This is a genomic window from Paraburkholderia sp. SIMBA_054 (assembly GCF_046534875.1).
GTDB lineage: Bacteria > Pseudomonadota > Gammaproteobacteria > Burkholderiales > Burkholderiaceae > Paraburkholderia > Paraburkholderia hospita.
This window is the reverse complement of record NZ_JAWRXV010000009.1, coordinates 227,546-277,554: the sequence shown is the minus strand read 5'-3', so window position 1 is coordinate 277,554 and position 50,009 is coordinate 227,546. Positions and strand designations below refer to the sequence as shown.

The following is a 50,009-nucleotide window of genomic DNA, read 5'->3' as shown; positions in this document are numbered from 1 at the left end:
CGAGCCCCGGCCTCAGTCAAAATGTACAGGCAGGCAGCGTAACGCGGTTCAGGCGACAACTACCTTGACACACACCGCGGCAAAGAAAAGTAGGTGCCGCCCCGCACAGGGGCGACGCTTGAAGCACGAAGGCATAGCGTGGATGCCAGCGCAAAGGCAAGCACATAACGCCAAAGGCTTGCGCAGCAAACACCGCATCGCGGATACCAGCGAAAAAACCAAAAGCACCACCCAGCGTCGCAGACAAAAAACATCACTCCCGCATATGCCGATCCCCCTCATACGGACCTCCAGCCTCCGTCCCATCCCCGATACGATTAATAGTCCCTTGAGCGACAGCGACAAGCCTATCCTTATCCCCATCGGTAACAAACACACTGCACTGACAGGTAGCCTGCTGCCGCCCCACATACACCACTTCCGCCCGTGCCATCAGCACGCCCGTCATCGCGGGCCGCAGATAGTTGATCTTGTACTCGCCCGTCACAACGCGAGGCCCAAGCGCCAGCGCGCCGGCAAAAGTGAGCGCGTTATCGGCGAGATAACTGATCACACCGCCATGCACGAAACCATGCTGTTGCCGCAATTCGTCGCGGATCGGCAGGCAAAGCGTCAGCTCATTCGCGCCGACATACATCAGTTCGGTGCCGAGCAGCACGCTGAATGGCTGGGCGTGCAGTGCGCCACGCGCCCGGTCGAGTAGGTCTGTCATCGTCGTTCCTTCGGGCATAACCCGCGTGGCGATGTCCCAACTCTAGGAAGCGCAAATGCAGCGCGTCAAGGAAATTCGAAGAATTGCACGGCAATTATTGTGCATATCGACGTAATCGCGCTGCGTAAGCTTCCGAAATACTCACACACTGGGAATTTTGCCGACGAACACTCAAGGCATTGCCTGACATTGCCGTAAACCCGGATGCACTCCCGTCCTTCTCAGCAATTCAGGTGTTTCGATGTTCAGCAAGATCAAAGTCGCTTCAGGTTTGTTATGCGTTCTGGCCGCTTTCTGTATTTTCCAGCTGGTGACGGAGGGGCTCGGTTTCTGGTCGATGACCCGCACGCACGACGACGTCAACGATCTCGCGAACGTCGCGCTGCATCAGGTGGATGCCGTCAATGAGACGACGCAGCATCTGATGGACGCACGCATCAACCTGTCGCGCGCCGGCACGCGGATGGTGCGCGGCGGCGCGGAACCGACCGATATCGTCCAGCACGCGCGCGAGCAGCTCGCCGCCGCGGACCGATCGTTCACGGTCTTCATGAACGCCCCGAAACTCAACGACGAAAACAACGCGCGCGCCGCAGCGCTCAACGAGAAGTACCAGAAGATTCACACTGCGCTGGGCGAACTGGCGCAATACCTCGACGCGGGCAATATTCAGGCGTTCCTTGATCAGCCGACCCAAGGCATGCAGGACGCGTATCTGACCGAGCTGCACAACTTCACGCAATTCGGCGACGCGACGGGCCGCGCGTCGATGGATTCGATCGACGGACGTCAGACGCTGTTCCGCTCGGTGGGTCTGGTGATTCTCGCGTTGCTGCTGGCGGGCACGGCGGGCGTATACGTGGCGCTGCGGCGCGGCGTCGTGGGTCCGCTGGAAGAGGCGGGCCGGCACTTCGAGCGCATCGCGCAAGGCCGCCTGAACCAGCCGATCGAAGCGCGCGGCACGAATGAAATCGGACGTTTGTTCTCGGGCCTGTCGGTGATGCAGGCGAGCGTCGCGCGCACTGTGAAGACCGTGCGTGAAGCTGCCGATTCGATCTATATCGGTGCCGACGAAATTGCCACGGGCAATGCCGATCTGTCGGCGCGCACGGAGAATCAGGCTGCATCGCTCGAAGAGACGGCGTCGAGCATGGAAGAGCTGACGGCGACCGTACGCCAGAACGCCGACCACGCACGCGAAGCGAATGCCCTCGCGGAAACTGCACTCGATGCGACCTCGCATGGCAGTGAGGTCGTCAATCAGGTCGTCGCGAAGATGCACGGCATCGCGCAAAGCTCGGACCGTATTGCGGAGATCATCACGGTGATCGACGGGATCGCGTTCCAGACCAACATTCTCGCGTTGAATGCGGCCGTCGAGGCGGCGCGCGCTGGCGAACAGGGACGCGGCTTTGCTGTCGTCGCGGGTGAAGTGCGCGGTCTCGCGCAGCGCAGCGCGCAGTCGGCGAAGGAGATCAAGGAACTGATCAGCGAGTCGGTCGCGGAGATTCAGGGCGGGTCGGTGCTGGTCGAACGCGCGGGCGAGGCGATGGGCATCGTGTCGGAGTCGATTTCGCGTGTCACGCAGATGATGGCTGAGATCAGCGCTTCGTCGCTCGAGCAGAGCACGGGTATCGAGCAGGTTAACCAGGCCGTCGTGCAGATGGATGAGATGACGCAGCAGAACGCGGCGCTCGTGGAGGAGGCTGCGGCTGCGGCTTCTTCGTTGCATCAGCAGACGCGGCAGATGAAGGAAGCTGTGGCTGCGTTTGAGATTTCTGATTCGGTTTTGATCTCGCATCGCACGCGGGGGGGATTGGCGCCGGTGCTCAGCGGGCATGCTGTTGGGTGAACGCACGGGTTCGGTTTGGTTTTTTTGCTTTTGCGTTGGGCCATGTGTTAGCGCCTTCGCGGCGCGTTTGGTTTGGTTGTTCTAGCCTGTGCGCTGGCATCCGCGTTTGCCTTCGTGCTTCAAGCGTCGCCCCTGTGCGGGGCGGCACCTACTTTTCTTTGCCGCCGCAAAGAAAAGTAGGCAAAAGAAAGCGGCTCAAACCGCCAACATTTCTTCTTGCCTGAGGGCCCCCAAAGGGTCTTACGCTTCACACGGCAGCATTTCTGTTCGCGTTCGTCGCCAACGCTTCGAATGAGCGCCTCACCCACTTCAAACACCCGAACAAGAGCCAGCGGCAGCGAATGGTTTGTGCCGCCCAGGTGGCAAACTGTGTGTAGGTTGTCGCGTCGTATAGCTCGGCGCTCTTACATGGCGGCACGCGCGCGTTATCGGGTTCGAAGTGAGGCGTGTGCAGTCCTACGGCCTACACACAGTTTGCCACCTGGGCGGCAGTGGAATATCTGGCACGGCGTGCTGCGACGCGGGCGCGTGAAGCGGGTGGAGCGCTCATTCAAAGCGTTGGCAACAAGCATGAGTCACGTGGTTGCCGTGTGAAGTGTGGGACCGGTTGGGGGCCCTCAGGCAGGAAGAAGGATTGGCGGTGTTAGCCGCTTTCTTTTGCCTACTTTTCTTTGCGGCGGCAAAGAAAAGTAGGTGCCGCCCCGCACAGGGGCGACGCGTGGAGCACGAAAGCAATGCGCGGATGCCAACGCAAACACGAGCAAACCAAACCGACCGCGCCGCAAAGGCAAAACGCAAATGCCAGCGCAAAGTCCAGAACACCGACCGGCAACGCGCGCGCCGCAAAGGCAAAACGCAAATACCCGCGCAAAGTCAAAAACACCCAACAACAACGCCCGCGCCGCGAAGGCGCAACCACCAAAACATCAAACCCCAGGCAACGCCGCATAAGCAGTAGCAAGATGATACGGCGTCGTCGAAGGCATCTCCGCCCGCGAGACCTCACCCGTTTGCGTCTTGCATTCAACCCATCCACGCGCATTCAAAAACCGCGGCTGGAACCGCCCAATCTGCTGCGGCAACACTGCCCGCACATCATCATCATCATGCACAGCAAGCGCACGCAGATACTCCGTCTGCGCCCAGATCCGCTGCGTTGAATCCTGGACCCCACCCGCTTCATCGAGCGCCGCGTGCACGCCGCCCGTCGTCGCATCGACGCCGTTTTCGTGCGCGAACAAAAACGCACGCGCGAGCGCCTCACGCAAACCCGACCCGGCGAGCACATCGCCCGCCTGCCTCACGAGCCAGAACCATTCGAACTGATGCCCCGGCTCGAGCCGGTTGTCCACGCTACCCACGGGCAGTTCGGCAATACACCCCGTCGGCTGATGCACAAAAGTACGCGCGATGGCGTCGCCGAGCTTGGCGAGCGCCGTATCGAACGCGGCGTCCTGAGTAGCGACGCGCGCCGCGAGCCATGCCTCCGTCAGATGCATCAGCGGATTTTGCAACGGCATGCCGTCCGTGCCCGAGAAGCCGGCATCGAGCGCAGCGTGTAGCAGGCCATCACGGGCAGCGAAGCGGTCCTCGATCAGCGACGACGCGCGATGCACGATGTCCAGCGCATCGCGGTTGCCCGAACGCGCGCCGTATTCGGCGCATGCAAACACGACGAACGCGTGTGTGTACAGGTCTTTTGTGGTGTCGAGCGGCACGCCTTGTGCGTCCACGCTATAGAACCATCCGCCATGCGTGCGGTCCTCAAAGATATGGGTCAGCGATTCGAACAGACGCTGCGCATGCTGCATCTCGCCTGACAGCGCGAAAACGAACAGCTGGCGCGCGCACGCCATCGCCCGGTAGCGGGTGACGGGCAGCGGTGTGCGGCCGTCGGCGGCGACGGCTTCGTACGGCAGTCCGAGCGCGGAGTTGAAACCCGGGCCTCGCCAGATCGGCAGGATGATGCGTACGAAATGCTCGCGCAGCGCGGCTGCGAGCTCAGGCGTCGATGCAGTTGCATTCATGGTGCGGAAAGTCGAAAAAGGAATAAGAGGCGTACGCGCCGATGTTGCAGCATAAGGCAAACGGCACGCACCGGGCATCAGGACGCAGGCGCCGTAAGACAACGGCGAGGGCGAGGGCAAAGACAAAGGCAACCGGCGACATCACAAGGAGAACAACATGATCGGCAATTTCGAACTCATTTCCCGGCTCGTGCTCGCGGCAGCGCTCGGCAGCGTGATCGGCTTCGAGCGCGAGCGGCTTTCGTGGGCGGCGGGGCTGCGCACGCATATGCTCGTGTGCGTCGGCTCGACGCTCATCATGATCGTGTCGGCGTTCGGCTTCGCGGATGTGCTCGGCAACCAGCACGTCGTGCTCGACCCGTCGCGGATCGCCGCGCAGGTCGTATCCGGCATCGGCTTTCTGGGCGCCGGGTCGATCCTGCTGCGCGGCGAGATCATCCGCGGCCTGACGACGGCGGCGAGCCTGTGGTCCGTCGCCGCGATCGGGCTGGCCGTTGGCGGCGGATTGTACACGGCGTCGATCGCCGCGACGATCATCATTCTGATCATCCTGGCCGGCATCAAACCGATCGAGAAGCGCTTCATCACGGTCAAGCAGCGCCGCCAGTTGTCGCTGCTGGTCGAGCGCGGCTCGATGACGTTTCATACGCTGCACGAGGCGCTCGGTCCGGCGAGCCCGCGCGTCAAACAGTTCGTCATGCAGCAGACCGACGACGATGCGCAAATGGACGAAGTGACGATCACACTGCACCGCGTCTCGTCGACGGAATATGCGGCGATCTGCGGTCAACTGCGCGCGCTCCAGGGCGTCAAAGAATTTCGGGACAACGGCGAGCCGACATAAACGGGATCTGCGCATGATCGTCTGGCGACGGGCAGCGCGGATCGTGGCAAGTCTGGCACCGTCGCGCGAAATGCCGTCCCAAAAAGGCTGCGATCCACTTCTGTGACCCTCTTTGCATGAGACAATGCGGGCTCTAGAAAAATACCGACGTCAGCGGTGACGGGCGCCTTGAATGGCGACGAACGCTGCGCTCCCGCTTTTCCTACATGGCAGATTCCGCAGAATCCACGATTTCCCGCCCGTCGCGCGCCCGTTCGCAGAATCGGCGCACGTCCACTGTCTCTCCCGAAACCGAAAACAAGCTTGCGCGCGCCGCACGCTCGGCGCAGCGTCTCGCGCAACTGAGCGATGCCGCACGCGACGGCAGCACGCTCGACCTCTTCCCCGACGACACCGCACGCGCCGAGCAGCAGGCGATGAGCATCGACGTGCGGCAAGGCACGCTGCAAGGCTTCGAATTGCCCGATGTCGTGCTGGCGGCTGTCGGTGCGCCGGATGGCGTGGGTTTTGCGGCGGGTACGGTGGAAGGGAAGGCTGCCGCACGCGCGGTGCGTGGCGCGGCGCCGTCGAAGGATGTGGCGGCTGGTACTGTTCCGCACGACGGGCAGATGGTGATCGATACGGAAGCGGGCGCGCTGGAGCCGGCTGTCGCCGAAGGACCAACGCTGGCTGCTTCTATCGATGGCGAAGTTGCGCCAGCGGCCACGAAACCGGCTCAGAACGCGGCTGAGACCGCGACTCCGGACGTGCCGACGCAGGCTGCGTCGCTGGCGGCGGCGAGCGTCGTGCGCAGCGTCGCGGCGCTGCGTCAGATTTCGCCGCCGACCAATGCCGCGGATGCCGACGCTGCCGCCGATACCCAAAGCGATAGTTCGCCTGCGACCGCCGATGTGGCGCAGCGTTCCGCGAACCCAGATAGCAAGACAGCACCGGCGGTCGCGTCCGAAGTGTCCGCGCATGGCGCGAGCGCGGCGGCCTCGAACGCGCAGCCCACACGTTCCGCGCCATACATTCCGCTACCGCAGACGCACGCGCCGCGCGCCACGCCCGAACTGGATCACGCGCGCGCGACCGCGTTCGCCGATACCGTCGATGCGCTCTACGGCGTGATCGCCGACCAGCGTCGCGCCGCCGACGACCACACGCGGCGCATGAAGTGGATGCTGACGATCGTCGTCTGCGCCTTGCTGATGACGGTCGCGATTGGTATCGCGCAGACGCTGTTGCTGTTTCGCCTCTCGCATCAGTCGACCGCGCACGAACAGCGTATCGAACAGATGATGCTCAACCAGCAGGCGACGCTCGCGACGCTGCTCGACACCGATTCGTCGACCACGAGCCTTCCTGTCAGCCTCCAGGTTCCGGCGGCGCCTGCAACTCCGACGCCCGCGGCGCCTACGGCAACAAAGCCTGCCGAAACGCATGTGGCGCACGCGCAGCACGTCCAGAAGCGCAAGTCAGCGCACACTCACTAAGCCTCGTCCGCCCGTCGCGCCCATCTGCGCAGCGGGCTTTCTCCAATTCCTGCCTTAAGCCTGCGCGTACGGCAGCGGAACAATGCGCAACTAACCGTCTGCGCGAAATCACACCGCCGACATTCGTGGCGCTCCGTTGTATCCACGCATCAGCCTTGCAAAAAACAGGGGCGGGTCTGGAAGCCGCATGCTGTGGACGTGTTGCGACGCAATATCGCCTGAAAGCCCATGCGGCGAATGACCACACCGGAAAATTGCTGCATTGCACTAGCTTTCGGCTAGGGAAAACCCTATACTTCTTCATAAGGGAAAACCCTGAACCACCAACCCAACCGGGAGTCGCCATGAACTATCTTTTCGCGCTGTTCCAAAAGGTTAGCGACCTCTTCGCGTCGCCTCACTTGCCTCTGGATTCGGATTATTCGTACGAAGCACGTCACCGCGAAGCGGAGCGTGTTCGCAAGTCGCAAGCAACCTTGTTCGGTGTCCGTCTTACCGACTAATCGGTAGGGCGCCCATAAAAAGACGTTGCACTGCGCATCTCGCCGCCATCCAGAAGCGGCGAAACTGAAAAGCCCGGCCTGCCGGGCTTTTGTTTTTGCGCCTCAGAAAGCCATTAAGCGCCTCGAAGAAAAACGCTCCCGTCATTGCGCACACCGTCGTAATCGCCCGCGCATTATTTCCACACCGAAATGAATGTAACAGGGGCTCTACGGACGCAGACCATCGCGCATCGCCAAACTGCGCACAGCCTTGTGAAAACACGGCAAATCCCCGCGCGAACCCGTATTCGTCGCCCACACCGTATGAAATGTGCGCTTACAAGTCCTCACGTCTGTGAAAAGTCTGCGCGGCTAAAGTGGGTCTCAAGCGAACGGCGAATCTCATGACCGTCCCGGTCGATCCAGCCATCGCTCGCAACGAAACTCGAAAGGGAGAATAGCCATGAATGCCATCAAGAAGACTTCGCGTTCGATCGTCGCCGTGCTGATCGCTGGCGGTGCACTGCTCGGCGCAGGCAGCGCCTTCGCGCAATACGCACCCATGCACACGCAGCCCGTGTATGAGCAGCCGCACATGATGCCTGTGGGCGTGCAGGTCAATATCGGCTGGCACGGCGACCGTTACTACGACGGCCACCGTTACTGGGCGCACGACGACTGGATGCGTCATCACCCGCACGAGCGCGACCCGTACCATGACCGCGACCATCGTCCGCCGCAGGGACGTTACTAAGACCGTCTGACGGCACGCTTCGCGCCGCCCGATGCGGCGTGACGAGGATGAACCAGGGCCGGCCGCTTGCAAGAGCGCGCCGGCCTTGTCGTATCCGGCGTCGAAAAAATATGCGCTGCGCTATGCTTTTGAACTTCGATGGACAACACACACAGAAACGGGGAATGGGTTTGAGCAAGCCAGTCGTAGGCGTAGTGGGAACGGGATTGATGGGCGTCGGCATCGCGACGCAAAGCGCGCTGCACGGACACAGGACGATCGTCCACGACGTCGATGCGGCGCGGCTCGAAAGCGTCGCGCCGAAAGCGCGAGCCGTGCTCGACGAACTGATCGACGCGGGCCGCATCGACGGGCAGGCGAAGGAAGACGCGCTGTCGCGCATCGAAACGAGCGCCACGCTCGACGCCATGGCCGACGCGCATATCGTGATCGAGGCGATCCCCGAAGTGCTCGAACTGAAGCACCGCCTTTACGCACAGTTGAACGAGGTGCTGCGCGACGACGCGATCCTCGCCAGCAACACGAGCGGCTTTCCGCCCGACCAGTTGACCGCGCCGCTGCGCGCGCCGGAACGCTTTCTGATCGCGCACTTCTGGAATCCGCCGCACATGATCCCGCTCGTCGAAGTGGTGCCGGGCAGCGACACGGCGCAACACGCGATCGACTCGACCGTCGCGCTGATGCACGCAATCGGCATGGAGCCCGTCGTGTTGTCGAAAGCGATTCCGGGCTTCGTCGGCAACCGGCTGCAATTCGCGGTGCTACGCGAGGCGCTGAACATCGTGCGCTCGGGCGCGGCGACACCCGATGTCGTCGACCGCGTGATGAAGGCGTCGCTCGGCAAGCGCTGGGGAATCGTCGGTCCGTTCGAAGGCGCCGACATGGGCGGCCTCGATACCTTCGTCGATATCAGCACGCACCTGATGCCCGCGCTCGCCAAGGACGAAGACGTGCTCGATCTGCTGCGCGAGCAGGTGCAGGCGGGGCGCGTCGGCGTGCGCAGCGGTGCGGGCTTTTACGACTGGGACGACGCGCAGACCGCGAAGGTCAAGGCGGGACGCAGGCGCGTGATCCAGGGCAACGGAAAGAACTGAACGGCACGCACGGTCAATCACAACGAGAGCGACATCATGTCCGACGTCTATTTCTACGATCCAGCCACCGGCCACGGCCTGCCGCACGACCCGTTCAAGGCGATCGTCGCGCCACGCCTGATCGGTTGGGTATCGACGCGCTCGGCGGGCGGTCAGCTGAATCTCGCGCCGTACAGCTTCTTCGGCGCGTTTTCGACGTTTCCGTCGATCATCGGATTCGCCAGCGAAGGCCGTAAGGACAGCATCCGGAATATCGAAGAGACGCGCGAGTTCGTCTGGAATCTGGCGACACGCCCGCTCGCCGAGCGGATGAACCGCACGTCGGCGCCCGTCGCGGCGGACGTCGACGAGTTCCAGCTGTCGGGACTGACGCCTGTCGCGGGCCGCAACGTGTCGGTGCCGCATGTCGGCGAGTCGCCCGCTGCGCTCGAATGCAAGCTGCTGCAAATCGTGCAGTTGCACGATCTGAGCGGCAAGCCGATGGACAACTGGCTCGCGCTCGGACAGGTGGTCGGCGTGCACATCCAGAACGCGTATCTGAAGGACGGTCTGTTCGACACGCGCGCCGCGCAGCCGATCATGCGCGCGGGCTATCGCGCCGACTATGCGCAGATCGGCGACATGTTCCAGATGATTCGTCCGACGTCCTGATTTCCCTGACTGACGCTCGCCACGCTGTTCATTCGGTGGCGGGCTCGTCGGAAGCCAGATCGACGTCCATCGCTTCCGTGGCGGCGGGCGTCGTGCCCGCCGGCGTCGTCGCGCTCGACGCGGCCGCCGGCGCGAGCGTCAGCGACGCCTGCGCGCCACGCGTGGCGACGGGCACCGCACGCGGCTCGTTGTCGTGAATCACGGCGCGGATGCGCGGATAAATCTGCCGCTCCCAGCGCTGTCCGTTGAACACGCCATAGTGCCCGACGCCCGTCTGCACATGATGTGTCTTCAGATACGGCCGCAACCTGTCGCACAGATCCTGCGCCGCGAGCGTCTGCCCGACTGCGCAGATATCGTCGCGCTCGCCTTCTACCGTGAGCAGCGCGGTGCGCCTGATCTTCGACGGCTCGACGCGCCGTCCTCTCACTTCCAGTTCGTGCAGCGGCAGTGCGTGCCGCTGAAACACGGTATCGACGGTTTCGAGGTAGAAGTCCGCCGTCAGGTCCATCGTCGCGAAGTATTCTTCGTAGAAGGCGCGGATCGCTTCCGCCTTCTCCGGGTCGCCCTTCGAGCGCTCGTGATACATCGTTTCGAACGACTCCAGATGCCGTTCCAGATTCATCGCCATGAACGCGTTCAGCTGCACGAAGCCCGGATAGACGCGCCGGAACGCGCCCCGAAAACCGAACGGCACCGCGCTGATCAGATTCTGTTCGAACCATTCGATCGGCTTGCTCTTCGCCAGTTCGTTCACGCGCGTCGGGTTCACGCGCGTGTCGATCGGGCCGGCCATCAGCGTCATGCTGGCGGGCTGCGCGGGATGGTCGTCGGCGGCCATCAGCGCAACGGCGGCGAGCGCGGCAACCGTCGGCTGACAGACGGCGAGCAGATGCGTACCCTGGCCGATCGTGTCGGTGAAGTCGATCACGTGCTGCACGAACTCGTCGAAGCCGAAGCGACCCGCCGAAAGCGACACATCGCGCGGGTTGTGCCAGTCGGTGATGTAGACGTCGTGCTCGGCGAGCATCGTGCGGACCGTGCCGCGCAGCAGCGTCGCGAAGTGGCCCGACATCGGCGCGATCACCAGCACGCGCGGCTGCGGCACATCAAACGACGCATGCTTGCGGAAATGCAGCAGCGAACAGAAGGGCGTCGACTGCACGACTTCTTCGATCACATCGACCGCTTGCCCTTCGACCTCGACGCTGTCGATGCCGAACGGCGGGCGCACATGCGTGAGGCCCGCGAGCGTCAGCAATTCGGCCGATGCGCGCAGCGTCCTGCCGGATTGCGTGGCGGCATACTCGGGCCACGCGTCGAGCGCGCCCTGTACCAGCGATGCGCCATGGCGCAACGGCAGCATGAAGTTGGCGAACGCCTGGTACGCCGGATAAGCGAGCGGATTCATGGCTTTCGCACGAAGAGAACTTGAGGCAATGAGAGGCAAGTCATATGCCAGCGGAGCTAAACGTTGGCGGGCGGAATGGGCTGCTGCGGCGACGCGTTGGCATAGCCTTTGCGCGTTACTTCGCAAGATGCCGGCTATGCCGCTATTTGGTGCGCGCATGCACGGTATCGTGCATCGCGAGCCGCGCATCGCAGCGCGATGTTCCTCCGAGGAGCGAGACATGCCGAAACCGATGGCCGACACGATGACTGCCGCTACGCTGACGATCAGCAGCCGGAACTATTCCTCGTGGTCGCTGCGCGGCTGGCTGCTGGCGAAGTTCAGTGGCTTGCCGTTTGAAGAGATCGTGATGCCTGTTGATGATCCCGCTGCGCGGGCTGAGTTGCTGCTGCTGTCGCCCTCTATTCTCGTGCCGTGTCTTGTGCATGATGGCATTAAGGTGTGGGACACGTTGGCTATCGCTGAGTATCTGAACGAAGTGCGGCCTGAAGCTGGGCTGTTGCCGAAGGATCGTAAGGCGCGCGCGCATTGCCGTGCGATATGCGGTGAGATGCATTCGGGATTCAGTTCTTTGCGTTCGGCGTTGCCGATGAACCTGAAAGCGCATTTTCCGGGATTTAAGGTGTGGGCGCGGGCGCAGTCGGATATTGATCGTATTGTGACGATCTGGCGTGAGTGTCTTGAAGAATACGGTGGGCCGTATCTGTTCGGCGAGCGTAGCGCTGCGGATGCGATGTATGCGCCGGTTGTTACGCGCTTTGTCACCTATGATGTGCAGCTCGATGCCGATATCGTTGCTTATGGGCAGAGGATTCTTGCGCTGGCTGAGATGCAGCAGTGGATCGCTGAAGCGCAGTTGGAAGTCGATGAGATCGATGAGCTTGATGTTGAGTTTTAGGTTTGGTGTGTGTTGGGTTTGCGATGCTGTCGGGTTTTGACTTTGTGCTGGCATCCGCGTGATGGTGTTTGCACTTCAAGCGTCGCCCCTGTGCGGGGCGGCACCTACTTTTCTTTGCCGCCGCAAAGAAAAGTAGGCAAAAGAAAGCGGCTAACACCGCCAACATTTCTTCCTGCCTGAGGGCCCCCAAAGGGTCTTACGCTTCACACGGCAACATCCTTGTTTGCGTGTGTTGCCAACGCTATAAATGAGCGCCTCACCCGCTTCAAACACCCGCACAAGGGCTAGCTGCAGCGAATGGTTTGTGCCGCCCAGGTGGCAAACTGTGTGTAGGTTGTCGCGACGTACACGTTAGCGCTCTTACATGGTGGGACGCGTGCGCTATCGGTCCGGAGTGAGGCGTGTGTGGCGCGAAGGCCTACACACAGTTTGCCACCTGGGCGGCAGTGGAATATCTGGCACGGCATGCTGCGACGCGGGCGCGTGAAGTGGGTGAGGCGCACCGCAAGAGCGCTAGCAACGAACATGAGTCACGTGGTTGCCGTGTGAAGCGTAGGACCGGTTGGGGGCCCTCAGGCAAACACAAGAATTAGCGGTGTGAGCCGCTTTCTTTTGCCTACTTTTCTTTGCGGCGGCAAAGAAAAGTAGGTGCCGCCCCGCACAGGGGCGACGCGTGAATGGCAGACACCGTAACGCGGATGCCAGCACAAAGCCAAAAACACCGACCGGCAACGCATGAAGTACAAAGACAAAGCGCGGATGCCAGCGAATCTGAAAGTCCCGCTCCCGTGCTTTCTAGTTATGGCCTCCCAGCTTGAATACGGAAACAACTTCCGCAAGCTTGTCGGCCTGCGCGCTCAGGTCGGCGGCAGCCTGCTCGGCATCACTAACGAGCGCCGCGTTCTGCTGCGTCACTTCACCGATCTGCGTGACGGCCGTGTTCACCTGCTCGATGCCGCTCGACTGCTCCTTCGAAGCGACGCTGATTTCGCCAATGATCGTCTGCACCTGGCCAACCCGCTCGACAATCGAGCGCATCGTCGTGCTCGCTTCCTCAGCAATGCGGAAGCCGCTCGATACCGTCGCCGTCGATTCCGCGATCACGCCTTCGATTTCCTTCGCCGCCGCCGCGCTGCGCTGCGCGAGCGCGCGCACTTCCGATGCGACCACCGCGAAGCCCTTGCCGTGCTCGCCCGCGCGCGCCGCTTCGACGGCCGCGTTGAGCGCGAGGATGTTGGTCTGGAACGCGATGCCTTCGATGACGGTAGTGATGTCGGCGATCTTCTTCGACGACTGGCTGATCTCGCCCATCGTCGAGACGACACGCTCGACCGCGCGGCCGCCGTCGAGGGCCGCTTCCGATGCACCCGATACCAGCGTGTTCGCCTGCGCCGCATGACCGGCGTTCTGCTGCACCGTCGACGTAATCTGCTGCATGCTCGCCGCCGTTTCTTCGAGACTCGCGGCCTGCGTGCCGATGCGCGATGCGATCTCGCCGCTGCCCGCAGCGATCTTTGCGGTGCCTTCCGTCATGTCGGCCGACGCGCTGCGCACCTGTGTGACGATGCGCGCCAGACCTTCGCCAATGCCGTCGATGGCCTGCATCAGACGGCCGATTTCGTCGGTGCGCCGTTCGTGGCTCGCCGACACGCGCACGCTCAGATCGCCCGATGCGAAGCGCTCCGAGGCCTTCGCCGCTTCGTCGAGCGGACGTGACACGAGCCGGCGCACAGCGATCAGGAAAACGACGGCGAACAACCCGACCAGCACGAAGCCGATCAGGATGAAGCGGTTGCGCGTGGCGATCACGTCGGCCATCACTTCGTCTCGCTTCGCGACGCCGCCGACCAGCCAGCTCCATTCCGGCACCGTGACGAACGACACGAACTTGTCCTGCGCCCCCGTCTCGCCGAGCGTCGCGTCCGCGCTCGAATATTCGATCTGGCCTTCCTTTTCGTCGATCATGCGCTTGTACGGCGCGGCGCTCTCGTCGCCCAGTTGGCCGGCTGCCGCCGGATGCACCATCAGCTTGCCCCGATCCGCGCCGTTCGACGCGTTCAACACGAAGTAATAGCCCGTGTCGCCGATCTTCAGTTGACGGATGCCGTCTTCGACTGACTTGATCTGCGCATCCACGTCGACGCCGACGAACAGCGCGCCGATTACCTTGCCGCTGGCATCGGTGATCGGCCGATACTGCGTGATATAGCGTTTGCCGAACAGCGTCGCGAGTCCCGTGAAGGTCTTGTTGCCGGCGACGGGGCCGTAGGCGGGGCCCTTGCGGTCGAGCAGCGTGCCGATTGCGCGCGAGCCGTCCTGCTTTTTCAGCGAAGTCGTCACGCGCACGAAGTCGTCGCCCGTGCGCGCGAAGATCGTCGCGATGGCGCCGCTTTGCGCGAGAAACTGGTCGGGAATCGAGAAGTCGTTGTTCAGCACCTTGTCGCCGGCCTTGAAGACGGGCGTCGGCGTGCCGGCGATGTCGATCTTCTGCGTCTCGTCGAGCGCGTAGCCGGGCGGCAGGAAACTCGCGAACAGCGTCATCGAGCGGCCCACTTCGGCCGTGAGCGCCTTGTCGAACAGCGAGATCATCGCGGCAATCGAGCGGTCTTTTTCGGTGATGCGCGACAGCACCTGATCGCTGATCTGCGTGCCGGCCGTGCGGGTCACGGCGAACGTGAAGGCGGCAAAGATGGCGGCCACCAGCGCGCACGAGAGCATGGCGAGCCTGGCGCCCACGCTGGCGCGGCGCAGTGAAAGGATATCCATGAGGGTCTGCAGGTAACGGGATCGAAGCCGCTCCGATGCGTCGCGCGCGCGGCGGCGCGCAACGCGGAAACGGCAGCCTGAAACCTGTTAACGGCACGCCAAACGTTTTCCTTTAATTTTGAAAGCTAGAGTGTTGATTCAGATCATTGCGACGAACGCCAGGTTCGTAGTAACAGCGCGTTCGTCACGACGCTCACGCTCGAGAACGCCATCGCCGCGCCCGCGATCATCGGGTTCAGCAGCCCGAACGCGGCGAGCGGAATGCCGATCAGGTTGTACACGAACGCCCAGAACAGGTTCTGCTGGATCTTGCGCCACGTGCGGCGCGAGATGTCGATTGCGTCGGCGACCAGCGTCGGGTCGCCGCGCATCAGCGTGATCCCCGCCGCGTGCATCGCGACATCGGTGCCCGTCGCCATCGCGATGCCGATGTCGGCGGCGGCAAGCGCGGGCGCGTCGTTGATGCCGTCGCCCGCCATCGCGACCACGCTCGACGTGCGGATCTTCAGGTCGTGCACGACGCGCGCCTTGTCGGACGGCAGGACTTGCGCGTGCACCTCGTCGATACCGAGCGCGGCGGCGACGCTGTTCGCGCTGCCTTCGTTGTCGCCCGTCACCAACGCGCTCTTCACGCCCATGCGCGACAGCCGTTCGATCGCGGCGCGCGCGCCCGGCTTGAGCGTGTCGCCGAAAGCGATCAGCGCGAGCGCTTGTGCTGGTGTGTCGGCTTGCGTTTCGATTTGCGCGTCCGTCTTGCCGCGTCCGATCAGCCACGAGACCGTGTTGCCTTGCGCTTCGAGTTGCTGGGCGCGGAGGGCGAGGGCGGGCGACGGCACGATGCCCAGTTCGCCGAGCCAGCGGCTACTGCCGATGGCGAACGTCTCGCCGTCGATATCCGCTTCCACGCCGCGCCCCGCGACCGCGCGCGCGTCGCTACTGGCGGGCAGCGGCGCGCCGCCGCCGTCCGCTTCGAACGCTTTCAAGACAGCCTTCGCGAGCGGATGCTCGCTATGCCGCTGCACGGCCGCCGCGAGCGCCAGCGCTTTTGAACGGCCAACGCCTTCCGTCGTCTCGAACGCCGTCACGGACGGCTGGCCGACCGTCAGCGTGCCCGTCTTGTCGAACGCGACGACGCGAACCTGATGCGCGATTTCGAGCGCCTGCGCGTCCTTGATCAGCACGCCGTGACGCGCGGCGACGCCTGTACCCGCCATGATCGCGGTCGGCGTCGCGAGGCCGAGCGCGCAAGGGCAGGCGATTACCAGTACCGCGACCGCGTTGAGAATCGCCGTTTCGGCGCCGTGTCCGGCGATTAGCCAGCCGACCAGCGTGATGAGCGCGATCGCCAGAATGGCGGGAACGAAGATTTCGCTAACGCGGTCGACCAGCCGCTGGATCGGCGCTTTCTCCGCCTGCGCCGTCTCCACGAGCCGGATGATGCGGGCGAGCGTGGTCTCGGCGCCGATGGCCGTGGTCGTCACTGTGATCGCGCCTTCGCCGTTGATCGACCCTGCCGTCACGCGGTCGTCCTGCTGCTTCGGCACGGGCAGGCTTTCGCCCGTAATCAGCGATTCGTCGATATGCGTGCGGCCTTGCAGCACCGTGCCGTCGACGGGCACGCGCTCGCCCGGCCGCACCGCGACGAGCATGCCGACGCGCACTTGCGCGAGCGGCACCTCGTGCTCTTCCGTGCCGACGACAATGCGCGCGCGGTCCGGACGCAGCGCGTTGAGGGCGCGGATCGCGTCGGTGGTCTGGCGCTTCGCGCGCGCTTCGAGCCACTTGCCGAAGCGCACCAGCGTAATCACGACAGCCGATGCCTCGAAATACAGATGCATCATGTCGCCGGGATGCAGCGCCATCTGGTAGACGCTCACGCCATAAGCCGCCGACGTACCGAGCGCGACCAGCAGATCCATATTGCCCGCGCCCGCGCGCACGGCTTTCCACGCGGCGCGGTAGAACCGCGCGCCGAACACGAACTGGACGACGGTGGCGAGCGCGAGTTGCAGCGTGACGGGCAGCATCGCGTGCAGGCCGAGCGGCTCCGCGAACATCGGCACGATGAGCGGCAGCGTCAGCAGCGCGCAGATCACGACCGCGCCGAGTTCGCGGCGTACGGCGGCGCGCGCGGCGGCGTCTTTGTCTTCGGTGGCGGCGGGCGTTGCGTCATCGGTGGAGAGCGGCGTCGCCTGATAGCCGGCTTTCGTGACGGCCGCGATCAACTGATCGACGCCGACCGCGCCGTTGGTGGTGACGGTCGCTTTTTCGGTGGCGAGATTGACGGACGCGGAAGTCACGCCGGGAATCCTCGCGAGCGCTTTTTCGACGCGTCCGGAGCAGGCAGCGCAGGTCATGCCGCCGATCGCGAGTTCGGCTGTCGATTGCGCGTCGGCAGCGGGTGGCGGCGCGTCGTTCAGCGGCTGTGCGTCGTAGCCCGCTTTGCGGATGGCGTTGACGAGGGTATCGGTGGTGACGGACGCGTCGGCATCGACGGTTGCTTTTTCGGTCGCCAGATTCACGGTGGCCCGCGCGACGCCCGGCACTTTGGCGAGCGCCTTCTCGACGCGCAGCGCGCAGGACGCGCACGTCATGCCCTGAATGTCGAGTTCCGAGGATGCCGCCGGGCGGGACGTGTCGGCGGCGCGGGGTGGTGCGAGTTCGGTCATGGCTGGGAGGCTCCAGTTTGCGCTATTGCGCATCATTGGAGCCAGTATTGACCTTCCCATGATGGGAAGGTCAAGGGGCTTTTTCGTATTTGCCCGACGACGTGCAGGGATGCATGCGCGTGCTACGGTTTGGTTGTTCTTGCTTTGTCGCTGGCATCCGCGCTATGCCTTCGTGCTTCACGCGTTGCCCCTGTGCGGGGCGGCACCTACTTTTCTTTGCCGCCGCAAAGAAAAGTAGGCAAAAGAAAGCGGCTAACACCGCTAATTCTTGTTCCTGCCTGAGGGACCCCAAATGGTCCCACGCTTCACACGGCAATCACGTGACTCATGCATGTTGCCAACGCTTTGAATGAGCGCTCCACCCGCTTCACGCGCCCGCGTCGCAGCACGCCGTGCCAGATATTCCACTGCCGCCCAGGTGGCAAACTGTGTGTAGGCCGTAGCGCTACACACGCCTCACTCCGGACCAATAGCGCACGCGTCCCACCCTGTAAGAGCGCCAAGCTATACGACGCGACAACCTACACACAGTTTGCCACCTGGGCGGCACTTACCATTCGCTGCCGCCAGCTCTGGTGCGGGTGTGCGAAGCGGGTGAGGCGTCAATTCAAAGCGTTGGCAACAAACATGAGTCACGTGGTTGCCGTGTGAAGTGTGGGACCGGTTGGGGGCCCTCAGGCAAGAAGAAATGTTGGCGGTGTTAGCCGCTTTCTTTTGCCTACTTTTCTTTGCGGCGGCAAAGAAAAGTAGGTGCCGCCCCGCACAGGGGCGACGCATGAAGCACGAAGGCAACACGCGGATGCCAGCGCACAGGCTAGAACAACCAAACCAAACGCGCTACGAAGTCAAACCGCGAATCCCACCGCAAGACCACCAACCCCACCCGGCATAGCCCGCGCCTCGCAGGCACCCACCACAAAACAATCAAACAAAAACCCAAAAAAAACTAACAAACAACACCCGAACCGAAGACGGCACATCAAAACCCAGATGAACACTCACATTAACTTGCCCCCGCGACGCGGATAAGTTAAAACGCGTTGTCAGAAAAGGAATGTCAGGACATTTCGGCAAGTCCGGCGCGGGCGGGGGCTCGCGCGGACCGGGCCCGTCCTGGCTCAGGCATGTGACACCCAGGACCGCGGTTCATCGAATGATAAAAAATCGCCGAGAAAAGTTTCCGTTTCAACTCGCCTGCGCGGCGCTCGCGGGCATCGCATTTCTCACCGGGTGCGCGTCGACTCCTATCGTGGCGCCCAAGCCCACTGGCTGGATCAAGGACGAGGTCGCCGACTCCTATGTATTTGCCTATCCGTTAGTGCTGATGGGAGCGTCCCGCGACGCCGCCGTGGGCACGGGCCCCGGCCAGGCGCCCGTCAACACGCTGCGTCATGCGTCGGCGTTGCCGCCCGTCGGCGCGCACAATCCGCCGACGCCCGGCATCGACACGCTCGATTCGACCGCGTGGCTCGACGTCGGCGATGAACCGGTGATCGTCTCGCTGCCAACCTCGGCGGGCCGCTATATCGATGCGCGCGCGCTCGACATGTGGACCAACGTGCTGTGGTCGGCGGAACAGCAGGGCGGCTCGCGTGTGTCGGGCATCAAGGCGCAGACGGTGGTGTTCGCGAAGCCCGACTGGAAGGGCGATCTGCCCAAGGGCGTCAAGCGTATCGACGCGCCCACGCGCAATATCTGGCTCGACGTGCGCATCCAGTCGAACGGCGGACGCGATCTGACGGCCGTGCGCAAGCTGCAGCGCGGCATTCGCGTGGTGCCGCTGTCCGTCTATACGGGCGATGCATCGGCGGCGTCCGTTGCGCCGCGCACCATGCCCCCCGACGCAAGCGTCTCCGGCACGCCCGCCGAGCAGGTCGCCGCGCTCGACGCGAAAGGCTTCTTCGACCGCCTCGCGCGGCTGCTGCCCGACAACCCGCCGTCGCCCGCCGATCCGCACGCGCTCAAGTTTCTCGCCGACCTCGGCGTGAAGCCGGACGAAGCCGTCGAATTGCCCAGGTCGGCCAGCGACGCGATCGCCGACGGTCTCGCGGACGGCCACGCGCGCGTCGCGACGCCGCCCACCAACATGCTGACGGCCAACGGCTGGAGCTGGTTCGGCGAGGGCGTCGGCAACTACGGTCCCGACTACGCACTGCGCGCGTACGCGTCATACGCGCAGCCGGGCATCGGCACGAAGGACGACGAAGTGCGCGCCAACGTCGCGCTCGACAGCGACGGCCACGCGTTGAACGGGGCGAACCGCTACGTGATGCACTTCGAGCCGAACCAGGTGCCGCCCGTGCGCGGCTTCTGGTCGATCGCCGCGTACACGAAGGACGGCGCGCTCGGCGACAGCACGCCGGCACGCGCGTCCGTCGGCGACAAGGCGGGCGTGCGGCGCAACCGCGACGGCTCGATCGACGTGACGGTGTCGTCGGCGAAACCGCGCAAGGCGTCGAACTGGCTGCCCGCGCCGCGCGGCGATTTCCAGCTCGTGCTGCGTCTCTACACACCGAAGCCCGAAGCCAGCGACGGCACCTGGCAGCCACCCGCCGTCGTGCGTCAATAAGCGAAGCACGTGTCCGCCGCATCATGGCTGGACACGTCCTCGCAACTGAAATCGGGCCACTTACACTTTCTAACGTTTATTTGCCCGCAACGGTCGTCATTCTCATGACATTTGATGGTTTGCCCGAAGTACACGACGTATACTTCGGCCAAGCTGGATATTCGTCATCGCGGCGTGTTCTGCGCCGCCCTACCCGCGACCAAGCATGGCAAGCCCGACCAAAGCATCAATCGCTTCATCCTTTCAGACCGTCCGCGAAGTCGCGCAAGGCCGGCGCGCAAGACGCATCGTTCTCATCGTATTCGTCGTGCTGGTCCTGTTCGGACTGCTCGGCTTTTTCGCCGCGCCGCCGCTGATCCGGCATATCGCCGAACAGCAGTTGAGCGAGCAACTGGACCGGCCGGCCAGTATCGGACGCATCTCGCTCAATCCGTACACGCTCAATTTCGAAGCGGACCGCGTGCATATCGGCGACCGTGGCGGCAAGGGCGATTTCGTCGATATCGAACGGCTGATCGTGCGGACGTCGTGGAGTTCGATTTTCCGGCTCGCGCCCATTGTCGATGAAGTGCATCTCGATTCGCCGCGCATCACGATCGTCCGCTACGACGCGCAGCGCTTCAGCTTCAGCGACCTGATCGAGAAGTTCTCGAAGCAGCCGTCCAAGCCCGACAGCAAGCCGGCGCAGTTCTCGATCTCCAATATCCGAATCGAAAACGGCAAGATCACGTTCGACGACCGGCTGCTCGGCGTCACGCATGTCGTCGATGAATGGCGCCTGGGTATCCCGTTCATCGCCACCTTGCCGTCGAAGACCGACATCTTCGTCGAGCCGCTGCTGCGAGCGCGTATCGACGGCAGTCCGATTGCCATCGACGGGCGCACGAAGCCGTTCGCGGCGTCGCGCGAATCGGAAGTGTCGCTGCGCTTCGACGGGCTCGACGTGCCGAAGCTGCTGTCGTATTCGCCCGCGAAGCTGCCCGTCACGGTGCAGGCGGGCAAGCTGTCGAGCGACCTGAAAGTGAGCTTCCTGATGACGGGCGACGCGCCCACGCTGCGCATCACGGGCACGACGGATCTCGCCGACATCGACGTGCTCGACGAGCACAAGGCGCCGTTCTTCGCCGCGCGCTCGCTGCATGTGGCCGCGCAGACGCTGGAGCCGCTGAAGAGCGTCTATCGTTTCGACGACATCCGCCTCGACGCGCCGACCGTGCATCTCGCGCGCGACAAGAGCGGCGTGCTGAGCGTGCAGCGTACGTTCGCGCCCGCACCTGCTGCGGCGGCAAGCGCGCCCGCGGCGGCGGCTGCGTCCGGCGCGAGCGGCGCCGAGGCTGCAGCAGCAAAGGCCGCGCCGCCGCTCGATCTGCAGATCAAGCAATTCGAGCTGTCGAACGGCACCGTCGAAGTACAGGACGCGGCGGCGTCGCGGCCCGTATCGGCAGGGTTGAACAATCTCGCGGTGACGCTTGCGGATTTCTCGACGCTTGGCAAGACGCCCGCGCGCTACACCCTCAAGACCAACGTCAAGAACCAGCCGCAGAGCGCGCTCGCCGTATCGGGCAACCTGTCGCTCGCCGCGAAGACGGCCGACGCGAAGATCGACGTGAAGTCGGCCCAACTGCCCGTCTTGCAGCCATATCTCGACACCGTGACGGCGGCAAAGGTGCTCGACGGCACGTTGAGCGTGCAGTCGAACCTGACGGCCAACTGGTCGAAGGAACCCGTCGATCTGCAGATCGGCGAAAGCCAGATCGATCTGCAATCGCTGAAGCTCGCGACAGGGAACGCGAAGCAGCCGGTCATTTCGATCGCGGACGGCAAGGCGGGCATCAAGCACGTCGATCTGGCCGCGCGCAAGGCGGAACTCGACACGGTCGACGTGACGGGCCTGTCCGTCGACGCGCAGCGCCTGAAAGACGGCACGATCGATCTGGCCGCGCTGGCTGGCCCGCCGCAGGAGCAGGTGCGCGAGCGCACCGTGATCCACGCGGCGAAGAAGGCGACGGAGGAAGGGCCGGCATGGCATTACAGCATCGGCGAGCTGAACCTGAAGGACGGCGCGGCAACGTTCACCGACAACACGACCACGCGTCCCGTGAAGCTCGCCGTCAAGCCGCTGCAACTGAAAGTGCAGAAGATCAGCGACGACCTGAGCCGCGCGCTGCCCGTCGAGCTACAGGCCACCGTCAACGGCAAGGGCACGCTTGGCGTGAAGGGCGACGTGACGGCGACGCCGCTCAAGCTCGCGGTGAAGATCGACGCGAACCGGCTGGACGCCGCGGCGCTCGAGCCGTACTTCGGCAGCAAGCTGAACGCGACGATCGCGAGCGCGCTGCTCAATGCAAGCGGCGATGTGACGCTCGCGCAGGGCGACAAGTCGAAGGGCATGCGCGCGACGTATCGCGGCGACGCGGCGATCGTCGACGTGCGCATGATCGACAAGGCGACCTCGGACCCGTTTGCCGGCTGGCGCTCGCTGGCGCTGACGGGCATCAAGGCCAATTACGACGAGCGCGGCACGGACGTCGATGCCGCCAAGGTCACGTTCGCGAACTTCTACGGCCGCGTGCTGCTCGACGCGCAAGGCAAGCTGAATCTGAAGGACGTGGTCGCGCACGAAACGGGCGCGCCGCAGTCGCTCACGCGTGACCAGAGCGCCAAGGGCAAAGAGCCGATTCCGCTCGGCGCGCCCGCCGCTTCCGAAGCACAGGCTGCCGTGCCGGCTTCCGCCGCGTCCGGCGCGAACACGTCGGTGACGGCGGCTACGCCTCCGCAAAGTCCGGTGCGTCTGCACTTCGGCCAGCTCGTGCTGCAGAACGGCCGCGTCACTTACACCGACAACTTCATCAAGCCAAACTACACGGCTAACCTGGTCGCGATCCAGGGCACGGTCGGCGCATTCGGCACGGACTCGAAGCAGTCGGCGCCCGTCGACGTGTCCGCGAAGCTCGCCGCCAACGGCCCGATTACGATCCGCGGCTCGGTGAATCCGCTGATCGCCAAGCCGGCGCTCGATCTGACGGCAACGGCGCACGGCATCGAGCTGACCAACCTGACGCCGTACTCGGCGAAGTACGCGGGCTATCCGATCACGAAGGGCAAGCTGAACGTCGATCTGCACTATCAGTTGGTAAATGACCAGCTGACGGCGAACAACCACATCTTCATCGATCAGCTCACGTTCGGCGATCACGTCGATAACGACACGGCGACGAAGCTGCCCGTGAAGCTCGCCATTTCTCTGCTGAAGAATTCGCGCGGTGAAATCGATGTGGACATTCCCGTGTCGGGCTCGTTGTCGAATCCGGAGTTCAGCATCGGAGGCTTGATCTGGCACGCGGTGCTGAATCTGCTGCAGAAGGCTGTGACGGCGCCGTTCTCGCTGCTCGCGCATGCGTTTGGCGGCGGCAGCGGAGAGGAACTCGGCTACGTCGAGTTCGATCCGGGCTCCTTCGCGCTGTCCGACGCATCGCAGAAGAAGCTCGACATGATCGTGAAGGCGCTCTCCGACAAGCCGTCGATCCGCCTCGACATCATCGGCCGCGTCGATCCCGCCGTCGATCAGCCGGCGCTGCGCACGGCCTATGTCGATCGGCTCGTGCGTCAGCAGAAGCTCAAGGACGTCGTGGGCAACGGTGAAAGCGTCGATCCGATGACGATCAAGGTCGACGCCAACGAATACGACAAGTATCTGACCAAGGCCTACAAGGATTCGGACTTCAAGAAGCCGCGCAACATCGTCGGCCTGACGAAGACGCTGCCCGACGACGAGATGAAGACCGCGCTCGCCGAGCATGCGCCCGTCACGGACGCCAGCCTGCGCGATCTCGCGCAGCGCCGCGCGCAGGCGGTGCAGCAGTACTTCGAAGGCAAGATCGACAACAGCCGCGTTTTCATCGTGGCGCCGAAGCTCGATGCTTCGGGTATCGACGACAAGGGCGCGACGACGCGGGTGGATTTCGGCCTGAAGTAACGCGCCGACGATTCTTCACGTGTTTGCCGCTTTTGCGTGCAAGCGCGTTAACAATCGTCAAGGATGACTGAGCGATCGCGCGTGGGGTCAACGCATCGCGACGACGTTCGTTAAGGATGCCAACCCTTGTGCCAGCGGGCTGCGACATGCAGCCCGCTGGCGCATCCGATGCCATCCTTCCGATCGTCTTCCGATGAACATCTTCAAACCGTGCCGCCAGCTGACGCGACGGCTATTGATCGCGAGCGTCGCATTGGCGCTCGCGGGTTGTGCAAGCTCGCCTTGGGGCGACCTCTTTACCAGTTCACCCGAGGCGCGCCCGCCCTCGCTCGAGGCGCCTGCGCCTGTTGCGGCGGGCTTCTATCGCGTGAATCCGGGCGATACGCTGGCGGGCGTCGCGGCTGCGTTCGGGCGTGATCCCGCGCAGGTTGCCCGCTGGAACCGTCTTCCGGACGACTACCCGGTGAGCGTCGGTCAGGTGCTCCGCGTGGCGCCTGATCCAGCGGCGGTGTCCGGGCCCGTGCAAACGGGCGCGCCGGAATCAATGGCTGCAACCGGCAATGTCGCGCCGCCTGCTGCGCCCACGCAGCAGGTGCGCTTCATCTGGCCCGCCTCGGGGCCCGTGACGTCGATTGCCGGAGACGGCCAGTCGAAGGCTATTCATATCAGCGGCACAGCCGGCGAGACGATCCGGGCAGCGAGTACCGGCCGCGTGATCTACGCAGGCTCTGAGATCAAGGCGTACGGGCTGCTCGTCATCGTCAAGCACGACAAACGTTTCGTGAGCGCCTACGGCAACAACGCGAAGCTGCTCGTCAAGGAAGGCGACGCGGTCAAGCAAGGCCAGCCGATCGCCGAAATGGGCGCTGCTGACAATCCCCATCCGTACCTCATCTTCGAACTGCGCGACGGCACCAAGGCAGTCGATCCCCAAAGCTACCTGCCGAAACGTTCGGGCTAACCTGGTCGCCTGGCGATGCGCGTCGTGCTCCGTCCTGCGGCCCGGTCCGGGTTCTGCGTGACTGCAGCCGAAGCGCATCGCACGATGCCATTTCGAAGACGAGCCATCGCTTGAAAAAGAACCCGCTGTTACGACGCCTCGGCGCGTCCGTTTCGTTCTTCCTGCTGGCGAGCGCGCTGCCCGCGTCGGCATCGGTGGCTGGCGGGAAACATAAGCCGGTTGATCCGAAGCTGCGTCCTAAGGCGAAAAAAGCGCAGCACGGCGCGCCCGTCGATCCAAAAAACCGCGCCAACCGCGCCGCGCATGCCGTGCATCTGGCGCATGCAGCGAGCGCGAAAGGGCACACGTCGCGCTTCAGGCAACTGGGGCTCGCGTCGTGGTACGGCCGCGGCTTTCACGGTCATCGCACGGCGAACGGCGAGCACTACGATATGTACGCGATGACGGCCGCGCATCGGACGCTGCCGCTTGGATCGTATGTACGCGTGACGTCGCTGGCGAGTTCGAAGTCGGTGGTGGTGCGCATCAACGATCGTGGACCCTACGCGCGCGGCCGCGTGATCGATCTGTCGTATCTCGCCGCGTCGGCGCTCGGCATGCATCGCGCGGGCGTGACGAAGGTGTCGATCGAGCGGGTGGAGAAGCCCGAAGCGGAGCGCATCGCGCATCGCCCGATGCATCTGACGACGAACGGTTAGCAACGCGTTCGACGCGCCGCGCGAGGGTGCCCTGCTAAGCCGCCCGAGTAGGCGCGGCCGTCGTCTTGAACGCAGTCCTTTCGATCACGTTCGCGAGCGTATCGAACGCCGGTCCGATGCGCTCGTTCGGCACACACGCGTAGCCGAGCAACAGGCCGCGGCGCGCCGGCGTTTCGCTGTTGTAGTACGCGGCGAGCGGCCGCACGATCACGCCCGCGTCGTACGAAGCGGCTGTCACCTCACGGTCGTTGGCGTCGTCGGGCAGGCCGAGCACCAGATGCAGGCCCGCTTCGTCGCCCATCACGGGCAGCGCGTCGCCGAAACGCGCAGTGATCGCGTCGATCAGAATCTGGCGGCGCTCGCCGTACAACGCGCGCATGCGCCGCACGTGCGACGTCAGATAGCCGTCCATGATGAACTCGGTCAGCACGGCCTGCTGCATCAGTTGTCCTTCGCGATACAGCTCGGCCACGCCCGTGCGAAACGTATCGACGAGATGTTCCGGCGCGATCATGTAGCCGATCCGCAAACCCGGAAACAGCATCTTCCCCAAGCTGCCGACATAGATCACCTGGCCCGCATCGTCGAGCCCTTGCAGCGACGCGAGCGGCCTGCTGCCATAGCGGAACTCGCTGTCGTAGTCGTCCTCGATGATCCACACGCCATGCTGACGCGCGTATTCGAGCAGCGTGCGGCGGCGCGCGAGGCTCATCACCATGCCGAGCGGATACTGATGCGACGGCGTGACGAGCGCGATGCGCGGCGGCGTCTGCAAATCGGATTCGCGCGGATTTAACCCTTCTTCATCGACGGGCACGGGCGCGAGCGTCAGCCCCGACGATTGCAGCACGCTGCGCGCGCCCCAATAGCAAGGTTCCTCGACCCACGCGCGGTCGCCGACGTCCGTGAGCAGCCGCACGGCGAGATCGATCGACTGATGAATACCCGTTGTGATGATGATCTGGTCGGGCGTGCACTTCACCGAGCGCGCGACGCGCAGATAATCCGACAACGCGCGCCGCAGCGGACGATAGCCGCCGCCCGGCGCATACGTCAGCAGATCGGGATTCGCTTCCTTCCAGAGCTTGGCCTGCAGGCGGCTCCACGTGCGCGCCGGAAACTCGGCGACATCTGGCACACCGGGCATGAACGCGCCCCACTGCCTGGCTGATACGCCCGCCTGGCGAATCAGACGCGCACCGCGTGTCGACAAACTGCCGCGTGCAGGCACAGTGGTCTGCGCGACGTTCGCGCCCGGCACGACGCCGACAGCACCAACGATCGCGCCAATGGAGCCACTCGCGGCGGGTGGCGCCTTGCGCGCGTTGACGGCGGCCGTGTCCGGCCGCGTGTCGGCGACATAGGTGCCGCTGCCCGTGGTCGATAACACATAGCCTTCCGCCGTGAGCTGATCGTAGACATGCAGCACGGTATTGCGCGCGATGCCGAGGTCCGACGCGAGCATACGCGAGCTGGGCAGCTTGGCGCCGGGCAGCAACTGGCCCGTCAGAATGGCCTGCTGCAGCAGGCCCAGCACTTGTCGATAGACGGGTTCGCCAGCCGTCCGGTCGAGCCGCGCGGCGAGCCAGTCCGACAGGATCACCGTATCCAAGTGGTTCTATCCGGAATTATGAAATGGTTCCCTATTGTAGAACCGTAACGGGCTATAGTGGATCACGCAATCGATGCGATTCTTCAAAACGGGTGGAACCAAATCTGCGTAGAAACCCGTAGATGAAGCAGCAAAGCTGGGGGATTGGAGCTGGCGCTAAAGCGCTAACTCCGATCGACTCGCCGTAGGATCAGAGTAAGCGCTGAAGCGCTAACTCTGATCGATACGGCATGGGATCCAGGTAAGCGCTAAAGCGCTAACCTGGATCGACAGGAGACGGACACGATGAAAACCGAAGACGTAATCGTCAGCTTTCGGGGTGTGCGCAAGACGTATGACGGCGAAACGCTCGTCGTCAAGCAACTCGATCTCGACATCTATCAAGGCGAATTCCTCACGCTGCTTGGACCGTCCGGTTCCGGCAAGACGACCTGCCTGATGATGCTCGCAGGCTTCGAATTTCCGACGGGCGGCGAGATCTGGCTCGACGGTCAGCTGCTCAACAACGTGCCGCCGCACAAGCGCAACATCGGCATGGTGTTTCAGAACTACGCGCTGTTTCCGCATCTCACGGTCGAGCAGAACGTCGCGTATCCGCTGACGGTACGCAAGCTGTCCGCCGACGAACGCGCGCACAAAGTCAACAACGCGCTGAAGATGGTGCGCATGGAAGGCTTTGCGAAGCGTTATCCGGCGCAGTTGTCGGGCGGCCAGCAGCAGCGTATCGCGCTGGCACGCGCGCTCGTGTTCGAACCCAAGCTCGTGCTGATGGACGAGCCGCTCGGCGCGCTCGACAAGCAGTTGCGCGAGCACATGCAATACGAACTCAAATCGCTGCACGAAAAGCTCGGCGTCACCTTCGTCTACGTGACGCACGATCAGGGCGAAGCGCTGACGATGTCCGATCGCGTCGCCGTGTTCGACAAGGGCATCGTGCAACAGCTCGATACCGTCAATAGCCTCTACGAGGCGCCGTGCAACGAGTTCGTCGCGAACTTCATCGGCGATAGCAACCGGCTGCGCGGCACGATCGCGAATGTCGACGGCGACTACTGCGAGTTTCACCTGATCGACGGAACGCGCCTGGTCGGGCGGAATATCGGTGGCGCGCAAGCGGGCGCGCAAGGCGTCGCGTGCATCCGGCCGGAGCGGATGAAGCTCGCGGCGGGCGCGGTGGGCTTGGCGCGGCCCGGCGCGAATGCGGTGGCGGGCGAAGCGCGCGGGCTCATCTATTTCGGCGATCACGTGCGCATGCGCTGTGGTTTGCCGCAACAGGACGAGTGCTTCGTGAAGGTGCCGCTCGGCACGGAAGCACTCGACGGTTTCGCGCCGGGCGCGCCCGTCGCGCTCGAATTCGCGCCGGAGCATCTGCGCGTGTTCGCGTGAGTAGAAACACAACAACGTCCACGTCGTAAGCAGTTCATCACACCAAAGAGGAACCATCATGAAGAAGATCGTGCAATCGCGCTGTGCCGTGGCTGTCGGCGCTGTCCTCATCGCGCTCGGCGCCGTTGCTCAGGCGAACGCGGCGGAACTGACGGTCGTGAACTTCGGCGGCGCGAATGGCGACGCGCAGAAGGCCGCATTCAACCAGCCGTTCGAGGCGCAAAGCGGCTCGAAAGTGACGGCAGTCGAATACAACGGCGAGCAGGCCAAAGTGAAGGCAATGGTCGAAGCGAAGCATGTGAACTGGGATGTCGTCGAAGTCGAATCGGGCGACCTCGGCCGCGGCTGCGACGAAGGCCTGTATGAAAAGCTCGACTGGTCGAAGCTCGGCAAGAAGTCGGATCTGATTCCCGAAGCGCCGCAAACGTGCGGCGTCGGCATTTTCGTGTGGTCGACGGCGATGGCGTACAACGCCGACAAGCTGAAGACGGCGCCCGCGAGCTGGGCCGACTTCTGGGACACGAAGAAATTCCCGGGCAAGCGCGGCATGCGCAAGGGCGCGCGCTACAACCTGGAATTCGCGCTGATGGCCGACGGCGTCGCGCCGAAGGACGTCTACAAGGTGCTCGGCACGAAGGAAGGCCAGGACCGCGCATTCAAGAAGCTCGACGAGCTGAAGCCGAATATCCAGTGGTGGGAAGCGGGCGCGCAGCCGCCGCAATTCCTCGTCGCGGGCGATGTGGTGATGTCGACGGCGTATAACGGCCGCATCGATGCCGCGCAGAAGGAAGGCAAGAACCTGAAGGTGGTGTGGAACGGCAGCATCTACGACCTCGACTACTGGGCAATGCCGAAGGGCACGCCGAACAAGGCGCTGGCCGAGAAGTACATTGCGTACACGATTTCGTCGAAGCCGCAGCAGGAGTACGCGAAGCACATCGCGTATGGCCCGGTGAATGAATCGGCGATCAAGTCGCTCGACGCGAAGACGCTTTCCAATCTGCCGAACTCGCCCGCCAACGGCAAGAACGCGGTGCTGCAGAACCTGACGTTCTGGACCGATCACGGTGATGAGCTGGAGCAACGCTTCTCGTCGTGGGCGTCGAAGTAAGTCCGAGGTGAACGCGATGCGGCATCCGCACAGGGAAGCCGCATCGCTGTAGCAAAGCTGCATTGACGCAGGAGAAACCTGTGACGACGATCACGATCGCCGCCGACCCGGCACCCGAGTCGACCAACAAACTCAAGCGCGAGCTGAAAGCCGCCGAAGCGAAGAAGCGCGCGATGGCGCTGCTGCTGATCGCGCCGCTCGCGATTTTCCTGCTGCTGATCTTCGTCGTGCCGATCGGCGCGCTGTTGACGCGCGCCGTCCAGAACCCCGAGATCGCGGCAGCATTGCCGCACACGGTGACGGCGCTGCGCGACTGGGATCGCAAGTCCGCGCCGAATGACGCCGCGTACGGCGCGCTCGCCACCGATCTCACCGCTATAGCGGACGGCGAAGCGATGGGCGCGCTCGCGCGCCGCCTGAACACGGAGATTCCTGGCTATCGCTCGCTCGTCGCGAAGACGGCGCGCGCGATGCCGCTGAACGACGACGCGGGCCACGCGTTGCCGCCCGCGCAGGTCAAGGCGAAGATCATCGAACTCGACGAACGTTGGGGCGATGCGAAATACTGGCAAGCGATTGCCAAAAACAGCAGCACGATTTCGCCGTTCTATCTGCTCGCCTCGCTCGATCACAAGCAGGACGCGTTCGGCCACATCATTCCGACCGACCCCGAGCAACAGATCTATCTCGCCGTATTCAGCCGCACGTTCGTGATCGGCTTCGCGGTGACGGTGTTCGCGTTGCTGCTCGGCTATCCGCTCGCGTACTGGATTTCGACGCTCAATGAACGGCGCGCGAATCTCGTGATGATCCTCGTGCTGATTCCGTTCTGGACGTCGATCCTCGTGCGCGTCGCCGCGTGGATCGTGATTCTGCAGAGCGAAGGTCTCGTCAACAAGGCGCTGATCGGTTCGGGGCTGATACACGATCCGCTGGCGTTGCTGTTCAATCGCGTCGGCGTCTATATCTCGATGACGCACATTCTGCTGCCGTTCATGATCCTGCCGCTGTACAGCGTGATGAAGTCGATTCCGCCGACCTATCAGCGCGCGGCTATTTCGCTCGGCTCGCATCCGTTCGCCGCGTTCTGGCGCGTGTATGTGCCGCAAACGTATCCGGGCATCGGCGCAGGCGCGCTGCTGGTGTTCATTCTCGCGATCGGCTACTACATCACGCCGGCGCTGCTCGGCGGACCGAACGATCAGATGGTCAGCTACTACGTCGCGTACTTCACCAACGTGACGATCAACTGGGGCATGGCGTGCGCGCTCGGCGGGCTGCTGCTCGCGGCGACGCTCGTGCTGTATGTGATTTACGGACGCTTCACGCGTTCGAACGTGAGCCTTGGTTGAGGAGCGACGCGATGAAATTTGCCAAACCAATGTTCGCGCCGCATACGTCGATGATCGAGCGCGTGTGGTACTTCACGTTGCGCGGACTTGCCGTGCTGACGCTGCTGTATCTGATCCTGCCCGTGCTCGCGATCGTGCCGCTGTCGTTTTCGTCGAGCACGTTCCTCGTCTATCCGATTCCGGGTTGGTCGCTGCGCTGGTATCAGAACCTGATCGCCTCCGACGAATGGCGGATGGCCGCGAAGAACAGCTTTATCGTCGCGCCGTCGGCGACCGTGCTGGCAACGATACTCGGCACGCTCGCGGCAATCGGGCTGACGAAGGCGAACTTCAAGGGCAAGGCGCTGTTGATGGCGATCTTGATTTCGCCGATGATCGTGCCCGTCGTCGTAGTCGGCGTCGGCATGTATCTGTTCTTTGCGCCGCTGGGACTGGCCAATACGTATATCGGCCTGATCATGGCGCATGCGTCGCTGGGCGTGCCGTTCGTCGTGACGACGGTGGCGGCTACATTGCAGGGCTTCAACTACAACCTCGTGCGGGCAAGCCTTTCGCTCGGCGCGAATCCTGTGAAGACGTTTTTCAGTATCACGCTGCCGGTGATTGCGCCGGGTGTGATCTCAGGCGCGCTGTTCGCGTTCGCGACGTCGTTCGATGAAGTGGTCGTCACGCTGTTTCTCGCGGGCGCCGATCAGACGACGTTGCCGCGGCAGATGTTCACCGGCATCCGCGAGAACATCAGCCCGACCATTGCTGCGCTGGCGACGATTCTTATCGTGTTTTCTACCTGCCTGCTGCTTGCGCTCGAATGGTTGCGCGGAAGGAATGCGGCGCGGGCGGTGGCGGCGTGAGCCGATTTGTTTGCGTTATGTCATTGCGGCCACGCTTTAATCTGCGCAGTGACCATTCGAGCGACGACGTTTTTTGCGCGCACTTGTCATAAATTGTCGTAGCTTCATTAGTTAACCTGAAAGTTCCTGTATAGCTCGCTATTCGGACACTTTCTGGAAACATGAAGCAATGCTTTGCGAGGCTCTGACACTTCGCCCTTTGAACGAAAACGACGCCGCTGCGTTCACGGAACTGCGGCGCAAGGCCATCGACGATTCCCCATCTGCAATCTGGCCGACTCTCGACGAAGAGCGCGCGCGCCCGCTCGACGCCATCGCTACGCAAATACGGCAGACGCCGAAACAGATCGTGTTCGGCGTATTTGATCAGCACATGCTGATCGGAATCGCCGGCCTCAAACAGGAGCCTTACGCGCAGTTGCGGCACAAGGGCATGCTGTGGGGCGTGTTCGTTCATCCTCTGTATCGGAACGTGGGCGTCGCGCGCGAGTTGCTCGGGGCCGCGTTGACGCATGCGCGGAATATGCAACTGCGGCAGATTCATCTTCGCGTCAATACCGAAAACCATCGCGCGCGGCAACTCTATGCGACGAGCGGCTTTACGGGCTATGGCATCGAGCGCCGCGCGATGTGCGTGAATGGGCGTTACTTCGATGAAGAGAACATGGTGCTGTATCTGGATGGTGAGCAAGCCGACGCGTAGCACTCAACGACTGCTCTAAGCTGTGACAAACGTTGACAACTCAGGCCGAGCACTGCGTTAAAACTACGGCTCTTATTACCTACAGTGGAAACCTGAGAAAACTATGGAACACGGAATCATTGCCTGACTGATCATCGGCTGTATCGCGGGCTGGCTTGCTAGTGTGCTGGTGTCGGGCAGCGGCTATGGCGTCCTCCTCGATATCGTCGTCGGCATCGTGGGCGCGTTTATCGGCGGGTGGCTGTCGGGCGCGCTGCATATCTCGCTTGGCAGCGGATGGATCGGTTCGACGATCACGGCGTTCATCGGCGCTGTGATCCTGCTGTTCGTCATCCGGCTTTTCCGGCGCGGCTGACCTGCATTCGACGCGGAAACGACAAACCCGGCTTCGGCCGGGTTTGTCGTTTCCGCGCCTATCGCTTCGCCGTCTGATCGGCCGACGCCGCCGGCGTCATCCCACCCAGCGCCTGAAACAGCGCTGCCGTATCCGCGAGACGATCGGCCTGTGCGCGCGTCTTGTCGAGCGCAGTCTGCAACGCCTGGCGCTGCGTATCGATCAAGCTGAACTGGCTGACGCCGCCCGCCGCATACTGCGCCTGCGCGATCGTCACACTTGCCTGCGCTTCCGACGCCGCGTCATCGCGCGCCTGCAATTCGCGCGCGTCGTCGTTCAACGCGTGCAGCGTATCGGCGACCTGCTGCAGCGCCTGTAAGACCGTCTGCCGATACGACGCAAACGCCGCATCATAAGCAGCCTGCGCGGCGCGCTTCTTCGCGCGCAGTTCGCCGCCGTGAAAGATCGGCTGCGTCAGATTCAGGCCGAGGTTCCACACGTTCAAGCTGTTGACGACATCTTCGACGCGCGTGCGCTCCGAGCCGATCCCCGCCGACACCACAAACTGCGGATACAGGTTCGCCGTCGCGACGCCGACATTCGCGCTCGCCTGATGCAACAGCGCTTCCGATGCGCGGATGTCGGGCCGTTCGCGCGCGAGTATCGACGGCAGCGTGACGGGCACGGTGTCGGGCAGATGCAGCGCATCGAGCGTGATGTCGTTGAAATCGGCTTGCGACGGCGCGACGCCGAGCAGGATTGCCAGCTGATGATCGGCTTGCGCGAGTTGCGTCGTCAGCGGCGGAATCTGCGCGCGCGTCTGCGCGAGCAGCGTGCGCTGTGTTCGCACATCGAGTTGCGCGACGCCGCCCGCCGCGTAACGTCCTTCGACAATCGTCAGTTGATGCGCCTGTGCATCCGAAAGTTGCTGCGTCAGCGCGAGCTGCTGTTGCAGCGACGCGCGCCGGATGGCCGTCGACACGACATTGCCCGCCAGCGACAGGCGCGCGGCATCCAGTTCATACGTCTGGTAATCGACTTGCGCGAGCAAAGCTTCGAGCGCGCGCCGGTTGCCGCCGAAGATATCGAGCGCATACGACACGCTCACCGACGCATTGAACAGCGTGAACGGCCCGGGGTTCGGCACGATCGGAATGCCGAACGCAGCGGGATTGACCTTTTGCCGCGTGCCGGACAGCGTTGCATCGACTGCGGGGAACTCGGTCGCGCCTGCTTGCGCGATGTAGTTCTCGCGCGCTTCGACGAGTTTCGCGCGGGCTTCGTCGAGTGTCGGGCTGCGTTGCAGCGCCGTGTCGACGAGACGGTTCAGCGCGTCGGAGTGAAACTGCATCCACCATGCGGGCAGCGCGTTGTTCGCGACGACGAGCGTTTGCGTGACACCTGCCGCTTGCGTCGCGGCAGGCAGCGCTTCACGCGTGTAGGACGGCGCATCAGGCGCGGCGGGCGCGTGGAAGTCGGGGCCGACCGCGCAGCCGCACAGCGCGAGCGCGGACAACAGCACGTAGTGTTTCATCGTCGAGCCTCCTAATCCAGCGTGCGCCGATAGAAGCGCACGGCAATGGCCAACACGACGGCTGTGAAGATCGCGACGGGCCACACTGATGGCCACAGTTCGACCCAGCCATTGCCCTTGAGCAGAATGCCGCGTACGAGCCGGTTGAAGTACGTGAGCGGCAGCAGATTGCCGATCCATTGCGCCCACACGGGCATACCGGCGAACGGAAACATGAAGCCCGACAGCAGCAGGCTCGGCAAAAAGTAGAAGATGGTGAGCTGCATCGCCTGCAATTGGTTTTGCGCAATCGACGACAACGTAATGCCGACCGTCAGGTTCGCCGCGATGAAGAGCAGCGCAGCGACATACAGCGCGATCAGACTGCCGACGAACGGCACATCGAAGACATAGCGCGCCGCCGCCAGAATGATCGACGCTTGCACGAGCCCGATTGCGATGTACGGTACCAGCTTGCCCGCGATCACCTCGATCGGCAGCACGGGTGTCGCAAGCAGGTTTTCCATCGTGCCGCGCTCGCGTTCGCGGGTCATCGCGAGGCCCGTCATCATGACCATCGTCAGCGTGAGGATCGTGCCCATCAGACCCGGCACGACGTTGTATTGCGTGATGCCCTCGGGGTTGTACAGCTTGTGGATTTGCACGTCGAACGCGGCGGGTGCACCGTTCAGATGCGCGAGCGGCCCGATGATGTCCTTGTCCGCGACCGATTGCACGAGGCCGGGCAGCGCGGCGAGCGGCGCCTGTGTGGCGGTCGGATCGGTGGCGTCGGCTTCGACGAGCAGTGCGGGCCGTTCGCCGCGCAAGAGCCGCCGCGAAAAATCGACGGGAATCGACACGACGAAGGTCACGTCGCCGCGCGCCAGCGCCTCGCGTGCCGCGGCGTCGTCGGGCAGCGTGTCGACGATATGGAAATAGTCCGAGTTCTTCATCGCCGCGACGAAGCTGCGCGAGAACTGGCTCTGCTCGCTGATGACGACGGCCGTGCGCAGATGCTTCGGGTCGGTATTGATCGCGAAGCCGAACAGCGCGAGCTGAAGAATCGGCAAGCCGACGATCATGCCGAACGTGATGCGGTCGCGCCGCAACTGGATGAACTCCTTGAGGACGATGCCCCACCAGCGCGTCACGGAGAAAAGACGGTTCACGATGGCTTTCCGTAGTTGTCGGCCGAGCGGCTCATCATGTAGATGAAGACGTCTTCGAGGCCGGTTTCGATCGGCTCGATCCGCACGGGCAGGCCCGACGTCACCTGTCTGATCGCCTTTTCGAGCGCGTCGTGGTCGTGGCCGCTTGCGTGCAGCGCGGAGCCGAATACGACGGTCTGATCGACGCCAGGCGTCTTGCGCAACTGTTCGGACAACTGCGTCAGACGCTCGCCGTGAATCGCCCACGTGGCGAGCGCCTGCGAATCGATCACCTGCTGCGCCGTGCCTTGCGCGAGCAGCTTGCCGTACGCGATATACGCGAGCTTGTGGCAGCGCTCCGCTTCGTCCATGTAGTGCGTGCTGACCAGCACCGAAATGCCTTGCGCGGCGAGCCGGTGCAGTTCTTCCCAGAAGTCGCGGCGCGCGGTGGGGTCGACGCCTGCTGTCGGTTCGTCGAGCAGCAGCAGCTTCGGCTCGTGCAGCATGCAGGCGGCGAGCGCGAGCCGCTGCTTCCAGCCGCCCGACAGCGCGCCCGTCAACTGGTCCGCGCGCGTCTGCAAGCCGAGCGTTTCGAGCGCGCGATCCACCTTCTCTTTGCGGTCGCGCATCTGATAGATACGCGCGACGAAATCGAGATTCTCGCGGATCGTCATGTCTTCCCAGTACGAGAAGCGCTGCGTCATGTAGCCGACGTTGCGCTTGATCTGCGCGCTGTCGCGCACGATGTCGTAGCCGAGGCAGGTGCCGCTGCCGGAATCCGGCGTGAGCAGGCCGCACATCAGGCGGATCGACGTCGTCTTGCCGCTGCCGTTCGGGCCGAGAAAGCCGAAGATTTCGCCATGCGCGACCTGCAGCGAGACATCGTTGACGACGTGCTTGTCGCCGAAGTGCTTGTTGAGGTTGTGCACGTCGATGGCGAGCGAATCTTTCGGCGAACCTTGCGCCCCGTTCTGCGTGCTCATCGCAGCGTCACCGAAACAGGTTGGCCCGGGTGCAGGCGCGGCGCGTCATCGACGGAAGGGTGCGCTTCGACCATGAAAACGAGCTTCGCGCGGCTCTCGTTGCTATAGATGACGGGCGGCGTGTATTCCGACGAATTCGACACGTAAGTGATCTTCGCGTCGATATCCGACGCGCAGCCGTCGCAATGCACCGTCAGCGCGCGGCCCGGCGCGAGCGAGCCGACCACGGTTTCGGGCACGAAGAAGCGCACTTTCACGTTTTGCGGCGGCAGCATCTGCACGACGGGGTTGCCCGCCTGCACCCATTCGCCGACGCGGTATAGCGTGTCGTAGACGCGGCCCCTGGCGGGCGCGTTCACGCGCTTCTGGTCGAGCTTCCATTGCGCTTGCGCAACGGCCGCCTGCGCTGCTTCGACCTGCGCGGTCTGCGCGAGCAACTGTTGCGAGCGCCCCGGCAACCGAGCGACCTGGACCTCGCGCGTCAACTCGCGCACCTGCGCATTGGCAGCGTCGGCGGCGGCGCGCGTATCGTCGAGCTGTCCCTTCGGAATGCCGCCGGCGCGATACTGCGCTTCGTCGCGCGTCAATTGCAGCGCGGCCTTGCGCGCGTTCGCCACGGCCTGCGCGAGTTGCGCCTTTGTCACCTCGATTTCCGGCGGGCGCTTGCCCGTCTGGATGTCCGCCAGTTGTGCACGGGCGGCGGCAAGCTGTTGCTGCGCCTGTTGCAGCGCGGCCGTTTCATCGACGGATTCGAGCGCGAAAACGGGTGCATTCGCGCTGAGCTGATCGCCGCGCGCGACGTCGAGTTGCGTCAGCTTGCCCGATTGCGACGAGCCGAGATACACGAATTCGCCTTCGACGTAGCCTTGCCACGTATTGTCGGCGCGATGCGAGCACGCGCCGAGCACGCCGCATGCAATGAGCGCGGCAACAACCCGTACGACGCGCGCGGATGAACGTGAATGCTTCATGAGCTGGACCTCGTGGATGGGCGGCGTGTCGCGGTGTCCGTCTTTTTCGCAGCCGGCTTGCGCGTGGCGCGCTCCGCGGGCGGATTCATGCCGCCGAGCAGCAGGGCCGTGACGTGCCGCTGCAGCGTCTCGCGCTCGATAGCCGGAAAGCCGCGAATGCTTTGCCACATCTTTGCGGCCGCTTGCGGCAGCATCACGAGCGCGAAGAGCGAGTTGAACATCAACAGCGGATCGAGTTCGGGATTCACCGCGCCTGCCTGCTGCGCTTCCTTGATTCGGGCGCCGAACCGCTTGATGTTGTCGAACGGAATGCGCGTGACCATGCGATCGCGCAGCATCCCGCCTTCGTTGACGACCTCGCGCAGCCAGAGCGGCGGCAGCCACGGCATGCGGCCCGTCACGTCGAACAGACGCTTGGCGAATTCGGCCACCATCACGAACGGATCGTCGCTCGAATCCTCTCCGGCGGCGCTCCAGACAAAACCGACGGACGGCGCGAGCCGCTCTTCGACGATCGCGTCGAGCAGCGTCTCGCGATTCGTGAAGTAGTAGTGCACGAGCGCGGACGTGACTTCCGCGGCGGCGGCGATCTGCGCGACGGTGGTGGCTGAGATGCCGCGTTCGGAGAAAAGGCGCGTGGCGGTATCGAGCAGGTGCTCGCGCACGTCGAAATTCTCGACGGCGGGGCGGCGCCCGCGCGGTTTGGCCGGTTGACGTTTCGTGTTCATGGGTCGAAAGATTAATTGATGAGTTAGTTAAATTCAAGCGGGTTTACCTCGAGTGCGGCAACTTGCCTCGCGCTGGATGTCGCAAGTCATCACCCCTGGCAGGCGAGTGACGCCGCCGTATGCTTCGCCATGCACAGGTAAAATTTCGCTCGCCTGATATACACATTTATGCCGCGAGCAATATTGGAAATTGAATAACAAATAAACTGGAAAAAAGACGTGAAGAAAGATATGGAATGCAGAATATTCCGCAGAATAAACACGTCGATAATGACTTAGAATAATCGCTGTATAAAGGCGTGTAGTCGATAAACACGCCGTGTGAGCAGCGCGACAGCACGTGAGTCAAAAGAAAATCTGGAGAACGGCAGTTGGCTTCTATATTAATAGTGGACGATCACCCGGCGTTTCGGCTGGTTATCAAGACTCATCTGTTGCAATTGCTCGGCACGCAGGAAGTATTTGAAGCAGACAACGGCCAGTCCGCAATGGAAATGGCGCGTCAATTCGCGCCCGACCTTACCATTCTCGATCTGGATATTCCGCGCATAAATGGCCTGGATGTGCTCGCACGCCTGAAAACCGCGCATCCGTCCATGCGCGTACTGATCCTGTCGAGCCACGATGCGTCCACCTTCGTGTCCCGCGCCATGCGCGCGGGTGCGCAAGGCTTCGTCAGCAAGTCGCAGGACGTGAAGGAGATCATGCGCAGTGTCGAAGCCGTCATGTCGGGCTACAGCGTGTTTCCCGTCGCGCCTTCCGCGAGCGTCGGCGCGGCTGGGCGGGGCGTCGTCGAAGAGCGCAAGCTGGAGTTGCTTTCCGACAAGGAACTGGTGATCCTGCAGATGCTCGCCAAAGGCATGTCCAACAAGACGATCGGCGACGCGCTCTTCATCAGCAACAAGACGGTCAGCAGTCACAAGACGCGGTTGATGACCAAGGTGGGCGTTGCAACGCTCGTCGATCTGGTCGATTTCGCGCGGCGCTGTGGCATCGCGGCGGCCCAGCAATGACGGCGGCTTGCTCGCGCAGCGTGTCCGGCCGCGCGGCGGACATGAATGCGCTGCAGGAACGAATCAATGCGCTCGCGCTCGGCGATCGCACTGTTGCGCGGGACGTGACGAGCGCGCTCATTAAAACGAACCACGCAACGCTTCTCTACATGTCGGCGGCTCGTCACAGCGAAGCATGGAACGAGCTGGGCCACGCCGCGCATCGTCTGGCGGGTTCGTTGCGGATGTTGCAATGCCGGGGGGAAACCGCAATGGCGCTGCGTCTGGAGCGTGCCGCGCTCGAGCATGACGCGCTGACGGCCGTCGCGTTGCTGCCGGGCGTGACGGAAGCGATCATTGCGTTGAACGAAAAGCTCGACGCACTGCTTGCATGACAGACCGAAGAGCGCACGGCGTGACGCTGTGTCTATCGTTGGCTGTGCAGCAATTAATACTTATATGCGACGAAACAGGCATTTTCTCCTGCCAAGACGAAACCGCACCCTATACTGATCAATAGCGTGTCTGAGCGGCCTTCCCCGGGGCTACATCGACCAGCCGCGCTAACCGCGCACGGTTCTCAGATCGTCTCCACCGTGTCTCGTGGTGTTTGGGCCCGCGTTCTGCGGGCTTTTTGTCGTCATGAGCGTGCCGTGTTACGGTCCGGATCTCCGCTGGGCACCGTGACCATCAAGCTCCGTCATCTGCGCTTTCATCCGCTCGACGAGTCCGTCGATCAACACGCTGTCGATAGGTTCCTGCGCGTCGCTCGCCCGTTGCAGCGCACTCACCAGGCCGCGATTTCCGATTGCGATGAAGTTCATGCAGGAGGGATTGCTGTGAGGCGTGCGCGTCTGGTTCATCGTGGCGAGTTGGCTCGTATCGCAGTCGAAGTCGCGGACGGGGCAATCGAGCGGATGCGCGGATTGCTTGGGCGCGTTGGCCTCGATGCGGATCGCGCGCTGTGGATCGAACCGTGCAATGCCGTGCATACGTTCGGCATGCGCTTTCCGATCGACGTGGTGTTTATCGACAGGCGTGGGAGCGTGCTGTCGATTCATCGAAATGTGGGCCGCGCTCGCGTGCTCGTCTGCTGGCGTGCGCGAGCGGCGCTGGAGATGTGCGCGCATGCGGCGCAGGCGTCGCGTATCGAAGCCGGCGACAAGCTCGAATGGAGGGCGTCGACGTGAAGTGCCGAGGCATGCGTAAGCGCCGGATGACGGGGCAGGGGATGACGGAGTTTCTCGTCGTCGCGCCGCTGCTGCTGTTCTTCGGCTTCGTGACCGTGCAGTTCGTGCTGCTGTATCAGGCGAAGTCGACGCTCGATGTCGCCGTGCTCGAAGCCGCGCGCGAAGGGGCCGTCAATCACGGATCGATGCAGGCGATGCAAGCGGGGCTCGCGCGTGGACTCGCGCCGTTGTACGCGCGCAGCGCTGACGCAACGGGCGTGCAGTCGGCGCTGCTTGCGGCGCGGCGTGCAGTGGGCGAGGCGGCATCGATCGAGATCGTCAGCCCGACGGCAGCGATGATGCGCGACTTCGCGCGTCCGCGTGTCTATCCCGCTGAAGGCGTCACGCACGATGAAATTCCCAATGACATGCTGATGTATCGCGACACCAGGCATGGCGCGGAATCGGATGTGAATGTGCAGGACGCGAATCTGCTGAAGCTGCGCGTGCATTATTGCTTCGATCTGATCGTGCCCGTCGCGAACAAGGTGCTGTACTACGCTACGAATGTGATCGGCGATCTCGCAGCGAACGGCGTGTTTTCGCGTGAACCTGCGGATGCGAACGTCGATGCGTATGGCTCGCCGAAGCGGCCCGACAGTTTGTGCAGGACGACGCTTGCCGATGGATTGCAGAGCCAGCGTTGGCCCGTTGCGCTGGAATCCGAAGCGATCGTGCGGATGCAGTCGCCGTTTCGCATGGATGCGGTGAACGAAGTGCATGCGACGGCGGGGCGTTGATGCGCCGAGTGCTATTGCTCGGGGTGATGGCGTGTGTCGTGAGCGATGCGTGCTGGGCCGGGCGAGTGGAGATGATGATCGGCGGGTTGAAGGGTGTCGATGCCGATGCGGGTGTCGTTTCGGATCAGCCGTTGATCGTCGAGTTCGGTGCGCCGTTGGAGGCTCTGCGCACGCGTTCGAAAGTTCTCGCGTGGACGGCACTTGTTGATGATGTCGCGAAGCGTATTGGTGTCGATAAAGCGCTGCTGATGGCTGTCATCGATGTCGAATCGGGCGGTGATCCGTTTGCCGTGTCGCCAAAGGACGCAAGAGGGTTGATGCAGTTGATGCCGCAAACAGGCGCACAGCAAGGCGCCGACGATCTGTTCGATCCTTACCAGAATGTAGTCGCGGGCACGCGCTTGCTCGATACGCTGCTTGCGACGTTTGGCGATGTGCCGCTGGCGCTTGCCGCGTATAACGCGGGGGAAGGGGCGGTGCGAAAGTTCGGCGGTACGGTTCCGCCATATGCGGAGACGCGGCAGTATGTGCGGCGGGTGATGGAGCGGGTGGCGGCTTATCGGCGCTAACGGGTGGCGGTGAAAAAGCGGCATTCCTATGCCGCAGTTGATTTGTCATTGTGCAGCACGGCGAAGGCAGCGGGATGCAAGGGCTACCGAGGTGTCGCAGAACGGCCAGCTTTTCGCCGCTCGAACGAATGTCGCGAAGGTCCGCTTGTAACCTGACATGTGACGGACGTGATTCCACTGCGAGTATCACCGTTCATCGGACAACGATCCATTGACGGCGCGTGGTTGTCTGCGCGCTGCGATTTGCCAGATTGCGGGTCTGAGGCCGGTGGAGTAGGCGCGACGGGCACGGGTGATCACGGAGTCCAACGATAAACAACGATGCTGGAGCCGTTGTAGTTGTCCTTCGTGACCACGTACTCTCCGGTCGATCGACGGTACGATCTAAGACCGTACATAGAATCCACGTCATTGCCGACGTACACATTGCTGGGGTTGCTGTTGATGAACGTATTGTCCAACGTGCCCGTCGCCAGGTTGAAGGCATCGATGTTGGGCACGGTGTGGACGTAGCCGACGAACAGGTAGTTGCCAGCAGCAGTGAGGGACTTCGGATTGGCGCTGGTGAGTGTGATAACCGGGTTCGGATTGGTTGTGTTGCCGGCGAGCCACCCGTGATAAACCTCTACGCGAGTTCCGATGCCGGTCCAGTCCGTGCTGCCCGTGATCCGCTGCCCGAGAATCATCGTGTCGCTTTCTGGCAAGTAGATGATGCGGCTCAGGTCACCGATCGATGCAGGAACCGGCACGGTTACGGGCGCTCCCCATGACGGCTTGCCGTTCGCATCGAACCCGGTCAGCGGCCAGTGCCAGATCCGGTTCGTCTTGTCGAGCCCGGCCCACACGTCGCCCCTGCTGTCGAGGCAGAAGCCGTTGCGAACCAGCGCAGTGGCATTGAATAGCGTACCCGGCAATACCCCATCCGGGACGGCAGTGTAGCCCTGGGCGGGGTCAAAGTGGAAGAAGTAGAAGCCGTCGGGGTTCTGGTCGGTGGCGACCAGGACCCTGTTCGTTCCTGCGCTCGCAATCATGCCGAAGTGCAGGCCGCGACCCCGGTAAGTCACGTCGAGGCGGGGGTCGGACGGATACGTGAACGGGTCAACGGTGTTGGCGACAAACTTCCAGTCCGCACTACCTGTGCCTGAATAGATGTTCATGCCGGAATAGAACAGGGTTGCGTCAGTCGCCGGATCGGGGGCGGCTATCGCCTCGAAATTCAGTGCACGCAGGTTATAGAGGAGCTTGCCTGTCGGGCTGTATGCGTAGAGGTCTGTGCCTCCTGTGCGGCCGTGGTCCCATGAGCCTCCCCACGGCTGGGAAAGAATGTAGAGGTTGCCGGCCGAGTCTTTGCCGATACCGTCGATGCGCGCGAAGCGCAGGCTCCCCACCTGCCCTTTCGTACCAGTCGTCGTGTCCAGATAACCACCCTTCACGCCGAACGTGCTTTTCAGTGTCCACGTGCGCGTGTCATAGATCTTCGCGTTCTGGTCCGGTCCTGCGTCGCCGATCCAAAGATACTGCGTGGTTGGGTCGAAGTAGAGCGCATGCGGGACTTCGCCAGTGGGCAGGCTGAGCGTATGCAGGATCGTGCCCGTCTGGCTGACCTGAAGGACGGTGCCCTCTGCCTCCTGGGCGACGAGGATGTTGCCATTGCGGTCGAACGCTAGTGCGCCGGGGTCAGTCACGGCAATGTCGCGCAGCCAGGTGCCATTGGTGTCGTAAAGTCGCATGCGCGCGCACGGGTTGTCGCTCGCCACCCAGAAGTGGGACCAGGTGGCGATACCGGTGATCACATCGGCGCGCCGCTCGGTGGTGTTGCATGTAGATCGCAATGCCGCCCTCGTTCTCGTCCCACATGGAAGCGGTGTAAATGGTGCCTTCTGGCGCAACCCACATCGAACGCGCGGCGTTACCTACGTGAGTGGCGTTAGTCCCAAACGTATTCGCTATCCAGTCAGTCGTGTACTGCCCCTGACATTCTGACGCGATCGTAGCGCCCAGCATTGCCGCAAGGCATGCGGCACAGATTCGTTTCATGACGTACCCCCAATCTGCAACACGTGCAACGGACACAATCAGGAGACCTGATGGTTTTTGCAATGAGGTGGCTGGCAAGTAAGGATGCGGTCTGGCGCAATCAAATCGGCGAGCCGTACAGGCCGGCACGTTCCGCGCCGGTTTTGTCAGTCGAGGGACGTGCTTCTAAAAATAGTGCTCTGGGCGCAAAGCCCGAAGACCAAAGCGAGCAGAAGTGTACGATTGCGTACGTTGGCATTTTCACGGCACCGTCACATTAGCCGGCCGCCGCACCTGGCGATGCGGGTCAACGACCGACCGATCCACCTTTGGACGCCGCCGTTGAGATCGGCTGGAATGACGGGTCGCATTGGGTCGAAACGTGTCCGTCCAGAGACGCACGGCTACTGCGCCCAATGTTTGCCGTGCAGCTAGAGAACGCCCCGCATCAACGCCCAATACCGCCAGCCGAAAAAAAAGCCCGGATAAACCGGGCCTCTAAAAGTCACTGCGTCCTCAACGAGAACGCAGCACCTGCAAAGCGATAACTTACGCCGCGAGCAGCGAGCGCAGCACGAACGGCAGAATACCACCGTGCTTGTAGTAGTCGACTTCGATCGGCGTATCGATACGCAGCAGAACCTGCACGCGCTGATCCGAACCGTCCTTGCGATGGATCACCAGCGTAACTTCCTGTTGCGGCTTGAAGTCGTCGCCGAGACCTTCGATGTCGTACGTTTCTTCGCCCGTGATATTCAGCGACTGGACGCTGTCCGTGCCCTTGAACTGCAGCGGCAGAACGCCCATGCCGACCAGGTTCGAGCGGTGGATACGCTCGAAGCTGCGCGCGACCACAGCCTTCACGCCCAGCAGTTGCGTGCCCTTCGCTGCCCAGTCACGCGACGAGCCCGTGCCGTACTCTTCGCCCGCGAAGATGACCGTCTGCGTGCCGGCGTCGATGTACTTCATCGCTGCGTCGTAGATCGACTCCTGTTCGCCGCTCGGCTGATGGATCGTGAGGCCGCCTTCGACGCGCGTGCCGTCTGCCTTCGCCGGGATCATCAGGTTCTTGATACGGACGTTAGCAAACGTGCCGCGCATCATCACGTCGTGGTTGCCGCGGCGCGAGCCGTAGCTGTTGAAGTCGGCCTTCTGCACGCCGTTTGCCTTCAGCCACTTGCCTGCGGGCGAGTCTTCCTTGATCGAGCCTGCCGGCGAGATGTGGTCGGTCGTCACGGAGTCACCGAAGATGCCCAGTGCACGCGCGCCCTTCACTGCAGCGATGCTCGCAGCCGGTTCCATCGAGAATTCCTTGCCGAAGAACGGCGGCTCCGCGATGTACGTCGACTTCGGCCAGTCGTAGACCTGACCTTCTTCGCCTTCGATCTTGCTCCACAGGTCGCCCTTCTTCGTGAGCTGCGCGTAGTTCGCGCGGAACGCGTCGGCGTCCAGCGCGAACTTGAGCAGCGCGTTGACTTCTTCGCTCGTCGGCCAGATGTCGCCGAGGTAGATGTCCTTGCCGCCCGTGCCCTTGCCGACGGGTTCCGTCATCAGGTCGCGCGTGATGTTGCCCGCGATCGCGTAAGCGACGACCAGCGGCGGCGAGGCCAGGAAGTTCGCGCGGATGTTCGGGTGAATACGCGCTTCGAAGTTACGGTTGCCCGACAGCACGGCTGCCGCGACGATGTCGTTCTTCGTGATCGCTTCGTTCAGTTCCGGCGTCAGGTCGCCCGCGTTGCCGATACAGGTCGTGCAACCATAAGCGGCCAGCGTGAAGCCGAGCTTGTCGAGGTATTGCAGCAGGTTCGTCTTCGTCAGGTACTCGGTGACGATACGCGATCCCGGCGCCAGCGACGTCTTGATGTGCGGCGCCACTTCCAGACCGGCTTCAACCGCCTTCTTCGCCAGCAGGCCGGCTGCCAGCAGCACGCTCGGGTTCGACGTGTTGGTGCACGACGTGATCGCTGCGATCAGGATGTCGCCGTTCTTCACGTTGACGCCGTTGGTCGTCGTGTACTGCGCGTCGAGATCGGCCGACTTCTTCGCAAAGCCGTTTTCACCGACCGGCTTCGAGAACAGATCCGTGAACGTGGACTTCACGTTGCCGATTTCGATGCGGTCTTGCGGGCGCTTCGGACCGGCCAGCGACGGTGCGACCGTGCCCAGATCCAGCGTGACGATCTTCGTGTAGTCGATGTCGCCGGCGTCGGGAATGCCGAACAGATCCTGCGCCTTGAAGTAGTTTTCGAAGGCGGAGATTTCGGCGTCCGTGCGGCCCGTGCCCTTGAAGTAGTCGATCGTCTTTTCGTCGACCGGGAAGAAGCCCATCGTCGCGCCATATTCCGGCGCCATGTTGCCGATCGTCGCGCGGTCCGGCAGCGACAGCGAGCGCGTGCCTTCGCCGAAGAACTCGACGAACTTGCCGACAACCTTTTCCTTACGCAGCAGTTCGGTGATGGTCAGGACCAGGTCGGTCGCCGTCACGCCTTCGCGCAGCTTGCCCTTCAGGTGCACGCCGACCACGTCCGGCGTCAGGAAGTACACCGGCTGGCCGAGCATGCCCGCTTCCGCTTCGATGCCGCCCACGCCCCAGCCGACCACGCCAATGCCGTTAATCATCGTCGTGTGGCTGTCCGTGCCGACCAGCGTGTCCGGGTAATACACGGATTCGCCGTTGTCAGCCTTCTTGTGCACGCCGCGTGCGAGGTATTCGAGGTTCACCTGGTGAACGATGCCGACGCCGGGCGGCACGACCTTGAACGTGTCGAACGCCTGCATGCCCCACTTCATGAACTGGTAGCGCTCGTTGTTGCGCTGGAATTCCAGCTTCATGTTCAGGTCCAGCGCGCCCTTCTCGCGGAAGTGGTCGATCTGCACCGAGTGATCGACGACGAGATCGACCGGGACCAGCGGTTCGATCGACTTCGGGTTCTTGCCCGCGCGCTGCGCGACGCCGCGCATGGCTGCGATGTCGGCCAGCAGCGGCACGCCCGTGAAGTCCTGCAGCACGACACGTGCGACGACGAACGGAATTTCGTCGACGCGCGAGGCCGTTGGCTTCCAGTTCGCGAGCTGCTCGATGTGTTCTTCCGAGATCTTCTTGCCGTCGTAGTTACGCAGCACCGATTCCAGAACGAGTCGGATCGACACCGGCAGGCGGTCGATCTTCACGTTCAGTGCTTTACCAAGCTGCGGCAGCGAGTAGAACTTGCCTTTGCCGGAACCGCTGTCGAATTCCTTGAGCGTTTTGTGGAGGTTGTGGGCCATGGTAATTTTCCTGGGGTTTTCGAGGAAATGACGTTGCTACGTTTCTGAACTCACATGACGTACAGATCGACGTATTCATTGACCGGCATCGCTTCTAACTTTGCCTGGTCCAGCGACACATCGAGGATCGCTTGCTGTTGCTTCGCCGGAAAGCGCCGCGCGAGATTCGTCCTGAACTTCTCGACCAGCAGCGGGATGCCTTCGGCGCGGCGACGCCTGTGACCGAGCGGGTATTCGACGACCACCTCGTCGAACGTCGATCCGTCGGCGAACTCGATTGTCAGCGCGTTCGCAATCGAGCGCTTGTCAGGGTCGTGATAATCCTTCGTGAACTGCGGGTCTTCCACGCACGCCATCTTGGCGCGCAGCGCGTCGATGCGCGGGTCGCGCGCGACTTCGTCTTCGTAATCGGCAGCCGTCAGACGGCCGAAAATCAGAGGCACCGCAATCATGTACTGGATACAGTGATCGCGGTCGGCTGGATTGTTCAGCGGGCCTTTTTTATCGATGATGCGGATGGCCGCTTCGTGCGTGCGGATCGTGATCTTCGCGATCTCTTCGACGCGCTTGCCGCTCGCGCGCAGTTGTTCGTGCAGCGTCATCGCTGCTTCGGCAGCCGTTTGCGCGTGGAATTCGGCGGGGAACGAAATCTTGAAGAGTACGTTCTCCATCACGTACGCGCCGTACGGGCGCTGGAACTTGAATGGCTGTCCTTTGAACAGCACGTCGTAGAAGCCCCATGTTTTCGCGGTCAGCACGGACGGATAGCCCATTTCGCCCGTCTTCGCGATCAGCGCGAGGCGCACCGCGCGCGACGTGGCGTCGCCTGCTGCCCAGGACTTGCGCGAGCCCGTGTTCGGCGCATGGCGGTAGGTACGCAGCGCATGTCCATCGACAAACGCCTGCGAGACTGCGTTGATCAGCTCATCGCGCGACAGTCCAAGCAACTGGCCGACCACTGCCGTCGAAGCGAGCTTCACGAGCAGCACATGGTCGAGGCCGACCTTGTTGAACGAATTTTCGAGCGCGATGCAGCCTTGAATTTCGTGCGCCTTGATCATGGCGATCAGGACGTCTTTCATCGCGAGCGGCTTTTTGCCGTTGGCGATGGCGGTGCGCGAGAGCCAGTCGGCCGTCGCGAGAATGCCGCCGAGGTTATCGGACGGATGGCCCCATTCGGCCGCAAGCCAGGTGTCGTTGAAGTCGAGCCAGCGGATCATGGCGCCGATGTTGAACGCGGCTTGCACAGGGTCCAGCTGGAACGACGTGCCCGGCACCTTGGCGCCGTTCGGGACGATCGTGCCGGGCACGATCGGTCCCATCAGCTTGGTGCAGGCAGGGTAAGACAGGGCCTCGAGTCCACAACCGAGCGTGTCGATCAGGCAATTGCGCGCCGTCTCCAGCGCGAGATCGCTCTCGAGCTTGTAATGCAGTACATAGTCGACGATATCGACCAGTACTGTGTCCGGATCGGGCCGGACGTTGGAGATCGGTGCGGACATCGAGGTTTGTCCTGTTCGGCCCGTGTTACTGAGCCTTGTTGACGGCGTTCGACTGCGTCGGCGCCGGCGCGCCTTGCGACATGGCGGCCGTCACGCATTCGTCGGCCAGACGCGAGCTGTCCTTATCCGAGAACAACATTGCCTTGGTCGGGATCACGACGAGATCCATGCCGCTTGCTGCGTCGTGGAAACGGTCTGCGCCCGTCGTCGTGTTTTCACGCGGCAGGTTGTAGTTCTTGTTGCCCCAGTGGACAGTGACGATCTGGTCGCGCTTCATGTCGCCCTTCAGATCGAACGACAGACCTTCCTTACACGACCACTTTTCCGCACCTTCCGGAATCGGATCGACCTTGGCTTCCTTGGCCGGATTCGGCTTGCGCTTGATCAGGCGCTTGGGCTGCGGCGCCTTCGGCTTGGCCGTGGTGGTCGATTGTGCGAACGCGCTGGGCGCCGTCACCAGCAGCGTTGAAGACAGAGCGCCAATAACGGTAGCGATCAGCAGTTTTTTCATGGGAGAGAACCTTTCTATCTAATTTCAGAGTTTAAACAGTGCACGATTGCAATTTCGCAACCGCCGGGGTACTGCACGCGCCCCGAGAGCGCACAGCGGACGCTATTTTCTCCTATTTAGCGCCACGAACTTCAAATTCTCCGGACCCGTGTAATTTGCGCTGGGTCGAATGATCTTGTTGTCGACGCGCTGCTCGATGATGTGCGCGGCCCAGCCGGACGTGCGCGAGATCACGAAGAGCGGCGTAAACATTGCCGTCGGCACACCCATCATGTGATACGACACGGCGCTGAACCAGTCGAGGTTCGGGAACATCTTCTTCGCGTCGGCCATCACGCCTTCGAGCCGCTCGGCGATATCGAACAGCTTCATGTTCGATGCCTCCTTCGACAGCTTCTTCGCCACTTCCTTGATCACCTTGTTGCGCGGATCGGAGATCGTGTACACGGGATGGCCGAAGCCGATCACGACTTCCTTGTTCTCGACGCGGCGGCGGATGTCGGCTTCTGCCTCATCTGGCGTCTGGTAGCGCGACTGGATCTCGAACGCGACCTCGTTGGCGCCGCCGTGTTTCGGGCCGCGCAGCGCGCCGATCGCGCCCGTAATGGCCGAATACATGTCGGAGCCCGTGCCCGCGATCACGCGGCCCGCG

At 63.0% G+C, this 50,009-nt stretch carries 37 protein-coding genes and 1 pseudogene (1 of these 38 cut by a window edge); 22 read left to right on the top strand and 16 right to left on the bottom strand.

The features are described from left to right. Nucleotides 1-253: 253 nt before the first annotated feature. Nucleotides 254-712, bottom strand: coding sequence for a PaaI family thioesterase (locus tag SB822_RS14120; RefSeq protein ID WP_079487679.1), 459 nt, complete (start codon nt 710-712; stop codon nt 254-256). Between the two features lie 241 nt (nt 713-953). Between SB822_RS14120 and SB822_RS14115 the strand changes: the two genes are divergently transcribed. Then, nucleotides 954-2,564 (top strand): methyl-accepting chemotaxis protein, encoded by a 1,611-nt coding sequence (locus tag SB822_RS14115; protein ID WP_410854957.1) that lies wholly within the window; start codon nt 954-956, stop codon nt 2,562-2,564. A gap of 926 nt (nt 2,565-3,490) precedes the next feature. On the opposite strand, the gene SB822_RS14110 is transcribed toward SB822_RS14115, so the two are convergent. Then, on the bottom strand, nt 3,491-4,591 hold the full coding sequence (locus SB822_RS14110) for an AGE family epimerase/isomerase (protein WP_086917454.1): 1,101 nt from the start codon (nt 4,589-4,591) through the stop codon (nt 3,491-3,493). Between the two features lie 157 nt (nt 4,592-4,748). Between SB822_RS14110 and SB822_RS14105 the strand changes: the two genes are divergently transcribed. From SB822_RS14105 to SB822_RS14085, 5 genes are all read left to right on the top strand, one after another. Beyond that, a complete protein-coding gene (locus SB822_RS14105) occupies nt 4,749-5,435 on the top strand; it encodes an MgtC/SapB family protein (RefSeq protein WP_410854956.1) in 687 nt (228 codons plus the stop codon). Between the two features lie 206 nt (nt 5,436-5,641). Beyond that, nucleotides 5,642-6,910 (top strand): hypothetical protein, encoded by a 1,269-nt coding sequence (locus SB822_RS14100; RefSeq protein ID WP_410854955.1) that lies wholly within the window; start codon nt 5,642-5,644, stop codon nt 6,908-6,910. A 945-nt stretch (nt 6,911-7,855) separates the two neighbouring features. Beyond that, nucleotides 7,856-8,146, top strand: a complete 291-nt coding sequence (locus SB822_RS14095) for a hypothetical protein (protein WP_007587494.1) — start codon at nt 7,856-7,858, stop codon at nt 8,144-8,146. Nucleotides 8,147-8,310: 164 nt separating this feature from the next. Beyond that, complete coding sequence (locus SB822_RS14090) at nt 8,311-9,240, top strand: 3-hydroxyacyl-CoA dehydrogenase family protein (protein WP_207633902.1); 930 nt, start codon at nt 8,311-8,313, stop codon at nt 9,238-9,240. Between the two features lie 36 nt (nt 9,241-9,276). Further along, nucleotides 9,277-9,891 (top strand): flavin reductase family protein, encoded by a 615-nt coding sequence (locus tag SB822_RS14085; RefSeq protein WP_410854954.1) that lies wholly within the window; start codon nt 9,277-9,279, stop codon nt 9,889-9,891. A gap of 28 nt (nt 9,892-9,919) precedes the next feature. Here the strand turns inward: SB822_RS14085 and SB822_RS14080 are convergent, their stop codons facing one another. Next, nucleotides 9,920-11,302, bottom strand: coding sequence for a polyhydroxyalkanoate depolymerase (locus SB822_RS14080; RefSeq protein ID WP_410854953.1), 1,383 nt, complete (start codon nt 11,300-11,302; stop codon nt 9,920-9,922). Between the two features lie 244 nt (nt 11,303-11,546). Between SB822_RS14080 and SB822_RS14075 the strand changes: the two genes are divergently transcribed. Further along, entirely contained in the window at nt 11,547-12,200 is a 654-nt protein-coding gene (locus SB822_RS14075) for a glutathione S-transferase family protein (RefSeq protein ID WP_410854964.1), read from the top strand. Between the two features lie 795 nt (nt 12,201-12,995). On the opposite strand, the gene SB822_RS14070 is transcribed toward SB822_RS14075, so the two are convergent. Continuing rightward, complete coding sequence (locus SB822_RS14070) at nt 12,996-14,966, bottom strand: Cache 3/Cache 2 fusion domain-containing protein (RefSeq protein ID WP_410854952.1); 1,971 nt, start codon at nt 14,964-14,966, stop codon at nt 12,996-12,998. Between the two features lie 143 nt (nt 14,967-15,109). After that, nucleotides 15,110-17,635 carry a heavy metal translocating P-type ATPase gene (locus SB822_RS14065; protein WP_410854951.1) on the bottom strand — a complete coding sequence of 842 codons (2,526 nt, stop codon included), beginning with the start codon at nt 17,633-17,635 and terminating at the stop codon, nt 15,110-15,112. Nucleotides 17,636-18,788: 1,153 nt separating this feature from the next. On the opposite strand from SB822_RS14065, the gene SB822_RS14060 reads away from it, so the two are divergent. From SB822_RS14060 to SB822_RS14045, 4 genes are all read left to right on the top strand, one after another. After that, entirely contained in the window at nt 18,789-20,204 is a 1,416-nt protein-coding gene (locus tag SB822_RS14060) for a DUF1254 domain-containing protein (RefSeq protein WP_410854950.1), read from the top strand. 205 nt (nt 20,205-20,409) lie between these two features. After that, the gene (locus SB822_RS14055) at nt 20,410-24,180 is read left to right on the top strand and encodes a DUF748 domain-containing protein (protein WP_410854949.1); all 3,771 of its coding nucleotides are present in this window, start codon (nt 20,410-20,412) and stop codon (nt 24,178-24,180) included. A 193-nt stretch (nt 24,181-24,373) separates the two neighbouring features. Beyond that, a complete protein-coding gene (locus SB822_RS14050) occupies nt 24,374-25,141 on the top strand; it encodes a peptidoglycan DD-metalloendopeptidase family protein (protein ID WP_410854948.1) in 768 nt (255 codons plus the stop codon). 110 nt (nt 25,142-25,251) lie between these two features. Further along, nucleotides 25,252-25,839, top strand: a complete 588-nt coding sequence (locus SB822_RS14045; RefSeq protein WP_410854947.1) for a septal ring lytic transglycosylase RlpA family protein — start codon at nt 25,252-25,254, stop codon at nt 25,837-25,839. A gap of 34 nt (nt 25,840-25,873) precedes the next feature. Here SB822_RS14045 and SB822_RS14040 read toward each other — a convergent pair whose 3' ends face one another. Beyond that, the gene (locus tag SB822_RS14040) at nt 25,874-27,451 is read right to left on the bottom strand and encodes a PLP-dependent aminotransferase family protein (protein WP_079487692.1); all 1,578 of its coding nucleotides are present in this window, start codon (nt 27,449-27,451) and stop codon (nt 25,874-25,876) included. A 285-nt stretch (nt 27,452-27,736) separates the two neighbouring features. Here SB822_RS14040 and SB822_RS14035 point away from each other — a divergent pair, with 285 nt between their 5' ends. The 6 genes from SB822_RS14035 (at nt 27,737) to SB822_RS14010 (ending at nt 33,209) form a co-directional block, all read left to right on the top strand. Then, nucleotides 27,737-28,837: an ABC transporter ATP-binding protein gene (locus SB822_RS14035; protein WP_007579510.1), complete on the top strand. Its 1,101-nt coding sequence runs from the start codon at nt 27,737-27,739 to the stop codon at nt 28,835-28,837. A 58-nt stretch (nt 28,838-28,895) separates the two neighbouring features. Beyond that, nucleotides 28,896-29,948 (top strand): ABC transporter substrate-binding protein, encoded by a 1,053-nt coding sequence (locus SB822_RS14030; RefSeq protein WP_007579511.1) that lies wholly within the window; start codon nt 28,896-28,898, stop codon nt 29,946-29,948. Between the two features lie 80 nt (nt 29,949-30,028). After that, nucleotides 30,029-31,300, top strand: coding sequence for an ABC transporter permease (locus SB822_RS14025; RefSeq protein ID WP_007579512.1), 1,272 nt, complete (start codon nt 30,029-30,031; stop codon nt 31,298-31,300). Between the two features lie 11 nt (nt 31,301-31,311). After that, nucleotides 31,312-32,151, top strand: a complete 840-nt coding sequence (locus tag SB822_RS14020; protein ID WP_007579514.1) for an ABC transporter permease — start codon at nt 31,312-31,314, stop codon at nt 32,149-32,151. Nucleotides 32,152-32,320: 169 nt separating this feature from the next. Next, a complete protein-coding gene (locus tag SB822_RS14015) occupies nt 32,321-32,854 on the top strand; it encodes a GNAT family N-acetyltransferase (RefSeq protein WP_086914541.1) in 534 nt (177 codons plus the stop codon). Nucleotides 32,855-32,981: 127 nt separating this feature from the next. Next, a complete protein-coding gene (locus SB822_RS14010; protein WP_410854963.1) occupies nt 32,982-33,209 on the top strand; it encodes a GlsB/YeaQ/YmgE family stress response membrane protein in 228 nt (75 codons plus the stop codon). A gap of 58 nt (nt 33,210-33,267) precedes the next feature. Here the strand turns inward: SB822_RS14010 and SB822_RS14005 are convergent, their stop codons facing one another. The 5 genes from SB822_RS14005 to SB822_RS13985 are packed head-to-tail and all read right to left on the bottom strand — an operon-like array spanning nt 33,268 to nt 38,531. Continuing rightward, on the bottom strand, nt 33,268-34,722 hold the full coding sequence (locus tag SB822_RS14005) for an efflux transporter outer membrane subunit (RefSeq protein ID WP_410854946.1): 1,455 nt from the start codon (nt 34,720-34,722) through the stop codon (nt 33,268-33,270). A gap of 11 nt (nt 34,723-34,733) precedes the next feature. After that, nucleotides 34,734-35,870: an ABC transporter permease gene (locus SB822_RS14000; protein ID WP_410854945.1), complete on the bottom strand. Its 1,137-nt coding sequence runs from the start codon at nt 35,868-35,870 to the stop codon at nt 34,734-34,736. Then, nucleotides 35,867-36,832: an ABC transporter ATP-binding protein gene (locus SB822_RS13995; RefSeq protein WP_007579522.1), complete on the bottom strand. Its 966-nt coding sequence runs from the start codon at nt 36,830-36,832 to the stop codon at nt 35,867-35,869. The genes SB822_RS14000 and SB822_RS13995 overlap by 4 nt, the downstream gene beginning before the upstream one ends. Next, complete coding sequence (locus SB822_RS13990) at nt 36,829-37,803, bottom strand: HlyD family secretion protein (RefSeq protein ID WP_410854944.1); 975 nt, start codon at nt 37,801-37,803, stop codon at nt 36,829-36,831. The genes SB822_RS13995 and SB822_RS13990 overlap by 4 nt, the downstream gene beginning before the upstream one ends. Beyond that, complete coding sequence (locus SB822_RS13985) at nt 37,800-38,531, bottom strand: TetR/AcrR family transcriptional regulator (protein ID WP_007579524.1); 732 nt, start codon at nt 38,529-38,531, stop codon at nt 37,800-37,802. Before SB822_RS13985 ends, SB822_RS13990 begins: the two co-directional genes overlap by 4 nt. 371 nt (nt 38,532-38,902) lie before the next feature. Here SB822_RS13985 and SB822_RS13980 point away from each other — a divergent pair, with 371 nt between their 5' ends. The 5 genes from SB822_RS13980 to SB822_RS13960 all read left to right on the top strand — a co-directional run bounded on the left by SB822_RS13980 (nt 38,903) and on the right by SB822_RS13960 (nt 42,061). Beyond that, complete coding sequence (locus SB822_RS13980; protein WP_007741626.1) at nt 38,903-39,544, top strand: response regulator transcription factor; 642 nt, start codon at nt 38,903-38,905, stop codon at nt 39,542-39,544. After that, nucleotides 39,541-39,918, top strand: coding sequence for an Hpt domain-containing protein (locus tag SB822_RS13975; protein ID WP_410854943.1), 378 nt, complete (start codon nt 39,541-39,543; stop codon nt 39,916-39,918). Before SB822_RS13980 ends, SB822_RS13975 begins: the two co-directional genes overlap by 4 nt. A 288-nt stretch (nt 39,919-40,206) precedes the next feature. Then, entirely contained in the window at nt 40,207-40,713 is a 507-nt protein-coding gene (locus tag SB822_RS13970; RefSeq protein ID WP_410854942.1) for a DUF192 domain-containing protein, read from the top strand. Further along, a complete protein-coding gene (locus SB822_RS13965) occupies nt 40,695-41,492 on the top strand; it encodes a TadE family protein (protein WP_410854941.1) in 798 nt (265 codons plus the stop codon). The genes SB822_RS13970 and SB822_RS13965 overlap by 19 nt, the downstream gene beginning before the upstream one ends. After that, nucleotides 41,492-42,061: a lytic transglycosylase domain-containing protein gene (locus tag SB822_RS13960; protein WP_410854940.1), complete on the top strand. Its 570-nt coding sequence runs from the start codon at nt 41,492-41,494 to the stop codon at nt 42,059-42,061. The genes SB822_RS13965 and SB822_RS13960 overlap by 1 nt, the downstream gene beginning before the upstream one ends. 296 nt (nt 42,062-42,357) lie before the next feature. On the opposite strand, the pseudogene SB822_RS13955 reads toward SB822_RS13960, so the two are convergent. The 5 genes and pseudogenes from SB822_RS13955 to prpC all read right to left on the bottom strand — a co-directional run. Continuing rightward, nucleotides 42,358-44,065 (bottom strand): annotated as a pseudogene (locus tag SB822_RS13955) (YncE family protein). A gap of 561 nt (nt 44,066-44,626) precedes the next feature. After that, a complete protein-coding gene (gene acnA / locus SB822_RS13950) occupies nt 44,627-47,344 on the bottom strand; it encodes an aconitate hydratase AcnA (RefSeq protein ID WP_410854939.1) in 2,718 nt (905 codons plus the stop codon). Between the two features lie 50 nt (nt 47,345-47,394). Beyond that, nucleotides 47,395-48,846, bottom strand: coding sequence for a bifunctional 2-methylcitrate dehydratase/aconitate hydratase (locus SB822_RS13945; RefSeq protein ID WP_410854938.1), 1,452 nt, complete (start codon nt 48,844-48,846; stop codon nt 47,395-47,397). 25 nt (nt 48,847-48,871) lie between these two features. After that, nucleotides 48,872-49,357, bottom strand: a complete 486-nt coding sequence (locus SB822_RS13940; protein ID WP_007579555.1) for a hypothetical protein — start codon at nt 49,355-49,357, stop codon at nt 48,872-48,874. A gap of 102 nt (nt 49,358-49,459) precedes the next feature. Further along, nucleotides 49,460-50,009, bottom strand: the 3' portion of a protein-coding gene (gene prpC / locus SB822_RS13935) for a 2-methylcitrate synthase (RefSeq protein ID WP_410854937.1). It continues 626 nt past the right edge of the window; only the last 550 of its 1,176 coding nucleotides appear in the window; its start codon lies off the right edge, out of view — the gene reads right to left on this strand; it ends in the stop codon at nt 49,460-49,462.

What these genes read in the sequence shown, in the direction of transcription:
- SB822_RS14080 (WP_410854953.1), bottom strand. Translation starts at nt 11,302, where the DNA reads ATGAATCCGCTCGCTTATCCGGCGTACCAGGCGTTCGCCAACTTCATG.
- SB822_RS14050 (WP_410854948.1), top strand. Translation starts at nt 24,374, where the DNA reads ATGAACATCTTCAAACCGTGCCGCCAGCTGACGCGACGGCTATTGATC.
- SB822_RS14070 (WP_410854952.1), bottom strand. Translation starts at nt 14,966, where the DNA reads ATGGATATCCTTTCACTGCGCCGCGCCAGCGTGGGCGCCAGGCTCGCC.
- SB822_RS14065 (WP_410854951.1), bottom strand. Translation starts at nt 17,635, where the DNA reads ATGACCGAACTCGCACCACCCCGCGCCGCCGACACGTCCCGCCCGGCG.
- SB822_RS14030 (WP_007579511.1), top strand. Translation starts at nt 28,896, where the DNA reads ATGAAGAAGATCGTGCAATCGCGCTGTGCCGTGGCTGTCGGCGCTGTC.
- SB822_RS14115 (WP_410854957.1), top strand. Translation starts at nt 954, where the DNA reads ATGTTCAGCAAGATCAAAGTCGCTTCAGGTTTGTTATGCGTTCTGGCC.
- SB822_RS14085 (WP_410854954.1), top strand. Translation starts at nt 9,277, where the DNA reads ATGTCCGACGTCTATTTCTACGATCCAGCCACCGGCCACGGCCTGCCG.
- SB822_RS13960 (WP_410854940.1), top strand. Translation starts at nt 41,492, where the DNA reads ATGCGCCGAGTGCTATTGCTCGGGGTGATGGCGTGTGTCGTGAGCGAT.
- SB822_RS14020 (WP_007579514.1), top strand. Translation starts at nt 31,312, where the DNA reads ATGAAATTTGCCAAACCAATGTTCGCGCCGCATACGTCGATGATCGAG.
- SB822_RS14005 (WP_410854946.1), bottom strand. Translation starts at nt 34,722, where the DNA reads ATGAAACACTACGTGCTGTTGTCCGCGCTCGCGCTGTGCGGCTGCGCG.
- SB822_RS13965 (WP_410854941.1), top strand. Translation starts at nt 40,695, where the DNA reads ATGGAGGGCGTCGACGTGAAGTGCCGAGGCATGCGTAAGCGCCGGATG.
- SB822_RS13940 (WP_007579555.1), bottom strand. Translation starts at nt 49,357, where the DNA reads ATGAAAAAACTGCTGATCGCTACCGTTATTGGCGCTCTGTCTTCAACG.
- SB822_RS13985 (WP_007579524.1), bottom strand. Translation starts at nt 38,531, where the DNA reads ATGAACACGAAACGTCAACCGGCCAAACCGCGCGGGCGCCGCCCCGCC.
- SB822_RS13995 (WP_007579522.1), bottom strand. Translation starts at nt 36,832, where the DNA reads ATGAGCACGCAGAACGGGGCGCAAGGTTCGCCGAAAGATTCGCTCGCC.
- SB822_RS14075 (WP_410854964.1), top strand. Translation starts at nt 11,547, where the DNA reads ATGACTGCCGCTACGCTGACGATCAGCAGCCGGAACTATTCCTCGTGG.
- SB822_RS13975 (WP_410854943.1), top strand. Translation starts at nt 39,541, where the DNA reads ATGACGGCGGCTTGCTCGCGCAGCGTGTCCGGCCGCGCGGCGGACATG.
- SB822_RS14105 (WP_410854956.1), top strand. Translation starts at nt 4,749, where the DNA reads ATGATCGGCAATTTCGAACTCATTTCCCGGCTCGTGCTCGCGGCAGCG.
- acnA (WP_410854939.1), bottom strand. Translation starts at nt 47,344, where the DNA reads ATGGCCCACAACCTCCACAAAACGCTCAAGGAATTCGACAGCGGTTCC.
- SB822_RS14090 (WP_207633902.1), top strand. Translation starts at nt 8,311, where the DNA reads ATGGGTTTGAGCAAGCCAGTCGTAGGCGTAGTGGGAACGGGATTGATG.
- SB822_RS14095 (WP_007587494.1), top strand. Translation starts at nt 7,856, where the DNA reads ATGAATGCCATCAAGAAGACTTCGCGTTCGATCGTCGCCGTGCTGATC.
- SB822_RS14035 (WP_007579510.1), top strand. Translation starts at nt 27,737, where the DNA reads ATGAAAACCGAAGACGTAATCGTCAGCTTTCGGGGTGTGCGCAAGACG.
- SB822_RS14100 (WP_410854955.1), top strand. Translation starts at nt 5,642, where the DNA reads ATGGCAGATTCCGCAGAATCCACGATTTCCCGCCCGTCGCGCGCCCGT.
- SB822_RS14120 (WP_079487679.1), bottom strand. Translation starts at nt 712, where the DNA reads ATGACAGACCTACTCGACCGGGCGCGTGGCGCACTGCACGCCCAGCCA.
- SB822_RS14055 (WP_410854949.1), top strand. Translation starts at nt 20,410, where the DNA reads ATGGCAAGCCCGACCAAAGCATCAATCGCTTCATCCTTTCAGACCGTC.
- SB822_RS13990 (WP_410854944.1), bottom strand. Translation starts at nt 37,803, where the DNA reads ATGAAGCATTCACGTTCATCCGCGCGCGTCGTACGGGTTGTTGCCGCG.
- SB822_RS14110 (WP_086917454.1), bottom strand. Translation starts at nt 4,591, where the DNA reads ATGAATGCAACTGCATCGACGCCTGAGCTCGCAGCCGCGCTGCGCGAG.
- SB822_RS13945 (WP_410854938.1), bottom strand. Translation starts at nt 48,846, where the DNA reads ATGTCCGCACCGATCTCCAACGTCCGGCCCGATCCGGACACAGTACTG.
- SB822_RS14015 (WP_086914541.1), top strand. Translation starts at nt 32,321, where the DNA reads ATGCTTTGCGAGGCTCTGACACTTCGCCCTTTGAACGAAAACGACGCC.
- SB822_RS14060 (WP_410854950.1), top strand. Translation starts at nt 18,789, where the DNA reads ATGATAAAAAATCGCCGAGAAAAGTTTCCGTTTCAACTCGCCTGCGCG.